Source organism: Paraburkholderia unamae, assembly GCF_003268775.1.
Taxonomy (GTDB): Bacteria; Pseudomonadota; Gammaproteobacteria; order Burkholderiales; family Burkholderiaceae; genus Paraburkholderia; species Paraburkholderia unamae.
The window spans coordinates 57,096-108,762 of the sequence record NZ_QLSU01000032.1; the positions used below are offsets into that span (position 1 = coordinate 57,096).

Annotated in this window: 42 protein-coding genes and 1 tRNA gene (1 of these 43 running past the window's edge); 24 read left to right on the top strand and 19 right to left on the bottom strand. The window is 65.5% G+C overall.

Annotated elements, in window-relative coordinates; genetic code table 11:
• The 7 genes from C7401_RS35795 to C7401_RS45180 all read right to left on the bottom strand — a co-directional run.
• Positions 1–364, bottom strand: the beginning of a protein-coding gene (locus C7401_RS35795) for an ABC transporter permease (protein WP_112176773.1). The gene continues 461 nt to the left of window position 1, outside the view; 364 of the gene's 825 nt are visible here — the first part of the coding sequence; it begins with the start codon at positions 362–364; the stop codon falls past the left edge of the window.
• A 20-nt stretch (positions 365–384) separates the two neighbouring features.
• Complete coding sequence (locus C7401_RS35800) at positions 385–1,425, bottom strand: ABC transporter substrate-binding protein (RefSeq protein ID WP_373864479.1); 1,041 nt, start codon at positions 1,423–1,425, stop codon at positions 385–387.
• A 277-nt stretch (positions 1,426–1,702) separates the two neighbouring features.
• Positions 1,703–2,740, bottom strand: a complete 1,038-nt coding sequence (locus tag C7401_RS35805) for a LacI family DNA-binding transcriptional regulator (RefSeq protein WP_112176774.1) — start codon at positions 2,738–2,740, stop codon at positions 1,703–1,705.
• Between the two features lie 566 nt (positions 2,741–3,306).
• Positions 3,307–3,582 (bottom strand): hypothetical protein, encoded by a 276-nt coding sequence (locus C7401_RS35810; RefSeq protein ID WP_146758052.1) that lies wholly within the window; start codon positions 3,580–3,582, stop codon positions 3,307–3,309.
• Between the two features lie 545 nt (positions 3,583–4,127).
• Positions 4,128–4,400, bottom strand: a complete 273-nt coding sequence (locus tag C7401_RS35815; RefSeq protein WP_112176776.1) for a hypothetical protein — start codon at positions 4,398–4,400, stop codon at positions 4,128–4,130.
• Between the two features lie 410 nt (positions 4,401–4,810).
• Positions 4,811–5,059, bottom strand: a complete 249-nt coding sequence (locus tag C7401_RS35820) for a hypothetical protein (RefSeq protein WP_112176777.1) — start codon at positions 5,057–5,059, stop codon at positions 4,811–4,813.
• 254 nt (positions 5,060–5,313) lie between these two features.
• Complete coding sequence (locus C7401_RS45180) at positions 5,314–5,520, bottom strand: hypothetical protein (protein ID WP_133254626.1); 207 nt, start codon at positions 5,518–5,520, stop codon at positions 5,314–5,316.
• Here C7401_RS45180 and C7401_RS35825 point away from each other — a divergent pair.
• The 5 genes from C7401_RS35825 to C7401_RS35845 all read left to right on the top strand — a co-directional run bounded on the left by C7401_RS35825 (position 5,504) and on the right by C7401_RS35845 (position 9,177).
• The gene (locus C7401_RS35825) at positions 5,504–6,118 is read left to right on the top strand and encodes a glutathione S-transferase family protein (RefSeq protein WP_112176778.1); all 615 of its coding nucleotides are present in this window, start codon (positions 5,504–5,506) and stop codon (positions 6,116–6,118) included. The two genes, C7401_RS45180 and C7401_RS35825, sit on opposite strands and share 17 nt — an antisense overlap.
• A 160-nt stretch (positions 6,119–6,278) precedes the next feature.
• Complete coding sequence (locus C7401_RS35830) at positions 6,279–6,533, top strand: hypothetical protein (protein WP_372460482.1); 255 nt, start codon at positions 6,279–6,281, stop codon at positions 6,531–6,533.
• Positions 6,534–6,882: 349 nt separating this feature from the next.
• Positions 6,883–8,286 (top strand): FAD-containing oxidoreductase, encoded by a 1,404-nt coding sequence (locus tag C7401_RS35835; protein ID WP_112176780.1) that lies wholly within the window; start codon positions 6,883–6,885, stop codon positions 8,284–8,286.
• An 8-nt stretch (positions 8,287–8,294) separates the two neighbouring features.
• Positions 8,295–8,639: a cupin domain-containing protein gene (locus C7401_RS35840; RefSeq protein ID WP_258397358.1), complete on the top strand. Its 345-nt coding sequence runs from the start codon at positions 8,295–8,297 to the stop codon at positions 8,637–8,639.
• 49 nt (positions 8,640–8,688) lie between these two features.
• Positions 8,689–9,177, top strand: coding sequence for a metallophosphoesterase family protein (locus C7401_RS35845; protein WP_112176782.1), 489 nt, complete (start codon positions 8,689–8,691; stop codon positions 9,175–9,177).
• Positions 9,178–9,266: 89 nt separating this feature from the next.
• Here C7401_RS35845 and proP read toward each other — a convergent pair whose 3' ends face one another.
• The 3 genes from proP to argA all read right to left on the bottom strand — a co-directional run bounded on the left by proP (position 9,267) and on the right by argA (position 13,081).
• The gene (gene proP, locus C7401_RS35850; protein WP_372460483.1) at positions 9,267–10,724 is read right to left on the bottom strand and encodes a glycine betaine/L-proline transporter ProP; all 1,458 of its coding nucleotides are present in this window, start codon (positions 10,722–10,724) and stop codon (positions 9,267–9,269) included.
• Between the two features lie 644 nt (positions 10,725–11,368).
• Entirely contained in the window at positions 11,369–11,644 is a 276-nt protein-coding gene (locus tag C7401_RS35855; RefSeq protein ID WP_112176784.1) for an oxidative damage protection protein, read from the bottom strand.
• A 45-nt stretch (positions 11,645–11,689) separates the two neighbouring features.
• Positions 11,690–13,081 (bottom strand): amino-acid N-acetyltransferase, encoded by a 1,392-nt coding sequence (gene argA, locus C7401_RS35860; protein WP_112176785.1) that lies wholly within the window; start codon positions 13,079–13,081, stop codon positions 11,690–11,692.
• A gap of 23 nt (positions 13,082–13,104) precedes the next feature.
• Here argA and hrpA point away from each other — a divergent pair, with 23 nt between their 5' ends.
• The 5 genes from hrpA (at position 13,105) to C7401_RS35885 (ending at position 21,964) form a co-directional block, all read left to right on the top strand.
• The gene (gene hrpA / locus C7401_RS35865) at positions 13,105–17,763 is read left to right on the top strand and encodes an ATP-dependent RNA helicase HrpA (RefSeq protein WP_258397359.1); all 4,659 of its coding nucleotides are present in this window, start codon (positions 13,105–13,107) and stop codon (positions 17,761–17,763) included.
• 156 nt (positions 17,764–17,919) lie between these two features.
• On the top strand, positions 17,920–18,933 hold the full coding sequence (locus C7401_RS35870) for a YVTN family beta-propeller repeat protein (protein ID WP_112176786.1): 1,014 nt from the start codon (positions 17,920–17,922) through the stop codon (positions 18,931–18,933).
• A gap of 23 nt (positions 18,934–18,956) precedes the next feature.
• A complete protein-coding gene (locus C7401_RS35875) occupies positions 18,957–20,012 on the top strand; it encodes a sterol desaturase family protein (RefSeq protein ID WP_112176787.1) in 1,056 nt (351 codons plus the stop codon).
• Positions 20,013–20,236: 224 nt separating this feature from the next.
• A complete protein-coding gene (locus tag C7401_RS35880; protein ID WP_112176788.1) occupies positions 20,237–21,070 on the top strand; it encodes an EI24 domain-containing protein in 834 nt (277 codons plus the stop codon).
• Positions 21,071–21,106: 36 nt separating this feature from the next.
• The gene (locus C7401_RS35885) at positions 21,107–21,964 is read left to right on the top strand and encodes a competence/damage-inducible protein A (RefSeq protein WP_112176789.1); all 858 of its coding nucleotides are present in this window, start codon (positions 21,107–21,109) and stop codon (positions 21,962–21,964) included.
• Positions 21,965–22,068: 104 nt separating this feature from the next.
• Here the strand turns inward: C7401_RS35885 and C7401_RS35890 are convergent, their stop codons facing one another.
• Positions 22,069–22,533 carry a rhodanese-like domain-containing protein gene (locus C7401_RS35890; RefSeq protein WP_112176790.1) on the bottom strand — a complete coding sequence of 155 codons (465 nt, stop codon included), beginning with the start codon at positions 22,531–22,533 and terminating at the stop codon, positions 22,069–22,071.
• A gap of 453 nt (positions 22,534–22,986) precedes the next feature.
• On the opposite strand from C7401_RS35890, the gene glnA reads away from it, so the two are divergent.
• The 4 genes from glnA to C7401_RS35910 all read left to right on the top strand — a co-directional run bounded on the left by glnA (position 22,987) and on the right by C7401_RS35910 (position 29,612).
• The gene (gene glnA, locus C7401_RS35895) at positions 22,987–24,402 is read left to right on the top strand and encodes a type I glutamate--ammonia ligase (protein WP_112176791.1); all 1,416 of its coding nucleotides are present in this window, start codon (positions 22,987–22,989) and stop codon (positions 24,400–24,402) included.
• A 203-nt stretch (positions 24,403–24,605) separates the two neighbouring features.
• Positions 24,606–25,748, top strand: coding sequence for a nitrogen regulation protein NR(II) (gene glnL / locus C7401_RS35900; protein ID WP_112176792.1), 1,143 nt, complete (start codon positions 24,606–24,608; stop codon positions 25,746–25,748).
• Positions 25,749–25,814: 66 nt separating this feature from the next.
• Positions 25,815–27,386, top strand: a complete 1,572-nt coding sequence (ntrC, locus tag C7401_RS35905; RefSeq protein ID WP_112176793.1) for a nitrogen regulation protein NR(I) — start codon at positions 25,815–25,817, stop codon at positions 27,384–27,386.
• A gap of 132 nt (positions 27,387–27,518) precedes the next feature.
• Positions 27,519–29,612 carry a prolyl oligopeptidase family serine peptidase gene (locus C7401_RS35910; protein WP_112176794.1) on the top strand — a complete coding sequence of 698 codons (2,094 nt, stop codon included), beginning with the start codon at positions 27,519–27,521 and terminating at the stop codon, positions 29,610–29,612.
• A gap of 9 nt (positions 29,613–29,621) precedes the next feature.
• Here C7401_RS35910 and xth read toward each other — a convergent pair whose 3' ends face one another.
• Positions 29,622–30,407 carry an exodeoxyribonuclease III gene (gene xth / locus C7401_RS35915; protein ID WP_112176795.1) on the bottom strand — a complete coding sequence of 262 codons (786 nt, stop codon included), beginning with the start codon at positions 30,405–30,407 and terminating at the stop codon, positions 29,622–29,624.
• A gap of 125 nt (positions 30,408–30,532) precedes the next feature.
• Positions 30,533–31,261 (bottom strand): SDR family oxidoreductase, encoded by a 729-nt coding sequence (locus C7401_RS35920; RefSeq protein WP_112176796.1) that lies wholly within the window; start codon positions 31,259–31,261, stop codon positions 30,533–30,535.
• 184 nt (positions 31,262–31,445) lie between these two features.
• Between C7401_RS35920 and C7401_RS35925 the strand changes: the two genes are divergently transcribed.
• Complete coding sequence (locus C7401_RS35925) at positions 31,446–32,300, top strand: IclR family transcriptional regulator (protein ID WP_258397360.1); 855 nt, start codon at positions 31,446–31,448, stop codon at positions 32,298–32,300.
• A 63-nt stretch (positions 32,301–32,363) separates the two neighbouring features.
• Positions 32,364–32,984 carry a 2-hydroxychromene-2-carboxylate isomerase gene (locus C7401_RS35930; protein WP_112176798.1) on the top strand — a complete coding sequence of 207 codons (621 nt, stop codon included), beginning with the start codon at positions 32,364–32,366 and terminating at the stop codon, positions 32,982–32,984.
• Positions 32,985–33,048: 64 nt separating this feature from the next.
• Here C7401_RS35930 and C7401_RS35935 read toward each other — a convergent pair whose 3' ends face one another.
• Positions 33,049–34,038 carry an NAD(P)H-dependent flavin oxidoreductase gene (locus tag C7401_RS35935; RefSeq protein ID WP_112176799.1) on the bottom strand — a complete coding sequence of 330 codons (990 nt, stop codon included), beginning with the start codon at positions 34,036–34,038 and terminating at the stop codon, positions 33,049–33,051.
• A 205-nt stretch (positions 34,039–34,243) separates the two neighbouring features.
• On the opposite strand from C7401_RS35935, the gene C7401_RS35940 reads away from it, so the two are divergent.
• From C7401_RS35940 to C7401_RS35950, 3 genes are all read left to right on the top strand, one after another.
• Complete coding sequence (locus C7401_RS35940; protein ID WP_112176800.1) at positions 34,244–34,783, top strand: PadR family transcriptional regulator; 540 nt, start codon at positions 34,244–34,246, stop codon at positions 34,781–34,783.
• Positions 34,784–34,942: 159 nt separating this feature from the next.
• Positions 34,943–35,019, top strand: a tRNA-Met gene (locus C7401_RS35945).
• 376 nt (positions 35,020–35,395) lie between these two features.
• Positions 35,396–35,656, top strand: a complete 261-nt coding sequence (locus tag C7401_RS35950; protein WP_112176801.1) for a hypothetical protein — start codon at positions 35,396–35,398, stop codon at positions 35,654–35,656.
• A 36-nt stretch (positions 35,657–35,692) separates the two neighbouring features.
• On the opposite strand, the gene C7401_RS35955 is transcribed toward C7401_RS35950, so the two are convergent.
• The gene (locus C7401_RS35955; RefSeq protein WP_112176802.1) at positions 35,693–36,388 is read right to left on the bottom strand and encodes an aspartate/glutamate racemase family protein; all 696 of its coding nucleotides are present in this window, start codon (positions 36,386–36,388) and stop codon (positions 35,693–35,695) included.
• 141 nt (positions 36,389–36,529) lie between these two features.
• Here C7401_RS35955 and dinB point away from each other — a divergent pair, with 141 nt between their 5' ends.
• Both dinB and C7401_RS35965 read left to right on the top strand, forming a co-directional pair.
• Positions 36,530–37,726 (top strand): DNA polymerase IV, encoded by a 1,197-nt coding sequence (gene dinB, locus C7401_RS35960; protein WP_112176803.1) that lies wholly within the window; start codon positions 36,530–36,532, stop codon positions 37,724–37,726.
• Between the two features lie 107 nt (positions 37,727–37,833).
• The gene (locus tag C7401_RS35965; protein WP_112176804.1) at positions 37,834–39,120 is read left to right on the top strand and encodes an amidohydrolase family protein; all 1,287 of its coding nucleotides are present in this window, start codon (positions 37,834–37,836) and stop codon (positions 39,118–39,120) included.
• A 94-nt stretch (positions 39,121–39,214) separates the two neighbouring features.
• On the opposite strand, the gene C7401_RS35970 is transcribed toward C7401_RS35965, so the two are convergent.
• From C7401_RS35970 to fixL, 4 genes are all read right to left on the bottom strand, one after another.
• Positions 39,215–41,314 carry a M3 family metallopeptidase gene (locus C7401_RS35970; protein WP_112176805.1) on the bottom strand — a complete coding sequence of 700 codons (2,100 nt, stop codon included), beginning with the start codon at positions 41,312–41,314 and terminating at the stop codon, positions 39,215–39,217.
• Between the two features lie 242 nt (positions 41,315–41,556).
• Positions 41,557–42,411, bottom strand: a complete 855-nt coding sequence (gene folD / locus C7401_RS35975; protein WP_112176806.1) for a bifunctional methylenetetrahydrofolate dehydrogenase/methenyltetrahydrofolate cyclohydrolase FolD — start codon at positions 42,409–42,411, stop codon at positions 41,557–41,559.
• 272 nt (positions 42,412–42,683) lie between these two features.
• On the bottom strand, positions 42,684–43,331 hold the full coding sequence (gene fixJ / locus C7401_RS35980) for an oxygen response regulator transcription factor FixJ (RefSeq protein WP_112176807.1): 648 nt from the start codon (positions 43,329–43,331) through the stop codon (positions 42,684–42,686).
• The gene (gene fixL / locus C7401_RS35985; RefSeq protein ID WP_112176808.1) at positions 43,328–45,841 is read right to left on the bottom strand and encodes an oxygen sensor histidine kinase FixL; all 2,514 of its coding nucleotides are present in this window, start codon (positions 45,839–45,841) and stop codon (positions 43,328–43,330) included. Before fixL ends, fixJ begins: the two co-directional genes overlap by 4 nt.
• Positions 45,842–46,136: 295 nt before the next feature.
• Here fixL and aceE point away from each other — a divergent pair, with 295 nt between their 5' ends.
• The 3 genes from aceE to C7401_RS36000 all read left to right on the top strand — a co-directional run.
• Positions 46,137–48,833, top strand: a complete 2,697-nt coding sequence (gene aceE / locus C7401_RS35990) for a pyruvate dehydrogenase (acetyl-transferring), homodimeric type (protein ID WP_112176809.1) — start codon at positions 46,137–46,139, stop codon at positions 48,831–48,833.
• Between the two features lie 78 nt (positions 48,834–48,911).
• A complete protein-coding gene (aceF, locus tag C7401_RS35995; protein WP_112176810.1) occupies positions 48,912–50,576 on the top strand; it encodes a dihydrolipoyllysine-residue acetyltransferase in 1,665 nt (554 codons plus the stop codon).
• Between the two features lie 90 nt (positions 50,577–50,666).
• Positions 50,667–51,667 (top strand): dihydrolipoyl dehydrogenase family protein (locus tag C7401_RS36000; protein ID WP_146758053.1); only part of this gene is annotated, 1,001 nt, incomplete at its 3' end.

Below are 51,667 nucleotides of genomic sequence, written 5' to 3' on the forward strand. Positions count from 1 at the left end.
CCTGGCGGCCGGCGAGCATGATCACCATGAAGCCGACCACCACGCCCGGAAACGCCAGCGGAAACGTGAGCAGCGCGACGAGCGCGCGCCGCCCCGCGAACACGCGGCGCGCGAGCAGCAGGCCGCAGATCGTCGAGATCACGAGCGTCGCCGCGGTGACGGCGGCGGAAAGCGCAACGGTCGCGCCGAGGCTCCTCATGTAGCGGCCGTTCGTTAGCAGTGCACGATAAGTGTCGGCGACATGGCCGTCGGCGCTCACCTGCACGAGCGCGACCATCGGCAGCAGCCAGAACGCGAGGAATACCGCGAGCGCGGGCGCAAGGAGCGCCACGCGCCAGCGCAACGGAAAAGTCAGGTCGTGCATGGACGGGATCGGCTCGCGGTTCAGTGCATGATTTGCAGATAGCGCTCGCCGAAGGCCTGCTGCTGGGCCGCCATCTTCGCGAAATCCACGGGCTTCGCGCGTGCGTAGTCGCTCGCGGGCAGGAACTTCGAGGCCGCTTCCGGCGAGAGCGCACTCGCGCGCACCGGGCGCAGATACGCGTTGGCCCAGAGCTTCTGGCCTTCGTCGGAGAGCACGAAGTCGAGCACCTTCTTGCCGTTGGCTTCGTGCGGCGCGTTCTTCACGAGGCTCATCACGTAGGGCACGGCGATCGTGCCTTCTTTCGGGATCACGAATTCGACGTTTGCATGGTCCTTGTACTTCGCGCGGTAGGCGTCGAAGTCGTAGTCGAGCAGGATCGGAATCTCACCCGAGAGCACGCGTGCATAGGCCGTCTGCTTGGGCACGATCGGCTGGTTGGCCTTGAGCTTGCTGAACCAGTCGAAGGCGGGCTGGAAGTTGTCCAGCGTGCCGCCCAGCGCGAGATTCACAGCCACGGCGCCCGCATAGCCCACGAAGGCGCTCGACGGATCGAGGTAGCCGATCATGCCCTTGTACTCGGGCTTGAGCAGGTCGGCCCACGAGCGCGGCACCGGCTTGCCTTCGAGCGCGTCCTTGTTGACGAAGAAGCCGAGCGTGCCCGAATGGATGGCGAACCAGTAGCCTTGCGGGTCCTTGAGATCGGCGGGAATGTCGTTCCAGTGCGCGGGCTTGTACGGCGCGATCACGCCTTTATCCCTGGCCTGGAACGCCGAGGAGACGCCGAGGTAGACCACGTCGGCCACCGGGCTTTTCTGCTCGGCCATCAGTTGCGCGATGGACTGGCCCGAGTTCTTGTTGTCGAACGGCACGCGAATGCCGGTTTCCTTCTGGATGGCCTGGATCTGGCTGGCCCAGTCGGCCCATTCGGGCGGGCAGTTGTAGCAGATCGCGGTTTGATCGGCTTGGGCCGTGCTCGGCGCGCCGAGCACGGCCAGCCCGGCCGCGAGCGCGGCGGCGCGGGCGGTGCGGGTGATGAGGGCAATGCGGGTGACGGGCGGCACGGCGCGCGAGCGCTGTGCAATGCGAAGCAGGGGCGCGGCGAGCGCACGCAGGGCGGTGCGCACGGGCGCGGACGAAAGCGGGCCGGCGAAGGCGAGTCGGCGGGTCACGGCAGGTCTCCAGGTCGGTTGGAAAAACGTTCTGGTGGATGGAGGCCGCATGCGTGCGCGGCCCGGGTTGTTCGAATGCGGATTCGGGCTGTATGCGGTGCGTATTGCGTATTGCGTATTGCGTATTGCGCAGTGCTTGTTGCGCAGCGCGCTCAGGCGCGCAGGCGGCTCACGAAAGCGGTCCGGCTGGCACGCCGAGCGGCGCATGCGCAATCGCCGCGACGGTGCCGCCCGTGCGCAGCGTGTGAGGCAGCGTGTTGGCGAGCGGGCCCGCGTACTGGCCGCCGATGCGCGCCATCAGGCATTGCCACGCGGCGCTGCCGATCTCGCGGTTCGGCGTGCCGATGCTCGCGAGCGGCGGCGCGAGCAACTCGCTCATGGCGAGGCCGTCGAAGCCGATGATCGACATGTCCTGCGGTACGCGCATGCGCGCGCGGCGCAGGCCGCGCATCACCACCATGGCTAGCAGATCGTTGCTGCAAAAGAGCGCCGTGGGGCGCGCCGGTCCGCTCGTGAGATGCGCGAGCACCGAGGGCGCGAGTTCTTCCGCATTGAAATCGATTTCGAGCGCCGGGGAGGGCGTGAGGCCGGCCTGCTGCATGGCGAGCGCATAGCCGGCGTGGCGCTGGCGTGCGCGGTCGGAGGCGGCCAGCGTGCCGGCGAGCATGAGAATGCGGCGATGGCCGTGCGCGATGAGCATGCGCACGCCGTCGCACGCCGCCTGGTGGTTGTCCACCGATACCGACGGGCGGCGTTTCGTATCGTTGTGCATCAGCACGTAGAGGGGGCCGTCCGCGTCGAGCTCGTCGAGGAGCGGGTGGGTGTCCGCGTCGGCGACGGTCAGGATCAGCCCTTCCACCCGTTGCGCGCGCAACGTTTCGATCGCGTGGCGCTCGCGCCCGGCGTCGTACTGCGTGGTCATGAGCATGAGCCGGAAGCCCTGCGCCGCGGCGAGTTCGTCGATGCCTTGCAGGCACTCCGCGAACACCGGATTGGCGAGCGTGGGCAGCACGACGCCGATGAGGCGCGTGCGCTCGCCGCGCAACTGGCGGCCGAGCGGGTTCGGGCGGAACTTCAAGGCGTCGATCGCTTCGCGTACCCGCGCGAGCGTCACGGGATTGACGGTGTGCGGCGCGTTGATCGCGCGCGAAACCGTCGCGATCGAGAACCCGGCGTGTGCGGCGACATCCTTGATGGTTGGCGTCATGCGTGCGGCCCCGGCAGCGTTGTAAACGTTTTCGATGGGCCGATTATGAAAAACGCGTATGACCGCCGCATGACGATGGACGCGCGTCATCTCCCCGCTGTCCCTTTGGGACGGGGGCCGCGCAATGGTAGAATCGCGTCCGCCCTGCCGGGGTGATGAAATTGGTAAACATAGCGGACTTGAAAGACGATTGAGTGCCCGACCGGAAACGGCCGGTGCAGAACCCCTCAAATTCGGCGAACCCCCTGGGCCATGAGGCGCGTAGCGCGCCGGGCGCCGAGGCAACGCCGAGCCAAGCCGGCTGCCGCGCGAGCGGCGGTCTGGAAGGTGTAGAGACTAGACGGGGGGCGCCTAAGGTTGTGCGCGGCGTGCGAACGCGGCGTGCGGCGACGGCGAAGGCATAGTCCAGCGCACGAACGCGCGCCCTTAGCGGGGCGGGCGGCGTCGAAAGACGTGGTGTGACGAAAATCCGCCGCCTAACGGCTTGCCGGTTCGAGCCCGGTCCCCGGCACCACAGGGTCTCCCAACACTTCCCAATCCCCAGGCGAACTCACACTGAACGCCGGTCAGGGTTCTCGCAGCATCGTCCCGCGTTCGCAAGGATTGTCCCGCATGGCAGCCGGTTGCTGGCCGGAATGGCTCGCCAGCGCATTGGCAGCCAGCGTGAGCGCCAGCCTGCCCGGGTCGATCGACAACCCGCCTTGGGTCCACTGCATGCCGCTGTTCCAGTTCCGGCAATCCATGCCGGTGTGGGTCGCAGACGGCGCGCGCATGCCGAATTGCAGGTTTTGCTCGATGACGTCGGCGAACGATACGCAAGGCAATGCGATCAAGGCGGTCATCAAGACGACAAGACGTCCCCGCATGGGCTGCCCCCGGCATGGATTGAATGTGTGATCCGGCGATATTACCGCGATTCGCCCCCGTATTGACCTCAATCAATCTGCGGCAAATGCGATCGGGCTGGCACGTCGTGCGCGAAAGCGGAGAAAAGAAGGGAGAGGCCCGGCAGACGGCGCCGGAAAAGACGGACGCGGCCACGACGAACGGCAGCGCAAACGGTTTTTGGTTGAGCGCGGCGCCCGAACAAGGCGCTTGCGCACTCAACGATTACCTATCTTCCCGGTGTGGGGATTGATCAGCCGCGCGAAGCCGAACAGGGCCGCGATGCCGAAAGGACAGGCGATGAAGAATGCGGTCAACATGATACGAGTCAGCCCGAAACGTAACAAAATGTGTCGCCAGTGTAGCGCGAAGATGCAATCTGGATATCAGGGTGAACGACAACATATTGTTGCGCTATTGCAAGGCAATCGTGGGGAGGCGGAAGGGGAACCGGGCTGAAACGCCCGTCTGGCGGGGAAAGGAGGAGGGAGACGGCGGTTATTCAGATGCAGTCGAATATTACTTCTACAGTTTGCGACGTTACCCCGCGCAGACCTTCGCTATGTATTTCGACGGTGTGCATCTGCTTTTTTTGCTTTTCGCAGTAGTCTTCGGCCTCGTTGATGCCCGCCGAGCGCACGCGGTTCCACGAGACGATATCCCAACGCGCGCGGCTCGTGACGTGAAGGTGGCCATCCTGTTTCGAATTGATGGCGGTCACCGATGTGCACGCCGTCAGCATGCTGACGCCAAACAACAGGACGTACCCTTTCATAGATTCTCCGTGGTCCGCGAGCATTCTCGCCGCCAACCCGTAACATTGGCAACCCAAAAGAAAGGTGGACTGGCGTGCCTGAGCGGCGGCGTTCTCGTAGTCGAGGGCCGCGATGCACGCTACGCAGCGGCGTGTAGCGGCGCCGCAAGGAGCCGTGAGGAGTCGTGAAGTGCCGCGAAGAACGGTCGATCGGTGCGCTCGACGCTTGACGAGGAGATCGCAGGAAGGCGGCGCAACGGCAGCCCGCAGCCGTGCCGCCCGCGAAGCAAGAGTGCGCACGCGATCGGCGTCGCGCGGCACTAGCGCGACGTAGCGGCTGCGCACGCGAGCGGACAGACCGCGCCGGCGGCGCGCAGGTCATACGTCGCGCCACCGCGAAAGTGCCTGGCCGGTTCCCGCGCGCAGGGCGCTCAGTCGTGGGCGATCAGGTCGCCGACCTGGCCTTGTCCGGAGACGAGGCAAGAGGAGAGAAAGTTTTCGCCCTGGCTGCTTGCACCGCGCTCGCCAAAGCCGCGCACGAGCGCTTCGGCTTTCACGAGTGCGGAGCCCTGGGCGCAGGTGAGCCCGCCGGCCTCGTGAGCCTGTACGCGTGTCATCGCGCGGTTCGCGAGGAGGAGTGCGAGGACGATGACGACGCCAACATTGAATGCTTGTCTCATGATTTCGTCTCCTTGTGCATTCAGACTATCTCAGCCGTTCGGCGTCCGAATCCAGGAGTTTCCCGGCGATGCACCGCAGCACATGTGGCGCATAAAAGCGCGCTTTTCTGTGATCTGAACAATACTTCGGCCTCCTTCGCTTGACCCCTGCGCGTCGCTGCGCCTTGAGTGGCAAGGTGTCGTGCAAAAAACGCGGTGCGCGGGGCATGGCGCTGCGTCGCAACAATGCCGCGACGCGTCAGATTGGACGTCTGCTAACGAATGTAGCCGTATTGCGCGGCGTGCAGGACGTGGCACATCGACACGGTGTGATTTTGCACAACGAGAAAGGGAAAAGCGCCATGTGACACCGTTTTATCCCTGTCGTCTGTCGCGTCTTGAAAAGCTTCCGCGCTTCCTGCAACATCGACGTCCGATCCCTTTTTTTCAGTGCGAGGTGAACCCATGCAGTTGATCGGCATGATGGACTCCCCCTACGTGCGTCGCGTCGCGATTTCACTGCATGTGCTCGGCCTGCCGTTCGAGCATCGCAGCATTTCGGTGTTTCGCCAGTACGACGAATTTGCGCAGATCAATCCGGTCGTGAAAGCGCCGACTTTCATCGACGACGACGGCACCCAGCTAATCGATTCGACGCTGATCCTCGACTACCTGGACCGCAAGGTGCCGGCGGCGCGGCGGCTGATGCCGGAGGAAACGCAGGAGCGCACGTTCGCGCTGCGCGTGAACGGTTTCGCGCTCGCGGCCATGGAAAAGACGGTGCAGCAGGTCTATGAGCGCGAACTGCGCCCTGCCGAGCGGCAGCACGAGCCGTGGTTCGAGCGCGTGAACGCGCAGATGCATGCGGCGTGGACGGTGCTCGACCGGCTCGTGGCGGGCCGGGACGGGTGGCTGTGCGCCGGACGCATCACCCAGGCCGACATCACGGCGGCCGTGGCCTGGCGATTCAATCAGTACATCCTGCCCGGCTCCGTCGATCCTGCCCGATATCCGGCGATCGCCGCGCTTTCCGCGCGCGCCGAGGCCATGCCGGAATTCGTGGCGACGCCGCTCGCCTGAGGCGGGGCGCCCGCGCAGTGGCCGGCCGGGCGGCCGCTCCGGCCTGCGCCAACCTCGCATTTTCTCCACCGCCGCGCGATTGTTAGTGATTTGCGACAAGTGACTTCGCCAACGGCCCATTTATCGGCGCACGCTGCATTCCTAGAATGACAACCATTGAATGACCCTGCGTCAGGAGGACGCGGGGCATGCAGCGGGAGTGGTCATGAAATCCTTTATCGAACGACAGTTGTATCAGCCGGCGCTGGTTCTGCCGATGGTGGACTTGATGCAGCTGATGGTGTCGCTCGACTTCAACATGGGGCAAGTCGGGCTGATGGTGGCAACGCGTGGCGCGCGCGCCGCATTCCTGCGTTCGCGCGAACTGTGGAACGCCGGGCACGGCGAAATCGTCCCGACCGATTGCGTGCACTGAGCGCGAGCCGTCGCCGCGCCTGCCGCTGAACGCGCAGTGCCGCGACCCCAGAACCGATACCCTTTACCGAACGCCTGACGCCCACGCGCCGAGCGTTCGCCGATCCCCCTGACGCGCAGCGGCATCGCCCGTTTGCTGTTGTGACGTCACCCTGTGAGCCGCCTCGACGTGCGAGGCGGCTCTTTTTTTTGTGCTCGTTCTTCTGTGCCGATTCGCGACGCGCAACGGGCGGCTGCCATTCGCCGCGCGTAAGATGGCGCGAGTGGCGTCTCGCGTCTTTCGCGGCCGGGCGGCCCATTTCAGGCCCGATTTCCGTGCCCCGCCCGCGGCACCAGCAAAGGAGAGCGGCATGGCAGAACGGTTTGATGCGATCGTGATCGGCACGGGGCAGAGCGGGCCGCCGCTCGCCGTGCGCCTCGCGCAAAGCGGGCGCAAGACGGCGGTGATCGAGCGTGCGTCGTTCGGCGGCACCTGCGTAAACGTCGGGTGTACGCCGACCAAGGCCTACGTGGCCTGCGCGCGCGCCGCGCATGTCGCGCGGCATGCGGCGGACTTCGGCGTGCGCATCGGCGATGGCACGCAGGCAAGCGACGTGCGCGTCGATCTCGCGTTCGTGAAGGCGCGCAAGGAGCGCATCATCGGCGCGTCGCGCGACGGCGTCGAGCACTGGTTGCGCGGCACGCCGAATGTCACGGTGTTCAAGGGCCACGCGCGTTTCACGGGCGCGCACACGGTGCGCGTGGCGGGCCACGACGGCTCGCCGCTCGAGCTCGAAGCGCCCGAGATCTTCATCAACACGGGTACGCGCGCGCAGATCCCCGCGATTGCCGGGCTCGAAACGATCCGCTACGAAACCAATTCGACGCTGCTCGCGCTCGACCATCTGCCCGAGCATCTGGCGATTTGCGGGGGCAGCTATGTGGCGCTCGAATTCGCGCAGATGTTCCGGCGCTTCGGCAGCCGTGTCACGGTGCTCGTGCGCGGGCAGCGCGTGCTTGCGCGCGAGGACGACGACGTTTCGCTCGCCGTGCGCGACGTGCTTGCGCGCGAAGGCGTCGAGTTTCGATTCGGCGCCGAGCCGCGCAGCGTCGCGCCGCGCGAAGGCAATGCGGGCGTGCGTATCGATCTCGATGACGGGACGCTCGACGTTTCGCATCTGCTCTTTGCGACGGGCCGCTTGCCCAATACCGACGACCTCGGTCTGGAGGCGGCGGGCATCGAGCGCGATGCGCGAGGGCTGATTGCCGTAGACGGGGAATTGCGCACGGCCGTGGAGGGCATCTGGGCGCTCGGCGATGTGAACGGGCGGGGCGCGTTCACGCACACTTCGTACGACGACTTTCAGATCGTCGCGGCGAATCTGCTGGCGGGCGGCGCGCGCAGCGCGGATACGCGCATTCCCGCCTACGCGGTGTACGTCGATCCGCCGTTCGCGCGCGTGGGCCTGAGCGAGCGCGAGGTGCGCGAGCGCGGCAAGCCCGCGCTCATCGCGAAGATGCCGATGTCGCGCGTCGGCCGCGCACGCGAGCGCGGCGAGACTGACGGCTTCATGAAGGCGATGGTGGACCCGCAAACGAAGCGTATTCTCGGCGCGGCGATCTTCGGCATCGAGGGCGACGAGGCGATCCATACGTTCATCGACACGATGACGGCGGACGCGCCGTACACGACGTTGCAATACGCGATGCACGTGCATCCCACGGTGAGCGAGCTCGTGCCCACGCTGCTCGACGGCCTGAAGCCGCTGGCATGAGCGCGCACATGAACGAAGCGAAGGCCGTCGCGTTCGGCAATCTCTATGCGGGCATCGCCCATGACGCCGCCGACGAGCGTTTCGACACGCTCGTTGCGCGCGGCGGCGTGCAGGTCGAACGCATCGTGTCGACGGGGCAGGCGAGCCCGCCCGGCTTCTGGTACGACGACGCACGCGATGAGTGGGTGGTGTTGCTCACGGGCGTCGCGACGCTGGAGTTCGAGGACGCGGGCGAGCCGCTGCGTCGCCTGCTGCCCGGCGATTACGTGCAGATTCCGGCGCACTGCCGTCATCGCGTGGCGTGGACCGATCCGACCGTGTCGAGCGTGTGGCTGGCGGTGTATTTCGGTTGATAATCGCTAACTCGTCCTTCACGTTCGCGCCGAGCCGAAACGAATCACCATGTCCGCGAAAGAAACGCTGCCGGCGCTGCGCATAGCGCTGGTTTCCGATACGCACAATCTCCTGCGCCCCGAACTGCTGGCTTTCGTTGCGCACGCGGATGCCATCGTGCATGCCGGCGACATCTGCGAGCAGGCCGTGCTGGACACGCTGGCCGCCATTGCGCCGCTCACTGCGGTGCGCGGCAACAACGATCGCGGCGGCTGGGCCGAAGCGCTGCCCGTGCAGACCACGCTCGAAGCGTGCGGCGTGCGGCTTGCCGTGGTGCACGAACTGCCCGACCTGCGCGGCGATCCCGCGGCCGACGGTATTGCCGTGGTGGTCAGCGGCCATTCGCACAAGCCCGCGCTGGAGACGCGCGAGGGCGTGCTGTATGTGAATCCCGGCAGCGCGGGGCCGCGGCGCTTCAAACTGCCGGTTTCGGCGGCCATGCTCACGATAGCAACGGGGGGCGCGTTGCACGTCGAGCACGTCAAGCTCATCGAGTAACGTGAGGCGAGCACAAGGAGACCGGGCAAGAAAAAAGGCCAGCGCGAGGCTGGCCTTTTTCGTTGTGCGTACAACTTGATCGATGGGTATCAAGCGCGCACTGCGTTGGCGACGGCGTACTCATCGTCGAGTTCGCGCGCGAGACGCACGCCGCGCAGCACCGCATGTGCCTCGGCCTTGTTGCTCACGCTCGGCGCCGAGCCCGGCAGCGGGCGGCGTGCCGTTTCATGCAGCGCCAGCACCGAGATGATGCCGACCACTGCCGCGCCCATCAGGTAGTACGCGGGCATCATGAGGTTCTGCGTGTGCTCCACGAGCCATGCGGCCACGAGCGGCGTCGTACCGCCGAACAGCGACACCGACACGTTGAAGCCGATGGCGAGCGCGCCGTAGCGGATCGCGGTCGGGAAGAGGGCCGGCAGCGCCGAGGGCATCACGCCCGTGAAGCACGAGAGCAGCGCGCCGAGAATCAGGAGACCGAAGAACACCGGCACGAGCTCACCCGTTTGAATGAGCGTGAGCGACGGGATCGACAGCAGGATCAGGCCCACGCAGCCCGCGAGCATTACCGGCTTGCGGCCCACGGCGTCGGAGAGACGGCCGAACGCGAGCGTCATCGGCATCATCAGCACCATCACGATCAGCACGAGGAACAGGCCGTGCGTTTCGTTGAAGTGCAGCGTCGCCGAGAGGTAGCTCGGCAGGTACGAGAGCGCCATGTAGTCGGTCACGTTGAAGATCAGCACGAGACCTACGCACAGCAGGAAGGGGCGCAGATGTTGCGTGAGCAACGAATGCAGCGTGAGCTTCGGGCGCGTGTGCTCCTCGGCTTCGCGCAGCTCCGCTTCGCGCTTGAACGCGGGCGTTTCTTCGAGCTTCGTGCGGATGTACAGACCCACGAGGCCGAGCGGGCCCGCGATCATGAACGGCACGCGCCAGCCCCAGTCGAGCAGTTGCTGGTGCGAGAGCAAGGCGGTCAGCACGGCAACCGTGCCCGCGCCGAACACATAGCCGATCAGCGTGCCGAACTCGAGGAAGCTGCCCATGAAGCCGCGGCGCTTGTCGGTGGCGAACTCGGCGATGAAGGTGGCTGCGCCGCCGTATTCGCCGCCCGTCGAAAAGCCCTGGACGAGGCGTGCCACGAGCAACAGCGCGGGGGCCGCAATGCCGATCGAGTGGTACGACGGGATCAGGCCGATGGCGAAGGTGCCGCAGGCCATCATGATCATCGTCATCGCGAGCACGCGCTGGCGGCCGATGCGGTCGCCGAGCGGCCCGAACACCATGCCGCCGATCGGGCGCACGAGGAACGCGGCCGCGAACGTGCCGAAGGTCGCGATGAGCTGCGCCGAGGGGCTGCTCGACGGGAAGAACACCTGGCCGAGCGTGACGGCGATGTAGCTGTACACGCCGAAGTCGAACCATTCCATGGCGTTGCCAAGGGCCATGGCGCCGACGGCGCGTTTGAGGAGGCTGTTGTCGACGATCGTGATGTCGTCGAGGGTAAGGTCGGTTTGGGCCGACGCGCCGGAAGTGGAAGCGGTCAAGGTCTGCATCTCCAATGACTGCGACGAACCCAGGAGGGCCCGCCACGGTTGCCGGAGAGTGCCGTTTCGCGATAGCGGCGACATTTCGCGCTCGGCGCGCCGGTTCACAGGAAGGAGGGCGGGCCGATGTTGCATCGCACAAGGCGAGCGGCGCACGAAAGCATGCTGAAGTGTCGCGAAACGACACTCGGACGAATTGTGTTTAACGTTGCGCCTGCGTGGCCGTGGAAGGGGGGCAGGACGCATGAGGACGCTGGACCGGCACGAGGTGCACGAGTGAAGCGCCGCTGAAACGAAAAAGAAGCTCGCGTGGCGAAGCGTTCTTTTTGTCATATGCGCACTCGGGTTGCTGGCGTTTTTGGGTGCCTTCCCGAATGCAATTGATGGCTAATGCCTGTTGAACGAGGCCACATGATAGCACGATAACGGAAGATCGCGCAAACGCAGGCATCTGCGCGGATTCGGGGAGGGGGCTGGAAGCCCCGTGTGGCGGGCGATTGCGCCGATTCGATGGAACCGTTTCCGCGACGGGAAACGCGCATGAAGCGCATAAAAAAACCGCGCTCGGGGCGCGGTTTTTGCGGTCGGGTTGGCTGTATCCGAACGGGTCGGGGCCAGATCCCGGTGCGCAGCAGAAGGAGGGCTTAGCCTTCGGTCGGCGGCACGAAGCCCGAAGCCTGGTCGGCGCCTTCGCCGAAGAAGTACTTTTCCGTTTGCTTCATCAGGTACTGACGCGCGCGCGGATCGGCCATGTTCAGGCGGTTTTCGTTGATCAGCATGGTCTGCTGCTTGAGCCAGCCCTGCCAGGCTTCCTTCGAAACGCTCTCATAGATGCGCTTGCCGAGATCGCCCGGCAGCGGCGGAAAGTCGAGTCCCTCGGCTTCCTTGCCGAGCTTCGCGCATTGGATCATACGGGCCATGCTGTGCTTCTCCTGTAGTCGTATGTGTGGGGTGGGCGGCGCCGCTCAGAGCTGCTTCATCAGCACGAGCGATTTGCGCTGCCAGTTATAGAGGCGGCGGCGGTCTTCGGGCAGATCGTCAACCGTTGCCTTGACGAAGCCGCGCTTGAGAAACCAGTGTTCGGTGCGCGTGGTGAGCACGAAAATACGCGTGAGGCCGCGCGCCCGCGCGCGCTGCTCGATACGGCGCAACAGCCGCTCGCCGTCGCCGGAGCCTTGCGCCTCGGGCGAGACCGTGAGGCACGCCATTTCGCCGATGCGCTCTTGCGAGTACGCGTAAAGCGCCGCGCAGCCGAAGAGCACGCCGTCGTGCTCGATCACCGAGAAGTGGTCGATGTCGCGCTCGATCTGGTGGCGCCCGCGCCGCACGAGCGTGCCGTCGCTTTCGAGCGGCTCGATCAGCGTGAGAATGCCGCCGACGTCGTCGGGCGTCGCCTCGCGCAGACTTTCCAGATTCTCGTACGAGATCATGGTGCCCACGCCGTCGTGCAGGAACAGTTCGAGCAGCAGGCCGCCGTCGAGCGAATACGGAATGATGTGCGCGCGGCCCACGCCGCCGCGGCAGGCGCGAATGGAGTGCTTCAGATAGAAGCCTTCGTCGCCGAGCACGGTGCCGCCTTCTTGCAGCTTGTAGGCGTCGTCGAGCGACAATTCGCGGATCAACTCGCCTTCCTCGTCGATCAGGCCCTGCGTTTCCGTGAGGAAAACGATCTTGTCGGCGCGCAGCGCGATGGCCGCCGCCGAGGCGACGTCTTCCATCGACAGATTGAACGCCTCGCCCGTAGGCGAAAAACCGAGCGGCGAGAGCAGCACGAGCTTGCGGCTTGCGAGCGAATGACGGATGGAGTCCGCGTCGATCTTGCGCACGACGCCCGTATGCTGGAAGTCCACGCCGTCGAGAATGCCGACCGGCCGCGCCGTCACGAAGTTGCCCGACACCACGCTGATGTGCGCGTGCGCCATGGGCGTGTTCGGCAGACCCTGGCTGATGGCGGCCTCGATGTCGAGACGCACTTCACCGGCCGCTTCCTTCGCCGATTCGAGCGCGCGGGCATTGGTAATGCGCATGCCATGCGAGAACTCGGACTCGACGCCGTGCAGGCTCATCTGCTCTTCGACCTGCGGGCGCGAACCGTGCACGAGCACGATCTGGATGCCCATGGCCTGCAAGAGCGCGATGTCGGCCACCAGCGCGTTGAGCAGGTTCTGGTGCACGACCTCGCCGCCGAAACCGACGACGAAGGTTTTGCCCTGGAACGCGTGGATGTAGGGCGCGACCGATCGCATCCAGTCCACGAACTGCGCGTGCTGCGCCATGATCTGCGAGTCGGAATCCGCAGCGGCGGCGGAGGCCGGCGCGCTGGCGGTGGCGGGGACGAGGTCGGTTTGGGAATTCATGCCCGGGATTATAATGCGCCCCCATGTCGAATGTACCCAAAAGACCTGCCTCGGCGCAGGGCAGCAACACCCCGGCCGGGAAGGAAACGGCGCAGGACGGCGCGAAGCAGAAAAGCGCGTCGCAGAAGTATGGCGACGGGCAAACGCTCGCGTCGTCGGACAAGCTCGCCGCGCTCATGGGCGGCGCGCTGGGTGGGGCGCGCGTGCAGGATAAGCGCGCGGAGCAGCCGGCCCAGCCCGTGAAGCCGAAGGACGCGCAAGCGGATCAGCGTGCTGGCGAAAGTCGTCCCGATGCGCGTCCTGAAAGTCGTCCCGAAGTTCGGCACGAAGTTCGGCACGAAGCGCCGGCGCAATCGCGGGTCGAAACACGCAAGCCGGAACCACCCCGCGAACCGCGAGGCGCTGCCAGGCCGACGGCCCAGCCGACGCGCGGCGAGGCGAGCCGCGCGTCGCAGGGCGAGTCGCGAGGACAAGCGCAACGTGCGCCACGCGATGCGTCGAGCGGCGCGCGCCAGCCGCAAACGGGCAACCCTCGCCAACCCTCGCCGCAGCCAAAACCGGCGCAGCAGAAACCGCCGCAACAAAAGCCACCACGCGCGCCGCGCCCCGAAGCGGTGCGCGAACACGATCAGTCCGCGCAGCGCAGCGCGCGCCCAGGCGGCGAACGCAGCGAAGCCGGCGAATCGAACGAACGCGCGCCGCGCGCGGAACGGCCGCCGCGCGCGCCGCGTCGCGTGATCGAGCCGAACAAGGTTCCGCCCATCACCTTCCCCGAAGCGCTGCCGGTCTCCGGCCGACGCGAGGAAATCGCACGCGCCATCGCCGAAAACCAGGTCGTGATCGTGAGCGGCGAAACCGGCTCGGGCAAGACCACGCAGTTGCCGAAAATCGCGCTCGCGTTGGGGCGTGGCCTGGGCGCGGGCGGCACGGGCCTGATCGGACACACACAGCCACGCCGGATCGCGGCGTCGGCCACGGCGCGCCGCATTGCCGACGAACTGAATACGCCGTTCGGCGAAGTGGTCGGCTACAAGGTGCGCTTCACCGACAATCTCTCGCCGGGCGCCTCGATCAAGCTCATGACCGACGGCATTTTGCTCGCGGAGACGCAAACCGATCCGCTGCTCAAGGCCTACGACACGATCATCATCGACGAGGCGCACGAGCGCAGCCTGAACATTGACTTCCTGCTCGGCTATCTGAAAGAGATCCTGCCGCGCCGGCCCGACCTCAAGCTGATCGTGACCTCGGCGACCATCGACGCCGACCGCTTCGCGCGCCACTTCGGCAGCGAGGACAAGCCCGCGCCCGTGATCGAGGTGAGCGGGCGTCTGTATCCCGTCGAGGTGCGCTACCGGCCGGTGCAGGAGGACAGCCCGGCGGTGAAGAACGCGCAGGGCACAACGGGCCGCGAAAAGGGCGCGAAGTCGCAACGCGACACCGACCGCGACCTGATGGACGCGATCGTCGACGCCGTGGACGAACTCTGCCGCGAAGGCTCGGGCGACGTGCTCGTGTTCCTGCCCGGCGAGCGCGAGATTCGCGACGCCGCCGAAGCGCTGCGCAAGCACCATCCGCCGCACACGGAAATCCTGCCGCTGTTCGCGCGGCTTTCCGCGCAGGAGCAGGAGCGCGTGTTCAAGCCGTCGAACGCGCGGCGCATCGTGCTCGCCACCAACGTGGCGGAAACTTCGCTCACGGTGCCGGGCATCCGCTACGTGGTCGACACGGGGCTCGCGCGCGTGAAGCGCTATTCGTACCGCAACAAGGTCGAGCAGCTTCAGATCGAGTCGATCGCGCAGGCTCCCGCGAACCAGCGCGCGGGCCGTTGCGGGCGTGTGGCGGACGGCATCTGCATCCGGCTTTACGAGGAGTCCGATTTCATCGCGCGCCCGCGCTTTTCCGATCCGGAAATCCTGCGCTCGTCGCTCGCGGCCGTGATTCTGCGGATGAAGTCGCTGCATCTCACGGCGATCGAGACGTTCCCGTTCATCGAGCCGCCGCCGGGCCGCGCCATTGCCGACGGCTATCAACTGCTCAACGAACTGGGTGCCGTGGACGACGACAACGCGCTCACGCCGCTCGGCCGCGAACTCGCGCGCCTGCCGCTCGATCCGCGCGTGGGCCGCATGATTCTCGGCGCACGCGACGAGCAGGCGCTGCGCGAAGTGCTCATCATCGCGAGCGCGCTGTCGGTGCAGGATCCGCGCGACCGGCCCATCGAGGCGCAGGAGCAGGCGGACCAGGCGCATCGCCGTTTTGCCGACGAGCGCTCCGAGTTCCTGCAATGGCTCAAGATCTGGGCCTGGTTCGAAGAGGCCGTCGCGCACAAGAAGTCGAACCGGCAACTGCTCGATGCGTGCCGCGCGAATTTCCTTTCGCATCTGCGCCTGCGCGAATGGCGCGACGTGCATTCACAATTGTTGACGGTGGTGCGCGAGCATGGCTGGCGCATCAACGAAGCCGACGCGACTTACGAGCAGATCCATCACGCGCTGCTCACAGGCCTGCTCGGCAACATCGGCCTCAAGGCCGACGACGAACCGTATTACCTCGGTGCGCGCAGCATCAAGTTCCACCTGTGGCCCGGCTCCGCGCTCGTGAAGAAAGCGGGGCGCTGGGTCGTGGCGGCGGAACTCGTCGAAACGAGCCGCCTCTACGCACGCTGTATCGCGAAGATCGAGCCCGAGTGGCTGGAGAAGGTGGGCGCGCATCTGCTGAAGACGTCGCTCTCGGAGCCGCATTGGGAAAAGCGCGCCGCGCAGGTGAGCGCGTTCGAGCGCGGCGTGCTTTACGGCCTGCCGGTGTACCAGCGCCGGCGCGTGGCGTTCGGCAAGCAGGACCCGGCGCGCGCGCGCGAACTTTTTATCCGCGGCGCGCTCGTGGAAGGCGAATTCGACACGAAGCTCCCGTTCTTCGCGCATAACCGCAAACTGCTCGCCGATATCGAGCAACTGGAACACAAGTCGCGGCGTCAGGACGTGCTCGTCGACGACGAGTTGATCTACGGTTTCTACGATCAGGCGATTCCCGAGGGCATCTATTCCGGCGCGTCGTTCGAGCGCTGGTATCGCGACGAAGTGAGGAAGGGCGGCCAGCCCGAAGACAAGCAGCGCCTGTTGTACCTTTCGCGCGACGACCTGATGCGCCACGAAGCGGCGGGCGTAACGACCGACCTGTTCCCGAAACGCATGACGATGGCGGGCGTGGCGATGGCGCTCACGTATCACTTCGAGCCGGGCTCGCCGCGCGACGGCGTGACGCTCGCGGTGCCGCTCTACGCGCTCAATCAGGTCGATGCGCGCCGCTGCGAATGGCTCGTGCCGGGCATGCTCAAGGAGAAGGCGCAACTGCTGCTCAAATCGCTGCCGCAGAAGCTGCGCCGTCACTGCGTGCCGCTGCCCGAGTACGCGGCGGGTTTCGCGGAACGCGTTGGCGGCGAACGCTTCGGCGCGGGCGGGTTGCTCGAAGCGTTGATCGCCGATGTGCGCGAGCAGAAGCAGATCGCCCTGAAGCTGGCTGACTTCAAGCTGGAGACGCTGCCCGCGCATCTCTTCATGAACTTCAAGGTGATCGACGAGCACGGTCGCCAGCTCGCGATGGGGCGCAACCTCGCGCAACTGCGCGCCGAACTCGGCGCCCAGGCGCAGCAGCAATTCCAGAAGCTCGCGAGCGCCACGGCGCTGGCCGCGCTGGAAACGCATGCGCAGGGCGGCGCGCCCGCGGCGACGGAGCCCGTGCGCGAAGGCGGCGGCAACGCGCCGCAGACGCAAAAGGCCAGCGTGCCGCACACGGCCGCGCCGGGCGAGGGCGCGACGCCCGCCACCGCGCTCTATGAGAACCTCACGACGTGGAATTTCGGCAAGCTGCCCGAGCTGCTGGAAATCCGCCGCGGCGGACAGACGCTGTTCGGCTATCCGGCGCTCGTCGATCGCGGCACGCACTGCGACGTCGAAGTGTTCGATTCGCTGGAAGAGGCGGCGCGCATTCATCGCGCGGGGCTGCGGCGGCTGTTCGCGCTGCAACTGCGCGAGCCGATCCGCTACATGGAGAAGAATCTGCCGGGTCTGCGCGAGATGGCGATGCAGTTCATGGCGCGCGCGACTCAGGAGGAACTGCGCGACCAGTTGATCGAACTCGCGCTCGACCGCGCGTGCCTCCAGGACCCGCTGCCCGACGACGACGCGAGCTTCCACGCACGCAAGGACGAAGGGCGCGGGCGCCTTTCGCTGCTCGCGCAGGAAATCGCGCGCCTCGTGGGGCAGATCCTCGCCGAATATGCCTCGCTCGCGAAGAAGCTCGTGCAGGCCAAGGCCTTCGGCGCGCCGGCGGCGGACATGCAGGCGCAGGTCGACGCGCTCATCAGCAAACGCTTCATTCTGGAGACGCCCTATGCGCAGCTCGTGCATTTCCCGCGCTACCTGAAAGGCGTGGCGCTGCGCATCGACAAGTTGCGCGCCGACCCCGCGCGCGACGCGCGCCAGGCCGCCGAATTCCAGCCGCTCGCGCAGCAGTATCAGCGCGCGCTCTCGCAACGCGGCGGGGTATTCGATCCGCGGCTCTCCGAGTTCCGCTGGCTGCTCGAAGAACTGCGCATCTCGCTCTTTGCCCAGGAGTTGCGCACGCCGATGCCGGTTTCGGTCAAGCGTCTCTACAAGGTTTGGGAATCGATGCAGCGATAAGCCGCACCCGGCGCCGCGTCTGACGCATTGCGGGCCATAACACTTGTTCGAAAAGGGGCGCTTAATTGCGCCCCTTTGATATTTCAAGGGCCCTACGTCAACCTTGCGTGCAGGTAGACGTTCTACAATCACGAATCTGCCCGGGAACGATTCTTCATGCCTAACAAGAACACGCTTCGTCGCGTTGCCAGCCAAGCCGCTGGCGTCGCGCTCGCCTTCGCCGCGCTCGCCTCCACGGCCGCGCACGCGAACAACATCATCGTCCTCAATTCGGGCGAAGCCACGCTGAGCCTCATCGACGACAAGACGCACCAGGTCGTCGGCACCGTGCCCACGGGCAAGGAGCCGCATCACCTCTTTCCCACGCCGGACAACAGCTCGCTGATCGTCGCGAACTCGGTGTCGAACAACCTGCTGTTCGTCGATCCGAAAACCGGCAAGCCGCAGCGCTGGGTCGAGAACGTCGAAGACCCGTACCAGCTCGGCTTCTCGCCCGACCGCAAGTGGTTCGTGACGACCGGCCTGCGCCTCGACCGCCTCGACATCTACCAGTACGGCGGCGGCAGCAACGTCACGCTGGCCAAACGCCTGCCGCTTTCGGCCATGCCGAGCCACCTTGCGTTCACCAACGACAGCCGCACCGTGTTCGTTTCCTTGCAGGTGTCGGGCGAAATCGCGGCGGTCGATCTGCCCACGCAAAAGGTGCTCTGGAAAATGAAGGTCGGTCCGGCGCCGGCCGGCCTGTGGCTCACGCCCGGCGACAAGTACCTGCTCGTGGGCATGACGGGCGCCGATTACGTGGCCGTGGTGGACTGGCGCAACCAGAAGATCGTCAAGACGATCCAGGTCGGCAAGGCCGCGCACAACTTCCGCTCGCTCGTCGACGGCCGCCACGTGCTGGTGTCGAGCCGGGTGGCGAACGTCATCAGCATCATCGACGAAGAGACGCTCGAGAAAACCGGCGAAATCAACGGTCTGATGCCCGGACCCGATGACATGGAACTCTCGGCCGACAAGCGCTACCTGTGGGTCACGTTCCGCTTCGCGAAGCATATCGGCCTCATCGACATGCAGACGAAGAAGCTTATCAAGACGATCGCCGTGGGCCGCTCGCCGCACGGCATCTACTTCTACGACCGCGCGCCCGTCACGGCGCCGAACGGGGCGTAACGCGGGAGGGCGAGAGCGTGGATATGGTGGCGTCTGTGCTGGCCTTCTTCGCGCACGCGGGACACTCGGTGGTCTCGTGCGCGGACGACCTGGTGTCGTGGCTACAGACGCTCCTCTACGTGAACGCAATCCAGCCCTTGCTCTTTCACGCCGGCATGATGGACGTGGACGAGGACACCTACGACGCGCTGTACTGGGTGATCATCGGCGTGCTCGAAGTGGGGCTGATGTACGCGCTGCTGCGTCCGCTCGAAGCGCTCGCGCCCGCGGAAAAGTGGCGCGACCGCAAGGGCGTGGGCGTCGATGCGCTCTATACGTGGGTCACGCGCCTCGGCATCCTGAACCTGCTGTTCTTCTTCACGATGCAGCCGTTCTTCGATCACGCGCAAAGCACGCTGCGCCTGATGGGCGTGAAGACCGTGGACCTCGACAATCTCTGGCCCGGCGTGACCACCGAGCCGCTCGTGGCCTTCGCGATCTATCTCGTGGTGCTCGATTTTTGCAGCTACTGGTACCACCGGCTTTCGCACCGCTACGGCGTGTGGTGGGAGTTGCACGCGGTGCATCACAGCCAGCGCAAGATGTCGCTCTGGTGCGATGACCGCAACCATCTGCTCGACGTGCTGGGCCAGTCGTGCATGTTCGCCGTCGTCGCGCTCGTCATCGGCGTGCCGCCCGCGCAGTTCGTCGTGCTCGTCGCGCTCACGAATTTCATGCAGAGCGTGCAGCACGCCAATATCCGCGTGCATTTCGGCTGGCTCGGCGAGCGGCTTCTCGTGAGCCCGCGTTTTCACCGCCGCCATCACGCCATCGGCTACGGCCACGAAGGCACCACGTATGGCTGCAACTTCGGCGTGCTGTTCCCCTGGTGGGACATGATGTTCGGCAGCGCGTCGTTCAATCGCGAGATCGAGCCCACCGGCATTCGCGACCAGCTCGAAGGCGTGCGCTACGGTGAAGGCTTCTGGGCGCAGCAGGGCTACGCGTTCGCCCGCATCGGGCGGCGCTTGCGCTCGCGCGCCCCACGGGCCGCAAGCGCCGCGCGGCGCGAGGCGCGGGACGACGCCACCGTTTCCTGAGCGCAGGTGCCGGGCCGCGGCATCGGGGTGTTGAATCGGGCCGTTGAATCGCGCCCGCGAACCGGCCCGCTTTCCTGCACCTTTCACCCGCGCGATTCACTTTCATTCGCCCGCTGTCCCGTCTTACCCGCCTCGCGCGCGGTGGTTTATGCTGTCGGCTTGGTCGCACCGATTTTTCGCCGACACCGTGTTCTCCACCCGTCCTTTCGCCGCATTCCGCTCGCATGAATGACCTGTTGCGCTCGTTTGGCCGCGCGCTCTCGAGCGTGTTCCATCCCGCCATGCTGCTTCTCACGTTCGTGCCGTTTCTCCTGGCGGCGGCGGCGTGGGGCGCCGTGCTCTACGTGTTCTGGCAGCCGCTGCTCGACCTCATGCGCGGCGCGCTCGCGAACTGGTCATCGACGGCCTACCTGTACCACCTGTTCGATGCGCTCGGCTTTGGCTGGCTGCGGGCGACGATTGCGCCATTTCTCGTCATCATCCTGACGATTCCGCTCATCGTCATCACGGTGCTCCTCCTGATCGTCGCGATTTCGATGCCGCGCGTGATCCGCCATCTGTCGAAACGCCAGTACGCGATGCTCGACACGCGGCGCGGCGGGAGCTGGTACGGCAGCCTGTTCTATTCGCTCGTCACGACCGTTGTCTGCCTGATCGTGATGATCGTGACGTTGCCGCTGTGGCTCATTCCGCCGTTCTTCGCGCTCATCCCGCCGCTGCTGTGGGGCTGGCTGACCTACCGCGTGATGACCTACGACGCGCTCGCGCTGCACGCCAGCGTGGAGGAGCGGCGCGCGCTGGTGCGCAGCCACCGTCTGCCGCTCCTGGTCATTGGCGTGGTGAGCGGGCTGCTCGGCTCGCTGCCCACGGCGATCTGGGCCGTTTCCGCGTGGCTGCTCCTGTTCTTCCCGGTGCTGGCGGCGGTGACGATCTGGATCTACGCATTCATTCTGGTGTTCACGGCGCTCTGGTTCGGCCACTACTGCCTGCGCGCGCTCCAGCGCATGCGCGCGCAGGAGGTGCAGCAGGCGTCGAGCGACGTGACCATCGTGCACTAACGTTTCCACTACCAAGATCAAACAGCGAGGCGACACATGGCGTTTGGCGTCATCATCATCGGCGACGAGATCCTCTCGGGACGCCGCACCGACAAGCATCTGCCGAAGGTCATCGAATTGCTCGGCGCGCGCGGTCTGTCGCTCGAGTGGGCCCAGTACGTGGGCGACGACCCCGCACGCATCACCGAAACGCTGCGCCGCTCGTTCGCGTCGGGCGATATCGTCTTTTCCACGGGCGGCATCGGCGCGACGCCGGACGACCACACGCGCCAGTGCGCGGCCGCGGCGCTGGGCGTGCCGCTCGCGCTGCATCCCGACGCCGAGGCGGCGATCCGCGAGCGCATTCGCGACATGCACACGGGTGCGGAACCCGTGAACTATCAGTCGCCCGAGAATCAGCACCGGTTCCAGATGGGCACCTTCCCGCAGGGTTGCGAGATCATCCCGAATGGCTACAACAAGATTCCGGGTTTTTCGATTCGCGACCACAATTTCGTGCCCGGTTTTCCGGTGATGGCCTGGCCGATGATCGAGTGGGTGCTCGACACGAAGTACGCGCATCTGCATCACCAGACGCCGCACGCCGAAAAGTCGCTGCTCGTGTTCGAGCTGCCGGAGTCGACGCTCACGCCGCTCATGGAGCGCATTGAGCGCGACTTCCCGGGCGTGCGCGTGTTCAGCCTGCCGAGCGTGGGCGACACGGAGCGCGGCGGCATTTATGCGCGCCGCCATATCGATCTGGGCGTGAAGGGCGAGCCCGAGGCCGTGGCGGCCGCCTTCGTGAAGCTGCGCGAAGGCGTGCACGAACTGGGCGGCGACGTGGTGGAGCCGGCTGCGGTGGGCGAAGGAACGCCCGATCGCGAGCGCCGCAGCGGTCCGCGCGCCGGTTTCTGATTCAGCGCACGGCGCATCATCGGCGTGTCACATGCGGCGCTCAGAGTGGCCCGTCGGGCTGGCGCCGGCCGCCTGCGCCATGCCGTCGGCAGGATGGGTGAGCGTTACGCGCCGATCCACGGCAGGCCGCGGAAGCACCAGCCGGTGACAGTCTTGCGGTGGCCCTGACCGTCCTTGTCGCCCTCGAAGCCTTCGAGCAGGTCATAGGCTTTCGTGAAGCCGGCCTTCGCGGCTTCGATGGCGGCGAGCTTGGAGCGCGCGGCGCTGCGGCACAGGAACAACACGGGCGCGTCGGCTTCCACGGCGCTCTTGAGCTGGGTGAGAAATTCGGCGTTGGGCACGCCGCCGGGGTAGCGGGTCCACTCGACGTGGGCATACTGACCGTCGCCGATCACGGGGCGGCCAACCCAGTCGAGTTCCGCTCGCGTGCGTACGTCGACGAGCCGCGCGCGCGGGTCGAGCTGTAGAAGCTCGAATGCCTCGGCGGGGGACACCGCGCCCGCGTAGGGCAGTTGATTCTCGACGCGGCGCTTCTCGGCCTGGGCGTACAACTGTTCGAGCGTACTCATGACAACGGATCTCCTGTTTCGCGTTGGACCAAAAAGTTATTCTAGCGCGCGGGGACGCAGCGGGAAGGGCGGTCCGGGTCGCACCCGCCGGGCGGCTGGCGGCGTCATGGATGAGGTGCATTAAATTGGTGCATATTTGATGATTTGCACCATAATGGATAAAGATTCGCGCGCCAAATTCGGGATTGCACGAATTTGGTGCCGATGAGTCGCCAGACTGGCGGCTCCATAAAGGCGCGACGCACGATTTTTGTTTGCAAGTGCGTGTCGCGAAAGGGTTTTGCGCCAGCTTGGCGCATGCATGGCATGGAAGCTGCTTTATACGTCTCGATCGATTCGCAGCCGGCCAGCCGGGGTTAGCAGGACGGACCCAGGAAGGAGGCGGCCGGCGAGGATCAACAAGATTGGGACGGCGGCAGCGTTCGCCGAAATCGTTAATCAGGAGAATAGGTTATGAGTAAATCCGTGGCCGACGTCATGCAGCTCGTCAAGGACGAAGACGTCAAGTTTGTCGACTTCCGCTTCACGGACACGCGCGGCAAGGAGCAACACGTCTCGGTTCCGTTGTCGCATTTCGACGAAGACAAGTTCGAGTCGGGCCATGCGTTTGACGGTTCGTCGATCGCCGGCTGGAAGGGCATCGAAGCCTCGGACATGCTGCTCGTCCCGGACGCGAACACGGCCTTCATCGACCCGTTCTACGAAGAGTCCACGCTGGTGCTGACCTGCGACGTGGTCGAACCGGCTGACGGCAAGGGCTATGAGCGCGATCCGCGCTCGCTGGCAAAGCGCGCTGAAGCGTACCTGAAGAGCACGGGCCTGGGCGACACGGCCTTCTTCGGTCCGGAACCGGAATTCTTCATTTTCGACTCGGTCCAGTGGAACACGGACATGTCGGGTTCGTTCGTGAAGATCGGTTCGGACGAAGCACCGTGGTCGTCGGCACGTGAAATCGAAGGTGGCAACACGGGTCACCGTCCGGGCGTCAAGGGCGGCTACTTCCCGGTCGCTCCGGTCGACACGTTCCAGGACATCCGTTCGGAAATGTGCCTGCTGCTCGAACAGATCGGCATCCCGGTCGAAGTGCACCACCACGAAGTCGCTGGCCAGGGCCAGAACGAAATCGGCACCAAGTTCTCGACGCTGGTTCAGCGCGCGGACTGGACGCAGCAGATGAAGTACATCATCCATAACGTGGCGCACACGTATGGCAAGACGGCTACGTTCATGCCGAAGCCGATCGTTGGCGACAACGGTTCGGGCATGCACGTTCACCAGTCGATCTGGAAGGACGGCCAGAACCTGTTCGCAGGCAACGGCTACGCAGGTCTGTCGGAATTCGCGCTGTTCTACATCGGCGGCATCATCAAGCACGCTCGCGCGCTGAACGCCATCACGAACCCGTCGACGAACTCGTACAAGCGTCTGGTTCCGCACTTCGAAGCACCGGTCAAGCTGGCTTACTCGGCACGCAACCGTTCGGCATCGATCCGTATTCCGCACGTGTCGAACCCGAAGGGCCGCCGTATCGAAACGCGCTTCCCGGACCCGATGGCCAACCCGTACCTGTGCTTCTCGGCACTGATGATGGCAGGTCTGGACGGTGTGCAGAACAAGATCCATCCGGGCGAAGCCGCCGACAAGAACCTGTACGACCTGCCGCCGGAAGAGGATGCAAAGATCCCGACCGTTTGCGCCGGCCTCGACCAGGCTCTGGAAGCACTCGACAAGGATCGCGAGTTCCTGACGCGCGGTGGCGTGTTCACCGACGGCATGATCGACGCCTACCTCGCACTGAAGGAAGGCGAGCTGCAACGCGTGCGTATGACCACGCACCCGGTCGAGTTCGAACTGTACTACTCGCTGTAACTGGCGATGGCGCTTCGCCGGGCTGTATTCAAGCGAAGCGCCGGTTCAGTTTGTTCGACTCGCAGCACGACGCTTGCGATCAGTCTCGAAGGGACGGCGGTGCCGTCCCTTTTTCGTTGGGCCGCCAGACGTGCCGAGGCGGCGCCACCGTTCTTCACGACCCGGACCGTTGCTGGCGCGCCGCATGGCCGCCGGCCTGAAACATGGTGCTCAAGAATCTGATCAAGGCAAGAAAGGGCCACGCGGAGCCGCTCTCCGACGATGCGCCGCTCGTCGACTCCGGGTTGCTGCCCGGCTTCGAAGCGCTGCCGACCGTCGTGCTCGTGCTCGACAAGCGCACGCTGCGCGTGGCGTTCGCGAACCCTTCGGCCGAGGCGATGCTCGATCTTTCGCGCCGTCAGCTCGCGCAGATGGCGTGGTCCGATCTCTTCTCGAACGCGGACGAACTGCTCACCACGATTGCGTCGATCGCCGAGCATCGCTTCCACGCGACGCGCCTTGACGCGTCGCTGGAGCGCCCCGGCCGCGAACCGCTCAACGTGCATGCGATCGTCGGCTTTCTCGAAAGCGCGCCCGACTATGTGCTGCTCGAACTCTTCGAGAACGAGCGGCACTTGCGCAGCGACCGCGAGGAGCGCATTCACGACCTCACGGCCGTGAACAAGCATCTGATCCGCAATCTCGCGCACGAGATCAAGAATCCGCTCGGCGGCATTCGGGGCGCGGCACAACTGCTCGAATTCGAGCTTGGCGCGCTGGAGCGCGACGAGTTGCGTGAGTACACGCAGGTGGTCATCAAGGAGTCGGACCGCCTGCAAACGCTGGTCGACCGGCTGCTGGAACCGCACCGTCATCCACACATCGTCGGCGACGTGAACATTCACGAAGTGTGCGAGCGCGTGCGCGCCGTGATCCTCGCGGAATTCCCGCGCGGCCTCACGATCGAGCGCGACTACGACGTGAGCGTGCCCGACCTGCGCGGCGACAAGGAGCAACTGATCCAGGCACTGCTCAATATCGTGCGCAACGCGGCGCAGGCGCTGCGCGAGCGCATTTCGCAGGGCGACGCGCGCATTGAGTTGCGCACGCGCATTGCGCGCAAGGTGACGATTTCAAAGCGCTTGTGCAAGCTGGCATTGGACTTGCATATCACTGACAACGGCCCCGGCATTCCCGAGGAGATCCGTGACCGCATCTTCTATCCGCTCGTCTCCGGACGCGAGGATGGCAGCGGTCTCGGCCTCACGCTCGCGCAGACGTTCGTGCAGCAGCACGACGGACTGATCGAAGTGGATAGCCGGCCAGGCCACACCGAGTTTCAGATTCTGTTGCCGCTTGATAACTGAGCCGATAACCGAAGCTGTTTTTAGACTGACCGATACCGCACGCCACCAGGACTTCTGACCGACCTTATGAAGCCGATCTGGATAGTAGACGACGACCAATCGATACGCTGGGTGCTTGAAAAGGCCCTGGCCCGCGAGAACTTCGCCACCCGCAGCTTCTCGAATGTGCGCGAAGCCGCGAGCGCGCTCGATCACGACAGCCCGCAGGTGCTCGTCTCCGACATCCGCATGCCGGGCGGCTCGGGCCTCGAGCTGTTGCAGACCGTGCGCGAGCGCGTGCCGGGCTTGCCCGTCATCATCATGACGGCGTTCTCGGACCTCGATAGCGCAGTGGCCGCATTTCAGGGCGGCGCGTTCGAGTATCTCGCCAAGCCCTTCGACGTGGACAAGGCTGTCGAGCTGATTCGCCGCGCCGTGGACGAAAGCATGCGCGGCGAGCAGCAGTGGGACGAACGTCCCGCCGAAGCGCCCGAAATGCTCGGCCAGGCGCCCGCCATGCAGGACATGTTCCGCGCCATCGGACGGCTTTCGCATTCGGCCGCCACCGTGCTCATCACGGGCGAGTCGGGCACCGGAAAGGAGCTTGTCGCGCGCGCCTTGCACCGACATAGCCCACGGGCGAACGGGCCGTTCATCGCGCTGAACACCGCGGCCATTCCGAAGGATCTTCTGGAGTCCGAACTGTTCGGTCATGAGCGCGGTGCGTTCACGGGCGCGCAGGCCATGCGCCAGGGCCGCTTCGAACAGGCCGAGAACGGCACGCTGTTCCTCGACGAAATCGGCGACATGCCGTTCGACCTGCAAACGCGCCTCTTGCGCGTGCTCTCGGACGGGCAGTTCTACCGCGTGGGCGGACACAATCCGCTGCGTGCCAACGTGCGCGTGATTGCCGCCACGCACCAGAACCTCGAAACGCGTGTGCGCCAGGGGCTGTTCCGCGAGGACTTGTATCACCGGCTCAATGTGATCCGGCTGCGCTTGCCCGCGTTGCGCGAGCGCAGCGAGGACATTCCGCTGCTCACGCGCCACTTCCTCCAGAAGAGCGCGCGCGAACTGGGCGTGGAGCCCAAGCGCGTGTCGGACGAAGCGCTCGCGTATATGTCGGCGCTGCCGTTTCAGGGCAACGTACGCCAGCTCGAGAATCTCGCGAACTGGCTCACGGTGATGGCGCCCGCGCAGACCATCGAGATCAAGGACTTGCCGCCCGATCTCGTGCCGGCTCATGGCGCGCCGGGCGCGGCTGCGGCGCTCGCCGAAGGGGTGAGCGTTGCCGATGCGGCGGCGGGCGCGGCGACCAACGGTGCGGCGGCCGCATTGCCGATTGCCGGCGCGGCTCCCGGCGCGGGCTTGCCTGGTGCGCTGGGCGGCGTGGTGTTCGCGACACCTGGCGCCGGCGCGGCCAACGGCGCCGCCATCTCGCCGCTGAGCGTGTGGGAGAGCGGCTTGCGCACGGAAGTCGCGCGCCTGCTGCGCGAAAACAGCGCGGACGTGATGGACGAGCTTTCGCGTCGCTTCGAAGCCGCGGTGATACGCGAGGCGCTCGACTTCACGCGCGGGCGCAAGGTGGAGGCGGCCGAGCGCCTCGGCATCGGCCGCAACACCATCACGCGCAAGATCCAGGAACTCAATCTGGAATGAGCCTGCATTGGCCGGATGCATGAGCCAATGAGGCGCCGGGCTGGCTTCGCGCAATGCGAGCCGGCCCGGTGCGCAGTGCGCCGACGCGCACACAGGGCATAATCGACGCTGTTTTCCTGTCGACGACCGATCATGCCCGTGACTTCCCCCTGGCCCGCCGAGGCCGATCCCTTCCTTTCCCTCGAATCGCTCGACGACCCCGCCGTCATTGCTTGGGTCGAGTCGCAGAATGCGCGCACGCGCGCCGCGTGGCATGGCGGCGCGCGCTTCGAGGCGCTGGAGAAGCGCCTCGCGCAGGCCTATTTGCCGCGCGAGCGGCCGGTGATCCCGAGCCGCTGGCAGGAGTGGGCCTACGACCTCTGGGAGGACGAGGACAATCCCAAGGGCCTGTGGCGCCGCGCGCTCTGGGCCGACTGGCGTGCGCACAAGCCGCAGTGGCAAACGCTCATCGACTTCGACGCGCTCGGCGCGAAAGAGGGCATGCCGTGGGTTTGCGCGGGCATCGACATCCTCTACCCGGACGGCGACCGCGCGCTGATCCAGCTTTCCGATGGCGGCTCCGACGCGGTCATCGTGCGCGAATTCGACATCGCGCGGCGCGAGTTCGTCGATGGCGGCTTCGCCATCGCCAAAGAAGGCAAGCACATCATTTCGTGGATCGACCGCGATACGGTGTACCTGGGTTGGGACGCCGGCGGCAAGATCGGGAAGAAGATGCTCACACGCTCGGGGTATCCGCGCGAGGTGCGCCGCTGGACGCGCGGCACGGCGCTTGCCGACGCGCCCGTGGTGTTCAGCGGCGAGTTCGACGACATCAGCGTGGAAGGCGACTACGACCCGGTCGAGAAGCGCCACGACGTGGTGCGCAGCGTCGACTTCTTCGATTCCTGTTCCTATCGTCTGGATGAGCACGGCGACTGGCAGCTCTACGACGTGCCCACGCACGTCGCGGTGGGCGCGTGGCACGGTTGGCTGCTGCTGGAGCCGCGCCTCGACTGGACGATTTCAGGCGCCGCGTACAAGGGCGGCGCGCTGCTCGCGATCCGCGAAGACGCCTTCCTCGCAGGCGATCGCACGTTCACGACGCTGTTCGCGCCCACGCCGGTGACTTCCGCCTGCGACTGGACCAATACGCAAAACGTCTTGATCGTCTCCTGGCTCGATGACGTGCAGAGCCGCACCATGCTCTGGCAGCCGCAGCAGGCCGATGGCGCATGGCGCTGGGAGTCGCGCGTGTTTCCGTCGCGCGCGAGTGCGCAGGTGGATGTGTCGCCCATTGAGGACACGCTCAACGACGAGGTGTTCGTCGACGTGGACGATTACCTGCTGCCCCCCGAATACTGCCTCGCCGATCTCGCGCAGGCCGATCTCCAGCAGTGGGAATTGCTCGACCGTTGGCCCACGCAGTTCGACGCCGGGCCGCTCACGGTCATCCGTGCGCATGCGAAATCGGCGGACGGCACGAGCGTGCCGTTCACGGTGATCGGCCCGAAAGCCGTGCTCGAAGGCGAGTCGCGCAAGGCGTCGCCGTGTCTGCTCACAGGCTACGGCGGCTTCGCGATCGCGCTTACGCCGCAATATCTCGTGGGCTCGGGCATCGGCTGGCTGGAGCAGGGCGGCGTGGTGGCGATCGCGCACATTCGCGGCGGTGGCGAGTATGGCACCGCGTGGCACGTGGAGGCACAGCGCGAACACCGGCAACGCTCGTTCGACGACTTCATCGCCGTGGCCGAACAGTTGATCGCCGACGGCTATACGAGCGCCGCGCAGCTCGGCATCAAGGGCGGCAGCAACGGCGGGCTGCTGGTGGGCGCGTGCATGGTGCAGCGTCCCGAACTGTTCGGCGCCGTGGTGTGCGAAGTGCCGTTGCTCGACATGCAGCGCTACCCGCTGCTGCATGCGGGCGCGTCATGGATCGACGAATACGGCGATCCTGAGGACGCCGAAGAAGCGCGCGCGCTCGCCGCGTACTCGCCGTACCACCACGTGAAGCCCGGTGTCGTGTACCCGTCCTCGCTTTTCACGACTTCGACGAGCGACGACCGCGTGCACCCGTCGCATGCGCGCAAGATGGTCGCGCGCATGCAGCAGCAGGGGCACGCGAACGTCTGGTATCTGGAGAACACCGAAGGCGGACATGGTCCCGGCAGTGATTCGCTCGAGCGCGCGCAGTACGACGCGTTCGTCTATCGCTTCCTGTGGACCACGCTCGGCGGGAACTGGTAAGGCGGGGGCTCAGCCGCCGATATCGAGCGTGGCGATCACCGGCGTGTGATCGGACGGCTGTTCCCACTTGCGCGGCACCTTGTCCACTTCACACGCGGTGAGGTGTTGCGCAAGCGCGGGCGAGAGGAGAATGTGGTCGATGCGCAGGCCCGCGTTGCGGCGAAACGCGAACATGCGATAGTCCCACCACGTGAAGATCTTCTCCGGCTGCTCGAACTGGCGGAACGAATCGACGAAACCGAGCGCGATCAGGCGCTGGAACTGCGCGCGTTCCTCGGGCGAGACCAGGTTCTGGCCTTCCCAGGCCTTCGGGTCGTGTACATCGCGGTCTTCGGGGGCGATGTTGTAGTCGCCGAGCAGCGCGAGCTTCGGGTAGCGCTGCATCTCCTGCGCGAGCCAGTCGTGCATGGCGTCGAGCCATTGCAGCTTGTACGCGAACTTCTCGGTGCCCGGCGCCTGGCCGTTCGGAAAATACGCGCTCACCACGCGCACGTCGCCAATCGTGGTGGCGATCACGCGCTGCTGCGGATCTTCGAAGCCGGGAATATTGCGCACGACCGTGGCTTCGTCCACGAAAAGCCCCTCGCGCACGAGGATGCCCACGCCGTTATAGGTCTTCTGGCCCGCGAACCAGCTGCGATAGCCGTGCGCTTCGAGATCGGCGCGCGGGAATTTGTCGTCGGTGAGCTTCAGCTCCTGGAGGCAGAGCACGTCGGTCTTGCTCTCGTTGAGCCAGTCGATGACGTGCTGTAGACGGACCTTGAGGGAGTTGACGTTCCAGGTGGCGATTTTCATGTGAGGCTCGATAGGGTGGCGGCGCGCCGGGCGCTGCTACGCAAGGCGGTAAAGCGCGCATCGCCAGTGCGACGCGCGCGCGACGCGCCATTATCGCCTGCTTCGCGCAGCCCGCGGCAGCGGCCTCACCATTCCTCCAGCCACGGCCTCAGATCGAGTTCGTGCGTCCAGGCGTCGCGCGGCTGCTGGTGCAGCGTCCAGTAGGCGTCGGCGATGTGCTCCGGGTTCAGGATGCCGTCGCGTTCCTTGAGCTTGTAGCGCTCGGGAAAATTCTCGCGGATGAATTCGGTGTCGATCGCGCCGTCGACGATGATCTGCGCGACGTGGACGCCTTGCGGGCCGAGTTCGCGCGCCATCGACTGCGCGAGCGCGCGCAACGCGTGTTTCGCGCCCGCGAATGCCGCGAAGCCCGCCCGCCCGCGCACGCTCGCGGTCGCGCCCGTGAAGAAGATCGATCCGCGCGCGCGCGGCAGCATCACCTTTGCGGCTTCGCGGCCCATCAGGAAGCCGGCGAAGCAGGCCATTTCCCAGACCTTGTGATAGACGCGCGCCGTCGTTTCGGTAATGCCGAAGCGCACATTCGCGCCGATGTTGAAGATCGCCACTTCGATCGGCGCAATGCGCGCCTCGATGTCCGCGAACAAGGCGATCATGTCCTCTTCGTTGCGCGCGTCCGAGCCGAACGCGTACGCCTCGCCGCCTTCGGCTTCGATCTGAGCGACGAGCGGCGCGAGCTTGTCAGCGTGGCGGCGCGTCACGCAGGCAATGTAGCCCTCGCGCGCGAAACGGCGCGCAATCGCACCGCCCGTGGCGTCGCCCGCGCCGATCACCAGCACGGCTTTCTTTTGCGTCATGGTGCTTGTCTCCTGATTATTTGACTGCAATGCGGAATGAAAGACTGCATATCGGTTTCGAGTATCTTAGGCTGTGCTCGACAAGTCAAAGGTTTAGTGAGCGAATCGAGGAAAACGTCGATTGATGTGCGCGCCGCATGGCGGTATATTGAACCGCATATCGGAACAACCGGACGACACGAGCGTGACCAGCAGCGAACCTATGGAAGCGGATCTGGATGCCGCGGCACTTGCGGACGACACCCAAAGCGGCGGGCAAGAGGGCGGCGACCGCCACTTCGTGACGGCGCTCGCGCGCGGCCTGGAGGTGCTGGCCTGCTTTCGCAGCGGCGACAGCTTTCTCTCGAATCACGAAATCGCGACGCGCTGCGCGCTGCCGCGTTCGACCGTCACGCGGCTCGCCTATACGCTCACGAAGCTCGGCTATCTGCATCTCGTGCCCGAGACCGGCCAGTACCGGCTCGGCACGGCGACCATCGGCCTTGGCAGCGCCATGCTCGTGAATCTCGACGTGCGCGAAGTCGCGCGGCCGCTCATGCAATCGCTCGCGCACGCGACCGGCGGCGTGGTCGCGCTCGCCACGCGCGACGGCCTTTCGATGCTCTATCTCGAGTGTTGCCGCAGCGATGCGATCGTGACGCTGAGTCTCGGCACGGGCTCGCGCATTCCGCTCGGCACGTCGGCGGCGGGGCGCGCCTGTCTCGCCGGCAGCGAGGCAGGGGCGCGGGCGGAACTCATGGAGCGCCTGCGCGCGCTCGACGAAGCGGCATGGCCGAAGATGCGGCGCGGCATCGAGACCGCGGTGAGCGAGCACGCGCTGACCGGCTGCACGCAGTCGCTCGGCGACTGGGTGCGCGAGGTCCATGGCATCGCCATGCCGTTCAACCCCGGCCGCGGATTGCCGATGATGACGATCAGCGTGGCCGGCGCCGCGCAGGATTTCCCGCGCGAGCACATGGAAAACACGGTGCGTGCGCAACTGGTGGAGACGGTGCGCCAGGTCGAGCGCTGCCTCGGGCAGCGCGGACCGGGCGAGTGAGGCGCGCCGCGAACGCAATATGCGGCCCGCGAGCGGCCGCCATACCCGCATGGAGGGGAGACGATGAGCGACGTGAAGGTGCAGTTCCTGTTCGACTTTGGCAGTCCTAACGCTTACCAGAGCCACAAGGTGATCGCGGGCATCGAAGCGCGCCAGCAGGTGCGTTTCGACTATGTGCCCGTGCTGCTGGGCGGCCTCTTCAAGCTGAGTGGCAATCGCTCGCCGGGCGAGGCGTTCGCGGGCATCGCGAACAAGCAGAAGTACATGATGGTGGAGATGCGGCGCTTCATCGAGCGGCATGGGCTCACGGCCTATCGCCACAATCCGCACTTCCCGGTGAATACGTTGCAGATCATGCGCGGCGCCGTTGCGGCGCAGCGCAACGGCACGTTCGAGCGCTACGTCGACCGCATGTTCGCGCACATGTGGGAGGAGGGACTCAAGATGGACGACCCCCTTGTGATGCGCGCGGCGCTCGAGGCGGACGGCCTCGACGCGGCGGCGTTCGAGGCGGCGATACAGGACGGCGACGTGAAAGCCGCGCTGCTTGCGAACACGCAGGCGGCGTTCGAGCGCGGCGCGTTCGGATCGCCGACCTTCTTCGTTGGCGACGAGATGTACTTCGGGAAGGACCAGTTGCGCGACGTCGAAGAAGAAATCGCGCGGGTGAAGGCGCGCGCATGACGCGTCGCGCCCCGTAATAGTCTCGGGCGGGCGCGGCATCTTCGCACCCGCCTCGCGCCGCGCATCAGAGCGCGGCTTGCTCCTCGGCTTCGCGCACGGCGGCGACGCCCAGGCGCACGCGCGCCGCTTCGTACTCGCGCTTCAGGCGCGCGATCAGTTCGGCCGCCGGCACGACGCTCTTCACGGCGCCAATGCCCTGGCCCGAGCCCCAGATGTCCTTCCACGGCTTCACGCGCGTCGAGCCGAAATTCATCTTCGAAGGGTCCGATTCCGGCAGTGCCTCCGGATCGAGGCCGCTTTGCACGATGCTCTCGCGCAGGTAGTTGCCGTGCACGCCCGTGAAGAGATTCGAATAGACGATATCGCCCGCATCGCTGTTGACGATCATCTGCTTGTACGCGTCCACGGCGTTCGCCTCCTGCGTGGCGATGAACGCCGAGCCGATGTAGGCGAGGTCCGCGCCGGCCGCCTGCGCCGCGAGGATCGCGTTGCCGTTGCCGATCGCGCCCGAGAGCAGCAGCGGGCCGTCGAACCACTCGCGAATCTCGTGGATGAGCGCGAACGGCGAGAGCGTGCCCGCGTGGCCGCCCGCGCCGGCGGCCACGGCGATCAGGCCGTCCGCGCCTTTTTCGATGGCCTTTTTCGCGAACTTGTTGTTGATCACGTCGTGCAGCACGATGCCGCCCCATGCGTGAATGGCATGGTTGACCTCTTCGCGCGCGCCGAGCGACGTGATGACGATCGGCACCTTGTATTCAGCACATACGCCCAGGTCGTGCTCCAGGCGGTCATTCGACTTGTGCACGATCTGGTTCACGGCGAACGGCGCGGCGGGGGCGTCCGGGTGCTTCGCGTTGTACTCGGCGAGTTCGGTGGTGATGCGGTCCAGCCATTCGCCCAGCACGGGTTCGGGCCGCGCGTTCAGCGCGGGGAACGAACCCACGACGCCCGCCTTGCACTGGGCGATCACGAGATCGGGATTCGAAATGATGAAGAGCGGCGAGCCGACGACCGGAATCGACAGGCCGCGGCGCAGCACGGCGGGCAGGGACATCCATATCTCCTTGACTGGGACGGCGGCCGGATGCGGCCGCCGACGCGTTGTTCGTGGCGCCGGTGCAGGGTGGATTTGCCTTCACGCACCGGCCGGCAGGACAAAACATAGCAAAGCTCCTGTCTCTATGCAACTAGTTGCATAGTGGAAAAATTCGATCCGCAACAGCGCCGGTATGGTCTGAGGCGTGGTTTAGAATCGCCGCATGTCGACGCCGCACGCCATCCTCATCGCCTTGCTGGAAAAGCCTTCGTCGGGTTACGACCTGGCGCGCCGCTTCGATCGCGCAATCGGTTACTTCTGGCACGCCACGCATCAGCAGATTTATCGCGAACTGGGCCGTATGGTCGAGTCGGGGTGGGTGTCGGTCGTGGAGGACGAGACAGCCGCGGCCACACGCAAGAAGGTGTACTGCGTGTTGCCGGTGGGGCGGGAAGAGGTGGCGCGCTGGGCGCGCGAGACAGCCCTCGGTCCCGACTCGCGCAACGTATTCCTGCTCAAGTTGCGCGCCGACGCGGTGATCGGGCCGCTCGGTCTCGCGGATGAATTGCGCAGGCTCATGGACGAGAACCACGTGCGGCTCGCGCTTTATCGTGAGATCGAGCAACGCGACTTCGGCGCGACATCGCTCACGCGCGGGCAGCAGTTGCAATATGCGATTCTCAAGGCGGGTATTCATACGCAGGAGATGTGGCTTGCCTGGGCGGAAGAGGTGCGGCCGCTGGTGGAATCTTCGGCGAAGTGAGCACGACGAGCGCAGTGAGGTCTATTTACCAGGCAATCCGAATTAAATTCCATTGCGATGGTTGGTGATGCGAAGGCGCCAGGAGGCAATATTTCATTCGCGTGAAAAAGATGTTTGACGAAGTCGCGCCGAGGCCCTATAATTCTTTTCTCTGACGGACGCGGGGTGGAGCAGTCTGGCAGCTCGTCGGGCTCATAACCCGAAGGTCGTAGGTTCAAATCCTACCCCCGCAACCAATACTCCTGATCGTGTTCTTTCCGGTCTGCGAGTTGAAGGAAGCAGCAAGAGTCGCCGTCAGTCACAGCAGCAGATTTCGCACACGTGTTGTGAAAGATGCGCTGACCATAAACCCGCCAATGGCGGGTTTTTTGTTTTCCGCGCGCTTTTTCGCTTTATCTCAGTAAGTGTGCCTTCAGCACGCGCTCATGCTCAACGCCCGCCATTCGCAATCTCGTAATGAGCGGCAACGTCAAAGACTGTCAGCCAGGTCAACAGCCGGAATAGAGAGACGTTAGTTCAGCGCACGGCCCATGCGTCGCCATCTCGGCGCGGCCGTGATTGCCTGACAACCTCTGCGGATGCATCTGCATCCCGATTCCTCTGGAGCAAAACATGAAGCGCCTTTCCATCATTGCCGCGTCGGCGGGTCTTGCCCTGTGCTGCGTCGCCAGTGCGTTTGCCGCGCCGCCTTCCCAGTACCCGAATCTCGAAACCGCACAGCAACTGATCGATCAGAGCAGCGGGCACATCGAAGCGGCGCGCAAGGATCATCACGATCAGTTCGGCGGTCACGCTGAGCGCGCGCTGCAATTGCTTCAGCAGGCGAAGGACGAGCTGCGCGAGGCGGCCGTCTACAACGAACGCCATCGCTAAGCGCAAGGCAACGCAGGGCGGGCGCCTGGCGCCTGCCTAGTGATCAATGGCCCAATCCACGGCCGCTTGCGCATGTAACGAGGTGGTGTCGAACACGGGCAAGGGCGAATCGCTTTGGCCGATCAGCAGCGTGATCTCCGTGCAGCCCAGAATGACCGCCTGCGCGCCGCGTGCAGCGAGGTCTTCGATCACGCGCTGATACACGCGGCGCGATGCGGCCTCCACTTTGCCGTGGCACAGCTCGTCGTAGATGATGCGATGCACGTCCGCGCGATCGGGCTCGTTCGGCACGACGGCTTCGATGCCATGCGCCTCGCGCAATCGTCCCACGTAGAAGTCCTGCTCCATCGTGTAGCGCGTGCCGAGCAGGCCCGCGCGCGTGACGCCGGCGGCGCGCAGCGCCTGGCCGGTTGGGTCCGCGATGTGCAGGAAGGGGATGGAAACGGTCGCCTCGATCGCGGCGCACACGCGATGCATGGTGTTCGTCGCGAGCAGCACGATATCCGCGCCGCCGCGTTCGAGTTGTTGCGCGGCCTCGGCCATCTGCACACCGAGCGCATCCCAGTCGCCCGCACGCTGGAGCGCCTCGACCCGCGCGAAGTCCACTGTCACCATCAGGCTGCGCGCGTTGTGATGGCCGCCCAGGCGCGCCTTCGCGTGGCGGTTCAGCAGCCGGTAGTATTCGGCCGACGATTCCCAGCTCATACCCCCGATCACGCCGATCGTTTTCATCGATTTGCCTCTCACTCTCATGGACGGGTCAGTCCGCACGAGTATAGGCGCGCGCGGCCGTCCGTCCAGAGACGGTCTGGCCGGCCCGAAGCGGTACGGGTACAGATAAAGGGCACGGACAGTTATCTTGAAAATGATACTGTGTTTTTGTACAGTATCGGAACCGTGAACGCACCTTCTTCCGACCTCGCGCCGCCGGCTGCGCCCGATCCAGGGCACTCCGTCGCGGCACTCGCCGCCGCTGCTCGCAAGATCATCCATTGCGACTGCGATTGCTTCTACGCGTCGGTAGAGATGCGCGACGACCCCTCGTTGCGCGGGCGAGCGCTCGCGGTGGGCGGGCGGCCCGACCAGCGCGGCGTGATCGCCACCTGCAACTATGAGGCGCGGCGCTTCGGCATTCATTCGGCGATGTCCTCGGCCCTTGCCATGCGCAAGTGTCCCGAGCTGCTGATCCTGCCCAGCGCGATGGAGAAGTACCGCACCGCCTCGCGCCAGATCATGGCGATCTATCGCGACTACACGCCCGAGGTCGAACCGCTCTCGCTCGACGAGGCCTATCTCGATGTGACGCGCACCTCGCGCTGCAAGGGCAGCGCCACGCTGATTGCCGAGGAGATTCGCGCGCGCGTGCGCGAGAGCGTTGGGGTGACGGTGTCGGCGGGCGTTGCGCCGAACAAGTTCATCGCCAAGGTCGCCTCCGACTGGAACAAGCCCGACGGTCTTTTCGTCGTGCGTCCGCACGAGGTCGATGCCTTCGTCGCCGCGCTGCCCGTGCGCAAGATTCATGGCGTGGGCAAGGTCACGGCGGCGAAGCTCGAAAGCCTCGGGCTCACCACGTGCGCGCAGTTGCGCGCGTGGTCGCTGTTCGATCTGCACCGGCACTTCGGCGTGTTCGGCAAGCGGCTTCACGAACTCGCGCGCGGCGTGGACGATCGGCCCGTGCGCGCCGATCAGGAACGCAAGTCGGTGAGTGTCGAGACGACCTATGTGGACGATCTGCGCACCCTCGAAGCGTGCAGCGAGGAGCTGAAGCGCCTGGCCGTGCAGCTCGATGCGCGCATCGAGCGCGCGGGTTGCACGCACGCCGTGCGCAAGCTGTTCGTGAAGATCCGCTTCGCCGATTTTCAGCGCACGACGGTCGAGTGCGTGGCCGATGCCACCGATGTGCGCACGCTGCTCCTGCTGCTCGAAAAGGGGCTCGCGCGGCGCAAGCTGGCGGTGCGTCTGCTCGGCGTTGGCGTGCGGCTCGAAGAGGAGAATCCGGCGTTGCGCGGCCAGTTCGCGCTTTTCGACGACGATCCCGAAGAGGACGACGGCCACATCGCGCGGGTGTAAGCGCCGCGCGCGCTTCGGCGTGCGGCGCGTGGCTGGCGGCGCCTTTCTGGCGTCGCTAGAATCGACACGAAAGCAGCCCGCCACGACGCCGGAACAAGGAGCCGCAGATGGACCTGATCATTCGCCGCGCGGTGCTCGCGCATGCGCATCCCGCCGGACATCCGACGGTGGATATTGGCATGGACGCAGGCCGCATCGCGGCCGTCGAGCCGCATCTCGCGGCTACGGCACGCGAGGAGATCGATGCGGCGGGCGCGCTCGTGAGCGCGCCGTTCGTCGATGCGCACTTCCACATGGACGCCACGCTCTCCTATGGGCTGCCGCGCGTGAACGCGTCGGGTACGCTGCTCGAAGGCATCGCGCTGTGGGGCGAACTCAAGCCGCATCTCACCCAGGAGGCGCTGGTCGAGCGGGCGCTTCAATATTGCGACTGGGCCGTCGCGCGCGGACTGCTCGCAATCCGCTCGCACGTCGATGTGTGCGACGAGCGCCTGCTCGCTGTCGAGGCGCTGCTCGAAGTGAAGCGCCGGGTCGCGCCGTATCTCGACTTGCAACTGGTGGCGTTTCCGCAGGATGGCGTGTTGCGCAGCGTCGGCGCATTCGACAATCTCAAGCGCGCGATCGCGCTGGGTGTGGACGTGGTGGGCGGCATTCCGCACTTCGAGCGCACGATGGCGGACGGCGCGGAGTCGGTGCGTCTGCTTTGCGAATTCGCGGCGGAAAAGGGGCTGCGCGTGGACATGCATTGCGACGAGTCCGACGATCCGCTCTCGCGCCACATCGAAACGCTTGCGGCGCAAACGCATCGGCTCGGCTTGCAGGGGCGCGTGGCGGGCTCGCATCTCACGTCCATGCATTCGATGGACAACTACTACGTGAGCAAGCTGATTCCGCTCATGCGCGAGTCGGGTGTCGCCGCGATTGCGAATCCGCTCATCAATATCACGCTGCAAGGTCGCGCCGACACGTATCCGAAGCGCCGCGGCATGACGCGTGTGCCCGAACTGATGGCGGCCGGGGTGAGCGTTGCCTTTGGCCACGATTGCGTGATGGACCCGTGGTACAGCTTCGGCTCGGGCGACATGCTCGAAGTTGCGCACATGGGGCTGCATGTCGCGCAGATGACCGGCACCGACGCTTCGCGTGCATGCTTCGATGCGGTGACGGTGAACGCCGCGAGCATCCTCGGCCTTGAAGGCTACGGCGTGGCGGCCGGTTGCGCGGCGAACCTCGTGGTGCTCGACGCGCGCGACCCGATCGAGGCAATCCGGCTGCGTGCGGCGCGCCTCGCCGTGGTGAGCCGGGGCAGGGTGGTGAGCCGGCAGCCCGCGCAACGTGCGGCGCTCGCGCTCGAAGGGCGGCCGCAGAGCGTCGATTTCAAGCTGCATCGATAAGCGCGCGACGCATCAACACGGCGCAATAAAAAACCGCGCATGGGTTGAATGCCCATGCGCGGTTTTATTTCGGATGACTCAGCGAATCGGCAGCTTATTGCTGTGCAGGCGGCTGCTCCATGCCGTTGTGGCGCAGCAGCGCGTCGATGTTCGGTTCGCGGCCGCGGAAGGCCTTGAACGATTCCATCGCCGGGCGGCTGCCGCCCACTTCGAGAATCTCCTTGCGGTAGCGCGTGCCGGTTGCTTCGTCGAGCACGCTCGACTTCGCGGCCTGCGCGGCCTCTTCGAATGCCGCGTAAGCGTCGGCGGACAGCACCTCTGCCCACTTGTAGCTGTAGTAGCCAGCCGCATAGCCGCCCGCGAAGATATGGCTGAACGTATTCGGCCAGCGCGAGAACGCCGCTTGCGGAATGACGTGGTAGCGCTCGTTGATCTCGCGCGCGATGTCGTTCACGGTCTTGCCCTTCGAGGCGTCGAAGTCCACGTGCAGCGCCATGTCGAACATCGAGAACACGATCTGGCGCAGCGTGCCGAGCCCGCTCTGGAAGTTCTTCGCCGCGAGCATCTTGTCGAAGAGTTCGCGCGGCAGCGGCTTGGCGGTTTCGACATGCGAACTCATCTCGCGCACGACGTCCCACTCCCAGCAGAAGTTTTCCATGAACTGCGAGGGCAGCTCGACCGCGTCCCACTCCACGCCATTGATGCCCGACACCGCCAGTTCGTCCACGCGCGTGAGCATGTGATGCAGGCCGTGGCCGAACTCGTGGAACAGCGTGATGACTTCGTCGTGCGTGAAGCAGGCGGGGCGCCCGCCCACGGGCGCGGAGAAGTTGCAGGTGAGGTAGGCGACGGGCGTTTGCACGCCGTTGTCTTCGAGCTTGCGGCGCGAGCGCGCGTCGTCCATCCATGCGCCGCCGCGCTTGCCTTCACGTGCGTAGAGATCGAGATAGAACTGCGCGACGAGCGTGCCGTCCGCGTTCTCGACGCGGAAGAAGCGCACGTCGGGATTCCATACCGGCGCGCTGTCGGGGCGGATACGCACGCCGAACAGCGTTTCCGTGACCTTGAAGAGGCCCTGAAGCACGAAGTCTTCCGGGAAATACTGCTTGACCTCGTTTTCCGAGAACGAGTAGCGCTTCTGGCGCAGGCGCTCGGCGGCGAACGCCATGTCCCACGGCTCGATCTGCGTGAGGCCCAGTTCGCTCGCGGCGAATTCGCGCAGCTCTTCCCAGTCCTTTTCGGCGTGCGGGCGCGCACGCGTGGCGAGGTCTTCGAGGAAGCTCATCACCTGGGCCGGCGTTTCGGCCATCTTCGGCGTGAGCGAGACTTCGGCGAAGTTGTTGTAGCCGAGCATCTTCGCTTCCTCGGCGCGCAGCTTCAACTGCTCGGCGACGATTTCCGTGTTGTCCCATTCGGCCTTGCCCGCGCCGTAGACCGGCCCGAGCTCCGAGGCGCGCGTGACATAGGCACGGTACATCGTTTCGCGCATCGCGCGATTTTCCGAATACTGGAGCACCGGAAAGTACGAGGGAAAGTGCAGCGTGAACTTCCAGCCTTCCTTGTTCTCGCGTTCAGCGGCTTCGCGCGCGGCGGCGATCACGTCCTCGGGCAGGCCCGCGAGTTCCGCTTCGCTCGCGGCGTAGAACGCGTAGCCGTTGGTCGCGTCGAGCACGTGGTCGGAGAAGGCTTTGGCGAGCGCGGCCTGGCGCTCCTGGAGTTCGGCAAAGCGCGGCTTCTGGTCTTCGGGGAGTTCCGCGCCGGAGAGACGGAAGTCGCGCACCGCGTTGTCGAGAATCTTTTTGCGCTCGCCCGAGAGCAGCTCGAACGAGTTGTGAGTCGTGATGGCCTTGTACTTCTTGAAGAGTTCGAGGTTCTGGCCGACGCTCGACCAGAACTCGGTCACGCGCGGCAGGTTCTCGCCGTGGGCGGCGCGCAGTTCCGGCGTATCGGCAACGGCGTTCAGGTGGCCGATCACGCCCCAGGCGCGCGAGAGCGGCTCGCTCGCGCGCTCGACCGGCTCGACCACGTCGTCCCACTGCGCGGGCGTCATGGGCTGCGCGGCGCGCTCCACGGCGGACTTGGCGTTCGCGAGCAGCACGTCGAGCGCGGGCGTGACGTGCTCGGGGCGAATTTCGCCAAAGCGCGGCAGGCCGGTGAAATCGAGGAGCGGATTGTCGGAGGGGGTAGTAGCCATGATGCTTCCTGTTCCTGTCTGTCGCGGGTGAGGGGACCGGGGCGCGGCATGCTCGCGCACGCCCGATACACGGATTATTGGGGCGCCAGGCGCGCTTTCCAACCGGGTGATCCGAGCAAATTAACAGATGTCAGGGGGCGGTGGCACAATCCCGGCCCGCGTGGCGAGGCCGCAAAAAAGAAAAGCGGCCCGCGATGGGCCGCTTCGGGAACGTCATGCTGCGATGCGCGGTCGCAGGGCGCTCACACGCCGGCGGCGCGCTCCGCCGCTTCGATCGTGTTCACGAGCAGCATCGTGATGGTCATCGGGCCGACGCCGCCCGGCACCGGCGTGATGAAACCGGCCACTTCCTTCAGACCCGCGAAATCGACGTCGCCGCAAAGCTTGCCGTTGTCGTCGCGGTTCATGCCCACGTCGATCACGGCGGCGCCGGGTTTGATCATGTCGGCGGTCAGCACGTTGCGCTTGCCGACCGCGGCAACCACGACGTCGGCGTCGCGCGTGTGCTTCGCGAGGTCGCGCGTCTTGCTGTGGCAGATCGTGACCGTCGCGCCCTTTTCGAGCAGCAGCAGCGCCATCGGCTTGCCGACGATGTTCGAGCGGCCGATCACCACGGCGTTCGCGCCTTCGAGGGGAATCTTGTACTCCTCGAACATCTTCATCACGCCATAGGGCGTACACGGGCGAAAGAGCGGCTGGCCCGTCATGAGCGCGCCCGCGTTGGCCACGTGAAAACCGTCCACGTCCTTTTCGGGCGCGATCGCCTCGATCACCTTGTGGCTGTCGATGTGCTTCGGCAGCGGCAGTTGCACGAGAATGCCGTTGATTTTCGGGTCGCGGTTCAGCTCGTCGATGCGCTTGAGCAGGTCGGCTTCGGAAAGCGACTCCGGGTAGCGGTCGTACGACGAGTAGAGGCCGTTGTCTTCGCAGGCCTTGATCTTGTTGCGCACGTAGACTTCGCTCGCCGGATTGTCGCCGACCAGCACGACGGCGAGTCCCGGCTGATGGCCGCGGGCGGTGAGGGCGGCGGCGCGCGTGGCGACGTCGGCGCGCAGTTTCTTGGAGAGGGCGTTGCCGTCGATGATAGTGGCAGTCATGGTCGGTCGAGGTCGAGTGTGGGCGATGCGAGGACGCGTAGGCGCGAGCGCTGGCGCGCGTAGGGCGCGGGCGAGCGTTGTAGGGCCGCAGCCGTAGCGAAGGCCGACATTATAACCGCGCGACGGGGCGCGTTCCGGCCGCTATGGACGGCGAACGGCGAAGACGGGCGAGGAAGGCCGCATGCGGCCGAAGGAGGGGGGCAGCGCGGCGACACGCCGCAAGCCGCATTCGCGCGCATCACGGCGCGCGAATGCAGCAAGAGGCCGCGCGCTTACTGCTGCGCTTGTTGCGGCTTGTTGGAGAGTGCGAGACGCAGCAGGTCGGCGACCGTGTTGACGTTGAGCTTCTCCATGATGTTGGCGCGGTGCGCCTCCACCGTCTTGATGCTGATGCCGAGGTCGTCGGCGATCTGCTTGTTCAGGCGCCCTGCGATGATGCGCTCGAGCACCTGGTGCTCACGCGCCGTGAGCTTGCCGAGTCGCTCGGCGGCGGCGCGCTGTTGCTGCACGTTGGTGCTTTCGTTGCGCGCCTTGTCGAGCATGCGCTCGACGAGCTTGCGCAGTTCGGCTTCGTCGAAGGGCTTCTCGATGAAGTCCATCGCGCCCTTCTTCATGGTCGAAACGGCCATCGGCACGTCGCCGTGACCCGTCACGAAGATGATGGGCAGCGAGGCGTTTTCGGCGATCAGGCGCTCCTGCAACTCGAGGCCGCTCATGCCGGACATGCGCACGTCGAGAATCAGGCAGGCGATCTGCCCGGCCTGCTGCGCCGGTTGGTATGCCTCGAGGAACTCCTCCGCGCTATTGAAACACTGGACGCGGTAGCCGTTCGCTTCGAGGAGCCAACGCAGGGAATCTCGTACGGCCTCGTCGTCATCGACAACAAAGACGGTTTCCTGGGTGGTGACTGGGCTGTTCATGGCTCTCCCGTAACGGTTTGTGGAGTCGGTTCGTCGGCGCTCCGCGAGGGGTTGTCCGATTCGCCGATAGGCAGACTGCAATGGAACGTTGCACCGCTGATGTGGCCGTCGGATTCGACGTTGTTGACCACCCAGAGGCGCCCGCGGTGCGATTCGATGATGGAGCGGCAGATGTTCAGGCCCATGCCCATGCCGTCCGATTTGGTGCTGTAGAAAGGCTCGAAGAGGCGCTCGGCCGTGGCTTCGTCCACGCCGGGGCCCTGGTCCACGACGCTGATGCACACGTTGCCGCCTTCGCGCTTCACGATCACGCGGATCACGGGGTCGATGGCGTTCGGGCGGGCGTCGGCCATGGCTTCGGCGGCGTTCTTCAGCAGGTTCACGAGCACCTGCTCGATCAGCACCGGATCGACGTAGATCACCGGCATGCGCGAGCGCATGTCGGTCACGATGCGGATGCGGCGCTTGCGCGCTTCGATTTCGGCGAGGCCCACGGCGTCGGCGACGATATCGGCGACGCGCGCGGCCTGCCGCTTCGGCTCGGAGCGCTTCACGAATTCGCGGATGCGCTTGATGATCATGCCGGCGCGCACGGCCTGCTGCGCCGTTTTTTCGAGCGCGGGCAACAGGTTCTCGGGTGCGCCGCGGCCCGACTTCACGAGCGCGACGGTGCCCGAGGCATAGTTGTTGATCGCGGCGAGCGGCTGGTTCAGTTCGTGCGCGAGCGACGAGGCCATTTCGCCCATCGTCATCAGGCGGCTCGTGAACTGGAGCTTTTCGTCCTGCTGGCGGGCCAGTTCCTGGGCCTGCTTGCGCGTGGTGATGTCGGTTGCGATCTGCATCTGCGCGAGGTGGCCGTCCACCCACTGGATGTACTGGCGGCGCACTTCGAACCACTTCTGGATGCTCTCGACGTAGACCTCCTGCGCGTCCGCCGTGCTCTCGGTGAGTGCGGTGGCGGGCAGGCCCGCGAAGGCGTCGACCATGTCGATCGAGTCCGAGGAGGCGCTGGCCGAATCGAAGCCGCCGCCGCCCGCGAGTTCCAGGTGGCCGTCCGGGCGGATACCGAACAGGTGGCGGTAGTAGCGGTTCGCGAACAACAGCTCGGCTTCGTCGGCGGCGAGCACCGACACCGCGGCGTCGAGGCTTTCGAGCACCGTGGTGAAGCGCTCGTGCGCGGCGGCGAGTTCTTCACGCGCGCGCTTGGGTTCGGTGATGTCGGTCATCGACGACATCCAGCCGGTCTGACGGCCCGAACTGTCGATGAGCGGCGAGACATAAAGCCGCGCATGGAACTGCGAGGCGTCCTTGCGGCGCACGCGCAACTCGAAGCCCGAGGAGGGCGCCTTGCCGCGCAGCGTCATGTCGAGCTGGCGCTGCATTTCGGGGTAGGCGTCGCGCGGCCAGTAGGGGAACGGCGCGTTCTTGCCCACGAGGTCGCTTTCGTCCCAGCCAGTCATGCGGCAGAAGGCCGGGTTCACGTGCGTGATGCGGCCGTGCATGTCGAGCACGCGCATGCCGATCAGCACCGAGTTTTCCATCGCGCGGCGGAAGAACGCTTCGGCATAGAGCGCCTGCTGCGCCTCGAAGCGCTGGCGCGTGTGCTTCCAGAGGCTCCAGAGGCTCCACAGCACGAAGCACGACAGTCCCGCGACCAGCCACACGAGCGTGTTGTTCGTGAAGTTGGTCATCTGCGGGTACGAGTACACACGTACCGAAATGCCCTGGCCCGGCGGGTCGAGCGGCAGGTCGTAATAGACGTCGCGCGGCAGGCGCGGGCGCGTGGAGGTGGTGGCGAGCTCGCGGTTGTTCGCGTCGAGTATCGAGATCTTGTACTTGGCCGACAGCTCGGGCGGGATGTCGTGCTTCAGGATGCCTTCGACCGAGAACACGGCCGCGATCGAACCAAGGAATTCCCGATCGCGGTATACCGGCGTTTGCAGCGTGATGTAGCCGTTGCCGACGTCGTCGTAAATGAGCGGCGAATACACCTGGCGGCGCGTGGCGCGCGCTTCGGCGAAGGCGGCTTTCACGGCCTCGTCCATTTGCGCGTCGTTGGGCTTGGCCAGGCGCTGGCCGAAGACCGGCATGGCCGTGTTGGGCCAGCGGGGCTCCTCCTGGCTCGTGTACCAGTTGAGATAGAGGATCTCGGGATGGCCCTGCATGATGTCCGTGGTGGACGTCTGGAAATACTCAGGGTCGCTGTGGCCGGCCGCCAGATCGCGCGCGAGCGCCTGCAACTGCTCCTGCGCGCCTGTCATGGAAAGCCGGATCTGTTGCTGGGCCCACGCCACATTGCGGTAGAGCGTGTCTTCCTGCTGCTGCTGCTCGCGGCGGTTCAGGCTCCACAAGATCAGGCTCATGACGATCAGGAACACGAGGATCGACAGGAGCGGCGTCAGCAAATAGGAATTCGACCACCAGGGTCCGTGGTGCCAGCGGGACGGCGACGACTCGCCAGGCGTTCCGGGCGGGCGTGCCGAGCGTGCGAAAAGCCGTTCGGTCAACATGGCAAGGATTGTAGCTCAGCGTAAGACACGGAAATGCCGCGAAAAAAGCAGTAAATCGCCGATAAACGGGTGCAAACTGGCCGTTATCGGCACAAGGGCACGAACGATTAAGCGTGCGGTGCAGCAATTTTCCACATTATAAAATCACATCTCGCAATTCGAAAATTTTGTTGCGCGACGGTCAGGGGGGTCATTACAATCGCCCGGAAGCTGCTGCGGTTGGCCCGGTCACGTCTTAAGCGTTGCCGCCCGCATGGTCCGATCAACAGCGTTCCCCTACACCCAGGAGACGAGCATGTCCGCTGTACCCGACGAAGTCCTCAAGTACGTTGCCGCCGACAAGGACGAGGATCCCCAGGAAACCGCCGAATGGCTCGAAGCACTCGACGGCGTCATTTCGACTGTCGGCCCTGATCGCGCCCACTACCTGATCGAAAAGCAGATCGAGTTCGCCCGCGTGCATGGCGAGCATCTGCCGTTCTCGGCGAACACGCCGTACATCAATACGATCCCCGTCGCCAACCAGGCCAAGAACCCCGGCGACCAGGACATCGAACACCGTATTCGCTCGTACACGCGCTGGAACGCCATGGCGATGGTCCTGCGCGCGGGCAAGCACACGAACGTTGGCGGCCATATCGCCTCGTTCGCGTCGGCGGCCACGCTCTATGACGTCGGCTACAACCACTTCTGGCATGCGCCTTCCGCCGAGCACGGCGGCGACCTCGTGTTCGTGCAGGGCCACTCGTCGCCGGGCGTCTACTCGCGCGCGTTCCTGCTTGGCCGTCTCTCCGAGAACCAGCTCGACAACTTCCGCCAGGAAGTGGACGGCGGCGGCATTTCGTCGTATCCGCACCCGTGGCTGATGCCGGACTTCTGGCAGTTCCCGACCGTCTCGATGGGTCTCGGCCCGATCATGGCGATCTATCAGGCGCGCTTCATGAAGTACATGCAGGCGCGCGGCATCACGAAGACCGAAGGCCGCAAGGTCTGGGCCTTCCTCGGCGACGGCGAAACGGACGAGCCGGAATCGCTCGGCGCGATCGGCATGGCCGGCCGCGAGCGTCTGGACAACCTCGTGTTCGTCATCAACTGCAACTTGCAGCGTCTGGACGGCCCGGTGCGCGGCAACGGCAAGATCATCCAGGAACTCGAAAGCGAGTTCCGCGGCGCCGGCTGGAACGTCATCAAGGTCATCTGGGGATCGCGCTGGGACGCGCTCTTCGCGCGCGACAAGTCGGGCGCGCTGATGCGCCGCATGATGGACGTGGTCGACGGCGAGTACCAGACGTACAAGTCGGAGTCGGGCGCCTACGTGCGCGAGCACTTCTTCAACACGCCTGAACTGAAGGCGCTGGTCGCCGACTGGTCCGACGACGACATCTGGAACCTGAACCGCGGCGGCCACGACCCGCACAAGATCTACGCGGCGTTCCATCAGGCCCAGCACGCAAAGGGCCAGCCGACCCTGATCCTCGCCAAGACGATCAAGGGCTATGGCATGGGCGAAGCCGGCCAGGCCATGAACATCACCCACCAGCAGAAGAAGATGCAGGTGGATCAGCTCAAGAAGTTCCGCGACCAGTTCCGTCTGCCGATCACCGACGAGCAGATCGTCGACGTGCCGTACCTCACGTTCGAAGAAGGCTCGAAGGAACTCGAATACATGCGCCAGAAGCGCATGGACCTCGGCGGTTACCTGCCCGCGCGCCGCCAGAAGGCGGAATCGCTGCCGGTGCCGGCGCTCGACGCGTTCGAGCCGCTGCTCAAGGGCACGGGCGAAGGCCGCGAGATCTCGACGACGATGGCGTTCGTGCGGATCCTGAACATCCTGTTGAAGGACAAGGCGCTCGGCAAGCGCGTCGTGCCGATCGTGCCGGACGAGTCGCGTACCTTCGGCATGGAAGGTCTGTTCCGCCAGATCGGCATCTGGAATCAGGACGGCCAGAAGTACGTGCCGGAAGATTCCGATCAGCTGATGTTCTACAAGGAATCGCAGACCGGCCAGATTTTGCAGGAAGGCATCAACGAAGCCGGTGGCATGTCGGACTGGATCGCGGCCGCGACGTCGTACTCGACGCACGGCGAGATCATGATCCCGTTCTACATCTTCTACTCGATGTTCGGCCTCCAGCGTATCGGCGACCTGGTGTGGGCAGCCGGCGACATGCGTTCGCGCGGCTTCCTGCTGGGCGGCACGGCCGGCCGTACGACGCTGAACGGCGAAGGCTTGCAGCACGAAGACGGCCACTCGCTCCTGTGGGCCGCTTCGGTGCCGAACTGCGTGAACTATGACCCGACGTTCGGCTACGAACTCGCCGTCATCATGCAGGACGGTCTGCGCCGCATGGTGCAGAACCAGGAAGACGTGTTCTATTACATCACCGTGATGAACGAGAACTACGAGCACCCGGCGATTCCGCAGGGCGAGCACGTGGCGGCCGACATCATCAAGGGCATGTACGCGTTCCGCAAGGGTGCCGACAACGCCAAGGCGCCGCGCGTGCAACTGATGGGCGCAGGCACGATCTTCAACGAAGTGATCGCCGCCGCCGACCTGCTGAAGAACGACTGGGGCGTCGAAGCCGACCTCTGGAGCGTGCCGAGCTTCACCGAACTGGCCCGCGAAGGTCACGAAGTCGAGCGCTGGAACCTGCTGCACCCGAGTGAGCCGCGCCGCGAATCGCACGTCGAGAAGCTGCTCAAGGGCACGGAAGGCCCGATCATCGCTTCGACCGACTACGTGCGTGCGCTGGTCGACCAGATCCGTGGTCTCGTGCCGCGCAAGTTCGTGGTGCTCGGCACCGACGGCTTCGGCCGTTCGGACACGCGTGAGAAGCTGCGTCACTTCTTCGAAGTCGATCGTTACTGGACCACGGTTGCGGCGCTCAATGCGCTCGCGGACGAAGGCAAGATCGAGCGCAAGGTGGTTGGCGAGGCGATCGCCAAGTACAACCTCGACCCGTCCAAACCCAACCCGATGACCGTCTAACCCATCACCCCTGTGCATGGCATGCACGCCTCCCCGAAGCGGGGAGGCGTGTTTTATGCGGCCCCGGAGACACTAACAATGAGTCAAGCGATCGAAGTGAAGGTGCCGGACATCGGCGATTACAAGGACATTCCTGTGATCGAGGTGCTGGTGAAGGCGGGCGATACCGTCGAAAAAGAGCAATCCCTCGTCACGCTGGAGTCGGACAAGGCGACGATGGACGTGCCGAGCCCGGCGTCGGGCACGGTCAAGGAAGTGAAGGTCAAGGTGGGCGACAACGTGTCGGAAGGCACGCTCGTTCTGGTGCTGGACGGCGCGGGCGCCGCTGCGGCTCCGGCCGCCGCGCCTGCCGCAGCACCGGCACCCGCCGCCGCGGCCCCTGCGCCTGCTGCGGCACCTGCCGCTGCTGCGCCCGCAGCCGCCGCGAGCGGCGGCGTGCAAAGCGTCAAGGTCCCCGATATCGGCGACTATAAGGATGTGCCCGTCATCGAGATCGGCGTGAAGGTCGGCGACCGCGTCGAGAAGGAGCAGTCGCTCGTCACGCTCGAATCGGACAAGGCAACGATGGACGTGCCGAGCCCGGTGGCCGGTGTCGTGAAGGAAATCAAGGTCAAGGTCGGCGATAACGTGTCGGAAGGCACCGAGATCGTCGTCGTCGAAGCCGAAGGCGCTGCGGCTCCCGCCGCCGCACCGGCTGCGAAGCATGTCGAAGAGCCGTCGGACGCGCCCGCACCCGCAGCGGCCAAGCCCGCGCCCGCAGCACCGTCGGCGCTCGCGCAGGCGCCGATCATTCCGGCAGGCGAAGGCGGCGCGCGCCGTCCGAGCCATGCCTCGCCGTCCGTGCGCAAGTTCGCACGCGAGCTCGGCGTGGACGTGGCCCGCGTGACGGGTTCGGGTCCGAAGGGCCGCATCACCCAGGACGACATCACCGCGTTCGTGAAGGGCGTGATGACGGGCGCGCTCGCGGCGCCGGCCGGCGCTGCCGCCGCACCGGCCGCTGGCGGCGCAGGCCTGAACCTGCTGCCCTGGCCGAAGGTCGATTTCACGAAGTTCGGTCCGATCGATACGCAGCCGCTGTCGCGCATCAAGAAGATCTCGGGCGCGAACCTGCACCGCAACTGGGTCATGATCCCGCACGTCACGAACAACGACGAAGCGGACATCACCGACCTCGAAGCCCTGCGCGTGCAGTTGAACAAGGAAAACGAGAAGGCGGGCGTGAAGTTCACGATGCTCGCGTTCGTCATCAAGGCCTGCGTCGCGGCGCTGAAGAAGTTCCCGGCGTTCAACGCGAGCCTCGACGGCGACAACCTCGTCTTCAAGCAGTACTACCACATCGGTTTTGCCGCCGACACGCCGAACGGTCTCGTCGTCCCGGTGATCCGCGACGCGGACAAGAAGGGTCTCGTCGACATCGCGAAGGAAATGGCCGAACTCTCGAAGCTCGCCCGCGATGGCAAGCTCAAGCCAGACCAGATGCAAGGCGGCTGCTTCTCGATCTCGTCGCTCGGCGGCATCGGCGGCACGCACTTCACGCCGATCATCAACGCGCCGGAAGTGGCGATCCTCGGCCTGTCGAAGAGCGCGATGAAGCCGGTGTGGGACGGCAAGCAGTTCGTGCCGCGCCTCACGCTGCCGCTGTCGCTCTCGTACGATCACCGCGTGATCGACGGTGCGGCTGCCGCGCGCTTCAACGCGTACCTCGCTTCGATCCTCGGCGATTTCCGCCGCGTGATTCTGTAAAACCGCTTTGACCGGCTTGCGCCGCCGCGCCGCACGACTGATGCGTGCGCGCCGCGGCTGGCGTGGCCGGTCATTCCAAAAGGGGACACCATGAGTCTCGTCGAAGTGAAAGTGCCGGATATCGGCGACTTCAAGGACATCGACGTCATCGAAGTCAACATCAAGGCCGGTGACGTCATCGAGAAAGAGCAGACGCTGCTCTCGCTCGAGTCGGACAAGGCCACGATGGAAGTGCCCAGCGACGTCGCGGGCACGGTGAAGGAAGTGAAGATCAAGCCGGGCGACAAGGCTTCGCAGGGCACGGTGATCGCGCTGGTCGAGGCATCGGAAGGCGCAGCGGCGCCGGCCGCGGCTCCGAAGGCCGAAGCGCCGAAGGCCGCAGAAGCCTCAAAAGCACCGGCACCGCAAGCCGGCAGCTTCGGCGGCAGCGCCGACGTCGAATGCGACATGCTCGTGCTCGGCGCGGGCCCCGGTGGCTACTCGGCGGCGTTCCGCTCCGCCGACCTCGGTATGAAGACCGTGCTGGTCGAGCGGTATTCGACGCTCGGCGGCGTGTGCCTGAACGTGGGCTGTATTCCGTCGAAGGCGCTGCTGCACACGGCGCTCGTGATCGACGAAGCCGAAGCGCTCGGCTCGCACGGCATCACGTTCGGCAAGCCGCAAATCGATCTCGACAAACTGCGCGACTTCAAGTCCGGCGTCGTCAAGAAGCTCACCGGCGGTCTCGCCGGCATGGCGAAGGCGCGCAAGGTCGAAGTCGTGACGGGGCTGGGCTCGTTCCTTGATCCGCATCACATGGAAGTGGTGGGCGAGGGCGGCAAGAAGATCGTCAAGTTCAAGCAGGCGATCATCGCGGCGGGCTCGCAGGCCGTGAAGCTGCCGTTCATGCCGGAAGATCCGCGCGTGGTCGATTCGACCGGCGCGCTGGAGCTGCGTCAGTTGCCGCAGAAGATGCTCGTGATCGGCGGCGGCATCATCGGTCTTGAAATGGCCACTGTCTATGCGACGCTCGGCGCGCAGATCGACGTCGTGGAAATGCTCGACGGCCTGATGGCCGGCGCGGACCGCGATCTCGTGAAGGTCTGGGAGAA

Bases quoted from the DNA above. Each gene is read 5' to 3' on its own strand.
- xth (WP_112176795.1), bottom strand. From the start codon at position 30,407: ATGAAAATCGCCACCTGGAACGTCAACTCCCTCAAGGTCCGTCTACAG.
- C7401_RS35820 (WP_112176777.1), bottom strand. From the start codon at position 5,059: ATGAGACAAGCATTCAATGTTGGCGTCGTCATCGTCCTCGCACTCCTC.
- argA (WP_112176785.1), bottom strand. From the start codon at position 13,081: ATGAATTCCCAAACCGACCTCGTCCCCGCCACCGCCAGCGCGCCGGCC.
- C7401_RS35940 (WP_112176800.1), top strand. From the start codon at position 34,244: ATGTCGACGCCGCACGCCATCCTCATCGCCTTGCTGGAAAAGCCTTCG.
- aceF (WP_112176810.1), top strand. From the start codon at position 48,912: ATGAGTCAAGCGATCGAAGTGAAGGTGCCGGACATCGGCGATTACAAG.
- C7401_RS35955 (WP_112176802.1), bottom strand. From the start codon at position 36,388: ATGAAAACGATCGGCGTGATCGGGGGTATGAGCTGGGAATCGTCGGCC.
- C7401_RS35920 (WP_112176796.1), bottom strand. From the start codon at position 31,261: ATGACGCAAAAGAAAGCCGTGCTGGTGATCGGCGCGGGCGACGCCACG.
- glnL (WP_112176792.1), top strand. From the start codon at position 24,606: ATGGTGCTCAAGAATCTGATCAAGGCAAGAAAGGGCCACGCGGAGCCG.
- glnA (WP_112176791.1), top strand. From the start codon at position 22,987: ATGAGTAAATCCGTGGCCGACGTCATGCAGCTCGTCAAGGACGAAGAC.
- hrpA (WP_258397359.1), top strand. From the start codon at position 13,105: ATGTCGAATGTACCCAAAAGACCTGCCTCGGCGCAGGGCAGCAACACC.
- C7401_RS35965 (WP_112176804.1), top strand. From the start codon at position 37,834: ATGGACCTGATCATTCGCCGCGCGGTGCTCGCGCATGCGCATCCCGCC.
- C7401_RS35840 (WP_258397358.1), top strand. From the start codon at position 8,295: ATGAACGAAGCGAAGGCCGTCGCGTTCGGCAATCTCTATGCGGGCATC.
- C7401_RS45180 (WP_133254626.1), bottom strand. From the start codon at position 5,520: ATGCCGATCAACTGCATGGGTTCACCTCGCACTGAAAAAAAGGGATCG.
- C7401_RS35810 (WP_146758052.1), bottom strand. From the start codon at position 3,582: ATGACCGCCTTGATCGCATTGCCTTGCGTATCGTTCGCCGACGTCATC.
- C7401_RS35870 (WP_112176786.1), top strand. From the start codon at position 17,920: ATGCCTAACAAGAACACGCTTCGTCGCGTTGCCAGCCAAGCCGCTGGC.
- C7401_RS35935 (WP_112176799.1), bottom strand. From the start codon at position 34,038: ATGTCCCTGCCCGCCGTGCTGCGCCGCGGCCTGTCGATTCCGGTCGTC.
- C7401_RS35845 (WP_112176782.1), top strand. From the start codon at position 8,689: ATGTCCGCGAAAGAAACGCTGCCGGCGCTGCGCATAGCGCTGGTTTCC.
- C7401_RS35815 (WP_112176776.1), bottom strand. From the start codon at position 4,400: ATGAAAGGGTACGTCCTGTTGTTTGGCGTCAGCATGCTGACGGCGTGC.
- C7401_RS35855 (WP_112176784.1), bottom strand. From the start codon at position 11,644: ATGGCCCGTATGATCCAATGCGCGAAGCTCGGCAAGGAAGCCGAGGGA.
- ntrC (WP_112176793.1), top strand. From the start codon at position 25,815: ATGAAGCCGATCTGGATAGTAGACGACGACCAATCGATACGCTGGGTG.
- C7401_RS35825 (WP_112176778.1), top strand. From the start codon at position 5,504: ATGCAGTTGATCGGCATGATGGACTCCCCCTACGTGCGTCGCGTCGCG.
- C7401_RS35885 (WP_112176789.1), top strand. From the start codon at position 21,107: ATGGCGTTTGGCGTCATCATCATCGGCGACGAGATCCTCTCGGGACGC.
- C7401_RS35950 (WP_112176801.1), top strand. From the start codon at position 35,396: ATGAAGCGCCTTTCCATCATTGCCGCGTCGGCGGGTCTTGCCCTGTGC.
- C7401_RS35835 (WP_112176780.1), top strand. From the start codon at position 6,883: ATGGCAGAACGGTTTGATGCGATCGTGATCGGCACGGGGCAGAGCGGG.
- fixJ (WP_112176807.1), bottom strand. From the start codon at position 43,331: ATGAACAGCCCAGTCACCACCCAGGAAACCGTCTTTGTTGTCGATGAC.
- aceE (WP_112176809.1), top strand. From the start codon at position 46,137: ATGTCCGCTGTACCCGACGAAGTCCTCAAGTACGTTGCCGCCGACAAG.
- folD (WP_112176806.1), bottom strand. From the start codon at position 42,411: ATGACTGCCACTATCATCGACGGCAACGCCCTCTCCAAGAAACTGCGC.
- C7401_RS35910 (WP_112176794.1), top strand. From the start codon at position 27,519: ATGCCCGTGACTTCCCCCTGGCCCGCCGAGGCCGATCCCTTCCTTTCC.
- C7401_RS35805 (WP_112176774.1), bottom strand. From the start codon at position 2,740: ATGACGCCAACCATCAAGGATGTCGCCGCACACGCCGGGTTCTCGATC.
- C7401_RS35930 (WP_112176798.1), top strand. From the start codon at position 32,364: ATGAGCGACGTGAAGGTGCAGTTCCTGTTCGACTTTGGCAGTCCTAAC.
- C7401_RS35830 (WP_372460482.1), top strand. From the start codon at position 6,279: ATGACCCTGCGTCAGGAGGACGCGGGGCATGCAGCGGGAGTGGTCATG.
- C7401_RS35970 (WP_112176805.1), bottom strand. From the start codon at position 41,314: ATGGCTACTACCCCCTCCGACAATCCGCTCCTCGATTTCACCGGCCTG.
- C7401_RS35875 (WP_112176787.1), top strand. From the start codon at position 18,957: ATGGTGGCGTCTGTGCTGGCCTTCTTCGCGCACGCGGGACACTCGGTG.
- C7401_RS35890 (WP_112176790.1), bottom strand. From the start codon at position 22,533: ATGAGTACGCTCGAACAGTTGTACGCCCAGGCCGAGAAGCGCCGCGTC.
- C7401_RS35880 (WP_112176788.1), top strand. From the start codon at position 20,237: ATGAATGACCTGTTGCGCTCGTTTGGCCGCGCGCTCTCGAGCGTGTTC.
- fixL (WP_112176808.1), bottom strand. From the start codon at position 45,841: ATGTTGACCGAACGGCTTTTCGCACGCTCGGCACGCCCGCCCGGAACG.